The sequence below is a fragment of the Micromonospora sp. NPDC049230 genome (genome assembly GCF_040647875.1).
In the GTDB taxonomy this organism is placed as follows: domain Bacteria; phylum Actinomycetota; class Actinomycetes; order Mycobacteriales; family Micromonosporaceae; genus Micromonospora.
In genome coordinates, this window is record NZ_JBEZCZ010000021.1 from 57672 (window position 1) to 113973 (window position 56302).

Consider the following 56302-nt stretch of genomic DNA (forward strand, 5'->3'; position numbering starts at 1 on the left):
CGGTGCTGGACGTGCCGCTGTACAGCCTCAAGGCGCTGATCGGGCACACCGGTGGCGCCGCCGCCGCCCTGGCCGCGGTCGCCGCGACGCTGATCCTGCGGCACGGCACCGTTCCGCCGAACGTCCCGCTCGACAGCCAGGACCCGGAGTGCAAGGTCTTCCTGCCGCACGTCCCGTCGCCGCTGGCCGCCCGACGCCTGCTTGTCAACGCGTACGCGTTCGGTGGGAACAACACCTCCTTCCTGATCGAGTCCGGGGACGCGGCATGAAGTCCGCCGGCTGGGTCGCCGTCACCGGTGTCGGCGTGGTCACCCCGGGAGGTGACGATCCGCTGACCGCCCGGTCTGACGATCCGGCCCCGGGTTCCTGGTTCGACGCGAGTTCCCGGCTCGGGCGTCGCGGCTACCGCTACCTGCCACCGGCCGCGCAGTACCTGCTCGCCGCGGCGCGACGGGCCGTACCCGAGGCGGGGTTCGCGGACGTGCCCGCCGCCCGGCGGGCCGTCGCGGTGGGTTCCAACAACGGCGCCGCCGCGCTTCTCGCCGGGATGGACCAGACCCTGGTCGAGCAGGACGCGGACCACCTCAGCCCGGCGACGGCGCCGTTCTTCGCGGTGAACGTCCTCGCCAGCCGGCTCTGCGCGGAGCACGATCTCAAGGGGTTCAGCCTGACCCTCACCTCACCGCTCGTCGCCGGTCTGGAGGGGGTGGAGATCGGCGGTCGGGCACTGACTGTCGGACGGGCCGACGTGGTGCTCGCCGCCGCCACCGAGGAGCGGCTGTCCGAGGACGCGCCCCGGGCGGACCAGAGCGATCAGGGCGCCGTGGTGCTCGTCCTGCAACAGGTCGCCGCCGGCGCGGCCGCGCCACCCGGCACCCTCGGTGGCTGCCGGGTGCGGACCGCCTTCGTGCCGCCGGGCCTGGTCCAGGAGCCGGTCGGGGCGCGACAGGCCGGCCGGACGATCACCTCCCTGGTCCGGGCGGTCACCGGATCCGAACGACCGGACCTGGCCGTGCACCTCGTCACCGACGAGTCGGCAGTGGCCGAGGCGGTCGTGGCGGCGGTGGGGCGAGACAGCGTCAGCAGTGTGCAGCGATCCGGCGTCGGGTGCGTCGCGCCGATGCTGCGGTTGGCGCGGGAACTGTGCGACAGGTCGCGCGGTGACCGCGACGCCGGGTCGCTGCTGCTGACCGCCGACGAGGGAGGGAACCTCGCCGCCGCCTACGTCCGGCCGGGTCCGGGTGCCTTTCACGAGCTGAGGGAGTGACATGTTGATTCCGTTGCGCGATACCTGGTCCATGATTCTCGGCGCGTCGAGCGGCATGGGACGGGCCACCGCCCTGGCGCTCGCCCGGGCCGGCAGCAACATCATCGGCGTCCACTTCGACCACGGTCCGGCCGCGGAGTCCGTCGCGGAGCTGTCCAAGGAGATCGAGGGGTACGGGGTCCAGGCACGGTTCTGGAACATGAACGCCGCGAGCGCCCGGACCCGGGCCGAGTTGGTGCCGCTGGTCGCCGAGCTGACCGACGGCGCGGGCCCGCACGTCCTCCTGCACTCGCTGGCCTTCGGCTCTCTCGTGCCGTACCTGCCACGGGCCGGTCACGGGACGACCCTCGTCCAGCGGCAACTGGAGATGACTGTCGACGTCATGGCGCACAGCCTCGTCTACTGGGTGCAGGACCTCATGGCGGCGCGGCTGCTGCGGCGGGGCGCGAAGATCTACGCGATGACCAGCGCCGGTGTGGTGCAGGCGTTACCGAGTTACGGCGCCGTCTCGGCGGCGAAGGCCGCGCTCGAGTCCCACGTTCGGCAACTCGCCTGTGAGCTGGCACCGCACGGTGTCGCGGTCAACGCGCTGCGCGCCGGTGTCACGGTGACGCCGTCACTGCGGCGGATCCCCGAACACGCCGAGTTCGTGGCCCGTGCCGGAAGCGGCAACCCGCACGGCCGGCTGACCGAACCGGAGGACGTGGCCGAGGCCGTGGTCCTGCTGTCCGGAACGGACTCGTCCTGGCTGACCGGAAACACGATCGGGGTGGACGGCGGCGAGTTGTTGGCCGCGGGCGACGCGTGGGAGCTGGGCACCGACTCGGCCCCGGCCGACCGGCCGTCAGCCGCGGCGGCGGTCCGATGACCGGCGGGACACTCCCACCCGGCGAGAGGGGACGATCATGAGCAGGCAGGCGCGGACGGGTGACCGTCTCGTGCTGACCGACTGGGCGGCTCTGTCACCGTGGGGTGTCGGCGCGGACAGTCTCGCGGCCGGAATCAGATCCGGTCGGACAGCGGTGGCCGAGCTGGATCCGGACGTCTGGCGGACGCCGTACCGGCAGGGCGCCCCGATCGCGGACCTGGACCTGCCCGGGTTGCTGGGCAGCAAGGGCATCCGGTCGATGGACCGGGCCACCGGCATCGCCGTGGCGACCGTCGGACTGCTCCTCGCCAAACACCCCATCGACCGGCTGGCGAGCACCCACTCCGATGTCGGACTTGTGCTCGGCACGACCTCGGGCAGCGTGCAGAGCATGATGAGCTTCACCCGTGACTCGCTGACCGGGGCGAAGCCGTACCACGTCGATCCGGCCCGCTTCCCGAACACGGTGATGAACCGCGCGGCGGGACAGTGCGCGATCTGGCACGGGCTCAAGGGCCCGAACACGACTGTGGCCGGTGGCGCGGTCACCGGCCTGCTGGCCCTCAGCTACGCGATGCGCCTGCAGCGCGGGGGTCACTGTGCCGTCGTCGTGTGCGGTGCGGTCGAGGAGTTCTCCGAACAGCGTGCCTGGTTGGAGTGGCATGCCCGCGCCGACGGCGTCGAGCCGGCGCCGCTCGGGGAGGGCGCGGTGGTCTTCCTCGCCGAGTGGGAGAGTTCCGCCGTCGCACGGGGCCGGGAGCCGGTGGCGGATCTGCTGGCCACGGAGTTCGGCGCGTTCACGGACCCGGAGTCGGCCCGCTCCGCGTTGGCGCGGTGCGTCAGCCGCGCTCTGGGCCGAGCCGGGATCCGCGCCGAGGAGATCGACCTCGTGGTGCCCGGCGCGGCGGGCGGCTCGCTTGGCGAGGCCGAGCAGTGGGCGCTCGACGATGCCCTCGGTGGCGACAGAGCCCCCCGACTGCGGCACCGGAACCTGCTCGGAGACACCGCCTCGGTGTCGGCGAACGTCCAGATCGCTGTGGCGTTGGTGGCGGACGCCCCGGGCTCACCTGGCGATCGGTTGGCGCTTGTCACGTCCGTCGACCGCGAGGGCATCACCGGCTGCCTGCTGATGAGACTGCGTGGCCATCGGGAAAGGGTCGGACAGCCACCGACGGATGCCGGGGCGCCGACCGGAGGAAGGGAGAACCAGAGATGACGGAGAACAGCACAGGTCTGGTCGACAAGGAGGATCTGCGGGAGACCCTGGCGGAGATCCTCGACATCGACACCGAGGAGATCACCGACGAGGCGAACTTCGTCGACGACCTGGGGGTCGACTCGCTGATGGCGCTGGAGATCACCGTACGGCTGGAGAAGAAGTACGGCGTCCGGATGCAGGAGCACGAACTCGTCGAGGTGACAAGCCTGAACAAGACCTGTCGACTGCTGACCGAGAAGCTCGGCGGGCAGCCGTGACCGCCGGGCTTCGGACACCAGAGCTGACGAGCGTGCCGCTGTCCCCGAGTCGCCTGGGACTGACTCCCACCGAGGTTCGGGGAACCGACGACGGCCTCTCCTTCAGCGTCGAGGTCCCGACCGACCTGCCGGTGCTGGCCGGGCACTTTCCCGGGCTGCCGATCCTGCCGGGCGTGTGCCTGATCGACGTGCTCCAACGGGTGATCACCGCAGCCGTCCCCCGCGCGGACGGTGCTCGGCTGTCGCACATCCACAGGTGTCGGTTCCGGTCTCCGGTGTGGCCGGGGGACCGGTTGGACTACGACCTGACCCTCTCCCGGGACGAGAACGGACTGAACTGCCACGCGGTGGTGCGGGGTCCGGGTGGGCCGGTCGCGGAGATCCGGTTGCGCTACGAGGTGGACGAATGACGGCAGGCGTGGTGGCGGAGGCCACCGAGGTGACGCGGGTCATTCCGCACCGGTTCCCGGTCCTGCTGGTCGACCAGGTGACCGAGGTGGTCGTGGGACACAGCCTCACGGCACGCAAGGCGGTGAGCGCCAACGAGCCCTGCTACGGCAACCTCGGCCCGGACCAGTCCGCCAGCGAGCTGGAGTATCCGGCGGCTCTGCTTGTCGAGTCCTGGGGACAGGCGGCAGTGCTGCTGGCCGCCTGGGAACACCCCACCTCGGACGTGCGGGCCGGGCGGATCGACCTGGCCGGCGCCATCGAGCGGGTGCGGTTCCTGCGTCCCGTGCTGCCGGGCAGCGTGCTGGAGCACCGGGTGCGGATCGTCCGGGCGGTGGGCGACACGGCGATCCTGGCCGGCGAGTCCTTTGTGGATGGCGCGACGGTGATGGAGATCGGCCACTTCGTCGTGGCACTGCGGCCGGTGACCGATCTGACAGATGCGGTCGCGGCCTCGACAGCTGTCGAGGGGAGGGCGCTGACATGACCACGTCGCAACGACCTGTCGCGCTGGTCAGTGGAGGCTCGCGGGGCATCGGGCGGGCGGTGTGCCGCCGACTCGCGGCCGACGGCTTCGACGTCGCCTTCTGCTACCGGCAACGCCGCGAGACCACCGAGGAACTGACCAAGGCCGTCGAGGCGAGCGGAGCGAAGGTTTTCGGGGCGCAGGTCGACGTGGCCGACGGCGAGGCGGTACGCCGGTTCGTGGCGACCGCGGAGGACACGTTGGGCCCCCTGACGGCGGTCGTCACCTCCGCCGGCATCGTCCGGGACCGCCCGCTGGTCATGATGTCCGACGAGGAGTGGCGAGATGTCCGCCAGGTCAACCTCGACGGCACCTACCACGTCTGCCGGGCGGCCATTTTCTCGATGATGAAGCGGCGCAGCGGACGAATCGTCACGCTGTCTTCGGTCGCCGGTGTCTACGGCAACGCCACGCAGGCGAACTACGCCGCCGCCAAGGCGGGGATCATCGGCTTCACCAGGTCAGTCGCCAAGGAGGTGGGAAGGTACGGCATCCGGGCGAACGTGGTGGCACCCGGGTTCATCGAGACCGACATGACCACGGACCTGCCGGAGAAGGTGCGTACGGAGATGCGGCGACAGATCCCGCTCGGCCGTTTCGGTCAGCCGGACGACGTCGCCGACCTCGTCTCCTTCCTCGTCTCCGACCAGGCCCGCTACATCACCGGCCAGGTGTTTCAGGTGGACGGCGGGATCACCGTCTGACCGGGCCGGACCATCACCCACTCGGAGGGACCATGCCGCGGCAAGCAGGCACGCACCCGCGCCAGGCGACGTTCTACTTCTCGTTGCGCAGCCCGTACTCCTGGCTGACCTATCTCGACCTGCGCGACCGGTATCCGGACGCCATGGACGCGATGCGCTGGTTGCCGTTCTGGGAGCCGGACGAGCGGACGACCCGGCTCATCGCGGAGCAGGGCGGGCGCTTCGACTACTCGCCGATGTCGCGGGCGAAGCACCTCTACATTCTGCGAGACATTCGACGGCTCAGCCGGGAACGGAATCTGGAGGTGACGTGGCCGCTGGACCGGAACCCACACTGGGAGGTGTCGCACCTGCCGTTCTTCGCGGCGCAACGACAGGGTGTCGGTCGTCGTTACGTCGACCGGGTGTACCAGGCGCGCTGGCAGGAGGGCCGGGACATCTCCGATCCGGCCACCATCGCCGCCATCGGTGCGGAGATCGGGCTCGCTGACGTCGCGGACGCCGTGAACGATCCGGTGGCCCGCCAGGAGGGCGCGGCGGCGCTGGCGGAGGCCGGACGGGTCGGCGCCTTCGGGGTGCCGTTCTTCGTCGTCGACCGTGATGCCTTCTGGGGCCTGGACCGGCTGCCGCAGGTCATCTCGGCTCTGCGTGGTCACCAGGCGCCGGCTTCGAGGACGGACGATCATGCCGGGGACGACGCGTTGGTGGCTGCTGCGGGCGGCGCGTCGTCCACCGACGGCGGCCACGCGGGAGGGTGCGGCTGATCCCTACGGCCTGCGACGGGGCTCGTCCACCCTGCGTACGATGCGGGGTCGAGTTCCCCTCGTCGCGGCGGAGGTATCGGGTAGATGGCAGGCCAGCACGAGGGTTTCGCCCTCGGCGTCGACCTCGGTACGTCCAACACGGTCGCGGTGCTGCGCTGGCCCGACGGGCGGACCCGCCCCCTGCTGATGGACGGTCAACCACTCAGTCCCTCCGCCGTGTACGCCGACCCGGACGGCACCCTGCACACCGGGTGGGACGCCCGGCGGTTGGCACAGACGGACCCGGCCCGGTTCGAGGCGAATCCGAAGCGCCGGGTGGACGAGCCGACAATCGTGCTCGGTGACCGCTCGTACCCGCCTGCCGACCTGCTCGCCGCGGTGCTGGCGGCGGTCGCGCGGGCCGCGGTGGGCGCCGTCGGCTTCCTGCCCCCGGCGGTGCTCACCTGCCCGGCCGCCTGGGACGCGACGCGGCGGCAGGTGCTCGCCGACGCCCTGCTGCTGGCGGGGTGGCCGCAGGTGGCCGAGCACACCCTCGCCGGGCCGACACCACCGGGCACCCGGCTGCTGCGCGAGCCGGTGGCCGCAGCCCGTTACTACACGCAGGTGCTGCACCGTCCGGTGCCCGTCGGCGACGCGATCGCGGTGTTCGACTTCGGCGGCGGGACCCTCGACGTCGCGGTGCTGCGCAACGAGGGCGCGGACCCGTGGGGTGACTCCGGCTTCAGCGTGGTCGCCGACGGTGGTCTGCCCGACCTGGGCGGGCTGGATCTCGACGCCGCCCTGGTGCGGCGGGTCGGCGAACTACTCGGGGAACGCCACGCCGCGCAGTGGGCCCGGCTGCTCCGACCGGCGGACCCGGCGCAGCGCCGCGACCAGGTGCGCCTCTGGGACGAGGTACGGGGCGCGAAGGAGACGCTGTCCCGCTCGACAGTGGCACCGGTCGCGGTGCCGGGGGTGGCCGAAGCCGTCCAGCTCACCCGAGCCGACGTCGAGCGGGTGGCCACTCCGCTGCTGCGCCGCGCGGTGGACCGGGCCCGGGAGGTGATCGCCGAAGCCGGGCTCACACCCGACCAGCTCGCCGGGCTGTTCCTCGTCGGTGGTTCGTCGCGGATCCCCCTGGTGGCCCGGATGCTGCACACCGAACTGGGGGTGGCGCCGACGGTGCTCGACCAGCCGGAGTTGCCGGTGGCCGAGGGCGCGCTGACCGACCTGCCGCTGCGCCGACCGCTGCCGGCGTACGCCGGACCGCAGCTCGCCCCACCGACTCCGGTGAGTCCGCCCGCGCCCGCTGGGCCGCCCGCGCCCGCTGGGCCGCCCGCGCCCGCTGGGCCGCCCGCGCCCGCTGGGCCGGCTGGGCCGGCGGATCCGGGTTGGGCGGGTCCGTCGGGCTCGACCGCGCCGGGTTGGGCGGGTGCCGTGCCGGCGGGCGCGGCGCGCTGGCGGCGGGCGCGCTGGGTGGTGCTGGGCGCGGTGCTGGCCCTGCTCGGGGTGGGTGCCGCCGTGACGCTCTACCTGACCCGGGACCGCTACCCCGATCTGGAGTTCGCGTCGCTGCGCGAACTGTCCCGCCCGAAGGCCGGCGGCGAGCGGCCGGCCGGCATGTGGACGGCGGTGCTCGGCGACCGCGCCTACCTCGGGTTCCCGTTGCCGGACGACCGGCTGGAGGTGGTGGCTGTCGACACCGGCACCGGTGACGAGGTGTGGCGCAGGGCGACCGACGTGCGGGCCGACGACTGGGAGGCGATCATCGCCGTCCCCGGGGCGGTCGCGGTCCTCGCCGACGCGCCGGGCGACAGCACCCCGCGCCCGCTGGCCGTCCTCGACGGCCGGTCGGGCACGCAACGCTGGCAGCGCGCGGTCCGGGGGGACGACGAGATCTACTTCGCCGACGACACGGCGGTGCTGGTGGATCGTGCCGCCGCCCAACTGGTCGGCCTGCGCCTGAGCAACGGCACCCAGAAGTGGAACCAGGCCAACCCCCGCGACCAGTACGACAGCAGCCGCACCGTGGTCCGGCCGGTGGGCAGCGACGAGGCAGCCGGTGGACCGGCCTTCCTCGACGGCACGCCCCGCAACCCGTGGACGAGCAAGGAGCGGCGACTCGTCCAGGTGGGTGCGGACCGGTCCGTGCGGCTGCTCGACATGACCTCCGGCAGGGTGCTGCGCCAGTGGGGCAGCGTCGCCGACCTCGACGATCTGGTGGTCGCCCACGAGGACCGCCTGTACGTGGTCGCCAACGAGGGCGGGTACCAGTTGCTGGCGTACGACCTGGGGTCCGACGCGGAACCGGTGGTGCTCTACCGCTCCGGGAGCGACGAGCAGCGCCCGAAGGCACTTGTGGCGTGCGGTGAGCGGCGGGCCTGCCTGTTGCAGGTGCCGAACAACGACGTCCAGCGCACCGAGGTGGTGGCGGCCACCGAGGGCGAACGCACGGCCCACTGGCCGGCGCCGGGCGTGACCGACCTGGTGCCGGTGGGGGAGCGGGTGCTCGCCCAGCGGGAGTACCCGGAGCCGACGGTCACCCTCTTCGACGCCGCCGGCAAGCCGGTGTTGCGGGACCGGGGCGGGGTGGCGGTCCGGCTGGACGAGGGCAACCTGCTGGTCTTCGCCAAGACCCCCGGCACTGTCGCGGACAACCGCGTACTGGCCGGCGTGTGGGCCGAGTCCGGCGAGGTCGACGAGTTGGGCGAGCTGAAGGAGGTCCGCAGCGCGTCCTGCTCGTGGAACACGCACGTGATCGCCTGCGGCGCGGACGAGGACTTCGTCCTGTACCGCTTCACCAAGGACTGACCCCGCCCGTGCGGCGGTCACCTCGTACGATGCTCCGGTGAATCTTCGGGGTACGGTCCGCGCCGATCGTCCGTTGGTGGTGCTCGCCGTCGGGGAGGAGGCCCGCTACCTCCCGCCCGATCTGCCGGTGCTGCTGACCGGCATGGGCAAGGTGAACGCCGCCACCGCGGTGGCCGCCGTGCTGGCGGCCGGGCCGCGCCCCAGCCTGCTGCTCAACCTGGGTACGGCGGGCGCGTTGCGCCCGGGGTGGGCCGGCATCCACGAGATCGCCACGGTGCTCCAGCACGATCTGGACACCGACCTGCTGCGGACGCTCACCGGGGAGACCTACGGTGCGCCGCTGGCCCTGGCCGCCGAGGGCGCGGTGCTGGCCACCGGCGACACGTTCGTGGCCGACGACGCGGCACGGGACCGGTTGGCGCGACGCGCCGACCTGGTCGACATGGAGGGGTACGCGGTGGCGTGGGCGGCCGTGCGGGCGGGCGTGCCCTGCCGACTGGTCAAGCAGGTCAGCGACGAGGCGGGCGACGGCGCGGCGCGCACCTGGCGGGAGTCGGTGGACGCGTGCGCCCGGGACCTCGCCGAGTGGGCCGGTCGGCACGTCGCCTGACCGTCGAGGGTCAGCCGGCGGGCGGTCGCGGTTGAAGCCCTCGCCTGGTTTCCCGGCTGTGGCCCCTGGGGAGCAGCACGTGCACGGCCAGCCCGAGGGCCACGATCGCGGTGACCAGCACCGGTGGCCAGCGGCCGGCCCAGGGCAGCAGCAGCAGGGGCAGCAGTTGCGAGGCCACTCGAACCCACGGCACGCGGGCGGACAGCAGATAGGCGAACAGCACCCGGCCGAGCACGAACACCAGGGGTCCGCCGATGATCAGGACCAGCCACCGCACCGGTGTCGTTCCGGTGGGTCGGTCGACGACGAGGTCGAAGGAGGCCGCCGTGCCGAGCACGCCGACCAGGAGCACCAGATGGGAGTACGGGGCGATCCGGGTGGACCGGCCGGGCACCGACGAGGCCGCGGTCTCGAGCAACTCGCCGGCCCGATAGACGTAGATCTGCCACAGCAGCAGCATGATGGCGAACGCGCAGAGCAGCGCGGTGATCCTGAGGCGGTCGAACTCGCTGCGGCTGAGCTCCAGGGTGGGCACCAGGATGATGTCGCCGAGGGCCAGGATGACGAACTGCTGGTACCGCTCGCCCAGGTGCGCGGTCGTCCGGTCGTACTGGTCGAGGGGCACCCGGCCGAGCCACGGTGTGGGGTAGCGCGCCGCCGCGGAGAGCAGGTCGATGGCGATCGCGGTGGTCCAGATCCACCAGCGCGCGGTGCCGGCCAGCGCCCCGACGATCCAGAGGACGCCGGACACCAGGAACCAGAACAGGAACCGGGTGGCTCGCGCCATGGCCGAGGGGTGCTGCTGCCGGTACAGGGCGCTGATCAGGACGATGCCGCGCAGCACGTGAGTGCCGACGTAGGCGATCGCGAAGGCCAGGGACTGCCCTCCGGTGACCATCGGCAGCGATGCCGCCATCCCCACCGATCCGACCATGGCGACCATCAGGATGGTCTGGATGGGGCGCTGCTGAGGGTCGTAGAACTCGGTCGTGGTGGAGGTGACCGACCAGGTCCACCAGATCGCGATCAGCATCAGCCCCACCGACGCGCTCTGGGCCCAGGACTCCTGGTCGGCGAGCAGCTTCGAGGTCTGCGCGAGCGCGGCCACGAAGACCACATCGAAGAGCAGCTCCAGCAGCGTCGCCCGGGTCGACCCGTCCAGACGGCGTACCAACGCCGGGGTGTCTCCGGTGGTCATGCCCGGCCTCCCGCCGTGTCTTCGAGGATTATCGGCGGCCCCGGCCCGGCCCGTCCCCGGATCGGCTATTCCCGCCGGTCGGGGAAGAGGACGGCCGGAGGTTGCCACGACGTCGGACGCCGGGCGATGCTTGCCGATATCTATAAATCTCGATCTCCTCGGAGGTTCGGATGCGCCGCTCCCCGCTGGCTGCCCTCGTCCTGACCATCCTGCTGCTCGCCGCGCCCGGCGCGGCGCGGGCCGCCGTCCCGGACCGGGCCGCCGCGCCCGCCGCCGACGCGGTGGCCACGCTGACCGGGGTACGCGCCGCGGGCACCGCCTGGGGTCTCGACCCCGCCACCGGGCGGATGACCCTCACCGTCGACGACACAGTGGCCCCCGGCGAGCTGGCCGCGCTGCGGACGACAGCCGAGCGGGCCGGGGTGCTGCTGCGCCGCGAACCCGGAACGTTGCGCCCCCTGATCGCCGGCGGGCAGGGCATCTACGGCGGTGGTGCGCGCTGCTCGCTCGGCGCGAACGCGCGCAGCGGCAGCACCTACTACGTGATCACCGCCGGGCACTGCACCACCGCCGCCGCCACCTGGTACGCCGACAGCGCGCAGACCACAGTGCTCGGCACCCGCACCGCCACCAGCTACCCCACCAACGACTACGGGCTGATCCGCTACACCGGCCGGACCGCCCACCCGAGCGCGGTCTACACGTACCCCGGTCTGCTGACCATTCACGGGCCCGGCACCGCGTACGTCGGTCAGGCGGTCTGTCGCAGCGGCGTCACCACCGGCGTGCGCTGCGGCACCGTCACGGGCCTCAACCAGACAGTCAACTACGCCACCGGCGTGATCTACGGCCTGATCCGCACCAACATCTGCGCCGAACCGGGCGACAGCGGCGGCCCGCTCTACGTGGCCTCCACCGGCACCATCCTCGGCATCCTCTCCGGCGGCAGTGGCAACTGCACCTCCGGCGGCACCACCTACTACCAGCCGATCGGGGAGGTGCTCGCCGCGTACGGGCTGACGCTGCCCTGAGCGTCGAGGTGTGACGTATGACGGGTTGCCCGTCCCGCGCGGGGCACCTAGGCTCGGCGGCGCCCAGGATCCCCGCCGCGAGGACGTGTGCCCCGATGCCGACCGACTCCCCACCTGACGACGCGACCGTCCCGGCGGGCCCCGCGCCGATCGAGGTGGCCGCGGTCGGGGAGACGATGGTGGTGCTCTGTCCCGCGCCGGGTGAGCCGTTGGAACACGCCGACCGGGTCGCCGTCTCGGTCGGCGGCGCGGAATCCAACGTGGCCGGCTACCTGGCGCGGCTGGGGCACCGGGCGGCCTGGGTGAGCCGGGTCGGCGACGACCCCTTCGGCCGGGCCGTCGTCCGGCACGTCGCCGCCACTGGCGTCCGCGTCGACCAGGTCAGCGTGGACCCGGCCGCCCCCACCGGCCTGTACGTCAAGGACCCGGGCCCGGAGGGCACCGCGGTGCACTACTACCGTGCGGGCTCGGCGGCCTCCCGGATGGATCCGGGCACGCTCGCGGCCGCGGGTCTGGCCGGTGCCCGTGTGCTGCACCTGTCCGGCATCACGCCGGTGCTCTCCGCCTCCTGCCGGGCGCTTGTCGAGCACGCCGTGGCGGATCGGCCGTTGACGGGGGCACTTGTCAGCTTCGACGTCAACCACCGGGCCCGGTTGTGGCCCGCCGAGCAGGCCGCGCCGGTGCTGCGCGACCTGGCCGACCGCAGCGACCTGGTCTTCGTCGGGCAGGACGAGGCGGAGACCCTGTGGGGCGCCGCCGACCCGCTGGCCGTACGCCGGCTGTTGCCCGGGCCGGAGACGGTGGTGGTCAAGGACGGCGCGGTGGGTGCCACCGCGCTGTGCCGGGACGCCGAGCCGGTCTTCGTATCCGCGCCAGTGGTGACGGTGGTGGAGCCGGTCGGCGCCGGAGACGCGTTCGCGGCCGGCTACCTGGCCGGGCTGCTGCGCGGCCTCGACCCCGTACGACGCCTGCGCCTCGGGCACCTCGTCGCCGCGCAGGCGTTGACCAGCAGCGGCGACAACGCCCCGATCCCGCCGTGGGCCTGGTTCGAGCGGCTGATCGACGCCCCCGTCGAGGCCTGGTCGCCGCTCGATCTGACCGGCGCCCTGGCGACGACCTGAGTCATGCCGTCGGCGGTCGACGGGACCAGGTCGGCGGTCGACGGGACCAGGTCGGCGGTCGACGGGACCAGGTCGGCGGTCGGCGGGGCCAGTAGCCAACAGATTCACCGCGATCTCGGATGGAGTGCACCATGACCACAGCGGACTTCGAGCACATCTTCGGCAACGCCCGGGTGATGGCGATCCTGCGCGGCCTGCCGGTCGCCGAGACCGTTCGGCTCGCCGAGCGCGCCTGGGACCTCGGCATCGACGTGGTGGAGGTGCCGGTGGCCACCCCGGACGCCGTACCGTCACTGCGCGCCGCCGTCGAGGCGGGCACCGCACGCGGCCGGATCGTGGGCGCGGGCACCGTGCTCGACGTCGAGCAGGTCACCGCTGCCGCCGACGCGGGCGCCCAGTTCACCGTGGCGCCCGGCCTGGACCTCGCGATCGCCGACGCGGCCGCCGCGCGTGGTCTGCCACACCTGCCCGGCGTGGCCACCCCCACCGAGGCCCAGCAAGCGCTGCGGCACGGCCTCACCTGGCTCAAGGCGTTCCCCGCGATCTCGCTCGGCCCGGCCTGGTTCAAGGCGATGGCCGGCCCGCTGCCGCAGTTGCGCTTCGTCGCGACCGGCGGCCTGGACGCGAGCAACGCCGCCGCGTTCCTCCAGGCCGGCGTACGGGTGGCCGCCGTCGGCTCAGCCCTGTCCGACCCGACCCAACTAGACCAGCTAGCCGCCCTAACCCGCCCCACCCACTAACCCTCCCGCCGCCCCTCCCTCCCTCCCCGCGGGCCCGGGGCGGTTGATCATGAGGTTGTTGTCACGACACGCCGTGACGGTCGGCTATAACTCCATGATCAACGGGGTGGGGCGGGAGGGTGGGGTGGGGTGGCGGGTTTGTGCCATGGCGTAAGTGCGTCGGGGTTGGCGGGGGTCGCGGGGTGGGTGTTGCGTCGATGCTGTGCGGCGTACCACTTCTCGACGCAAAGAGGTCATCTTGGCTCTGTCTCGCCGGCGTCGCCGATCCGGGCTGATCGCCCTCGGCACCGCCCTCACCCTGGCGGCCGGGTTCACCCCACCCGCCGCGGGGGCGTCCGCCGCCCCGCCGAACACCCCCGACCGCCCGGCCGGCCTTCCCCCGGCAGCCGCCGGACGGGCGGCCACCGTCACGCTGATCACCGGTGACACGGTCACGGTGACCACCGCTGCGGACGGCAGCACCGTGTCGACAGTGCGCCGCCCGGACGGCAGTACGCCGACCTTCCACCGCACCGTGCGCGACGGCGACACGTACGTCTACCCGGACACCGCGCTGTCGTACGTCACCAGCGGCGTGCTGGACCGGCGACTGTTCAACGTCACCGAGCTGATCGCCGACGGCTACGACGACGCGCACACCGACAGGTTGCCGCTGATCGTCACGATGACCGACGCGGCGGCCCGCGCCCGCACCCGTCCCACTGTGGACGGTGCCGAGCTGGTCCGCCCGCTCGACAGCGTGCAGGGCGCCGCGTTGACGCGCCACCGCGCCACCGCCGACCGGTTCTGGACCGCCCTCACCGCCGGCACCACCCGGCGTACGGGTGCCGCCCCGACCCTCGCAGGCGGCATCGCCAAGGTCTGGTTGGACGGCCGGGTGCACGCCGACCTGGCCCAGTCCACCGCGCAGATCGGGGCCCCGGCGGTCTGGGCCGAGGGCAACACCGCAGCCGGTGTCGACGTCGCGGTCCTCGACTCCGGTGCCGACGCCGAGCACCCGGATCTCGCCGGTCAGATCGCCACGTCGAGCAGTTTCGTGCCGACGGAGCCCGACATCCTCGACTACAAGGGCCACGGTACGCACGTCGCCTCGACGATCGCCGGGAGCGGCGCGGCCTCCGGCGGGGTCGAGCGGGGCGTCGCCCCCGGCGCCCGGCTGCACGTCGGCAAGGTGCTCAACAGCGAGGGCAGCGGGCAGGACTCCTGGATCATCGCCGGCATGGAGTGGGCGGCCCGCGAGCAGAAGGCCCGGGTCGTCAGCATGAGCCTGGGCGGTGAGGCCACCGACGGCAGCGACCCGATGAGCCAGGCGGTCGACCGGCTCAGCGCCGAGACGGGCGCGCTGTTCGTGATCGCCGCCGGTAACGGCGGGCCGAACAGCATCGGCAGCCCGGGTGCGGCGAACTCCGCGCTGACGGTGGGCGCCGTCGATTCCACCGACCACCTCGCCGAGTTCTCCAGCCAGGGACCCCGTGCCGGCGACGGCGGGCTCAAGCCCGAGATCACCGCGCCCGGCGTGGACATCCTGGCGGCCCGTTCCCACTACGTACGCGGTGGGTCGGGGGACTACACGCTGATGAGCGGCACGTCGATGGCCACCCCGCACGTGGCCGGCACGGCGGCGCTGGTTGCCGCCGCGCACCCGGACTGGACCGGTCAGCGCATCAAGGAGGCGCTGGTCAGCACGGTCAAGGCCACCCCGGAGTACACCCCGTACCAGGCGGGTGCCGGCCGGGTCGACGCGGTCGCCGCCACCCGGGCCACCGTCTTCGCCACCCCGAGCGCCTACTCCGGCTTCCAGGCCTGGCCGCAGCAGCCGGGGATGACGATCGACCGGACGGTCACCTACACCAACCTCGGCACCGCGCCGATCACGCTGAAGCTGGCCCTCGACGCGACCGCCGCGCCGGCCGGCCTCTTCACCCTCTCCGCCGGCCGGGTGACCGTGCCCGCCGGGGGCACCGCCACTGTGACGCTGACCGCCGCGTACGACAAGCTGCCGGCGGAGAAGCAGGTCAGCGGCGTGATCATCGCAACTGACGAGGCTGGCGCGATCCGCGGCCGCACCCTCGTCGGCGCCGGCAAGGAGGGCCAGCGGCAGAACCTGACGCTTGTCGCGAAGGACCGCGACGGCAAGCCGCTCGCGGGCAAGGTCATCCTCACCACCGACGGGCTGTTCAGCGCCGTGGACCTGCCCGAGAGCGGCACCGCCACACTGCGGCTGCCGGTGGCGAGTTGGACCGGCTGGATCTCCGCCGACGTGCGCGGCGCGCACGGGCCCCGTTCCAAGGGCATGGCGATGCTCAGCTTCACCGACGTCAACCTGGACCGCGACCGCACCGTCACCCTGGACGCGCGGGAGGCCCGACAGGTGCGGGCCACGGTGCCGCAGGAGGCCACCGCCACCTCGCTGCGGATGGACATCCACAGGTCCACCGCGAACGGGCTCACCGAGAGCCAGGTGCTGCCCAACGACTCGTACGACAGCATGTGGGCCCTGCCGACGAGCCGCAAGGTCACCGACGGCGAGTTCGAGTTCGGTGCCCGGTGGCGGCTCGAACAGCCGGCGTTGACGATCTCCGCGGCCGGCCGCGCGTACGACGATCTGCTGGTCAAGCGGGCGACCCCGGCGCTGCCGGCCGGTCGTCACCAGTTGGACGCGGTCTACGCCGCCGACACCTCGGCGGCCGGGCTGGCCAAGCGGCCGGTCCGGGATCGGGCGGTGGTGGTCCGGCGCAGCGACACGGTGGACATCGCCACCCAGGCGCGGCTCGTCGCGGCGGCCGGCGCGAAGCTGCTGCTGGTGGTCAACGACGGCGTCGGTCGGCTCGACCCCTGGGACGAGACGCCGTGGAGCCCGCAGAGCCCGGCCCCGGTGACCGTGGCGACGCTCGGCGCCGACGAGGGCGACCAGCTCGTCGCGGCGCTGGAGCGCGGCCCGGTGCGACTGTCTGCCGAGTCGCACCCGGAGACCACCTACCTGTACGACGTGGCACACCACTGGACGGGCACGGTGCCGGCCGACCCCACCTACCGGCCCGCAAAGCGGGACCTGGCCCGGGTCGACGTGGAGTTCCGCAATTACCGGCAGGGCAAGGCGCTGGAGTTCCGCACCGACGTCTGGAAGGGCATGGCCTCGGGCAACCAGGAGACCGTTCCGGCCCAGGGCCGGCGCACCGACTGGGTGACCGCCGGCGAGCGGTGGATCGACGACGCGTACATCGTCGGCGAGACGGGCCAGCACCTGATGGAGGTGGCCACCTACCCGGCCGGCCGGCCGAGCGCCGTGGAGTGGTTCGGGCCGATCCAGCGGCCCCGGATGGGCGGGGGTTACGTCCCGGTGCGTTACCTGGACACCCTGTACCTACCCGCGCCCGGCTGGGGCGACGGGGGTGGCCACATCGGCGAGGCGCGCGCCAACTACGACATGGTCAACCGGACCACCCTCTACCAGGGCGACAAGGAGCTGAACTGGGGTAACGCCGAATACCTCCAGGTCTCCGGGCTGGCCGCGCAGCGGCTGCCGTACCGGCTGGTGGTGCAGAACGACAGGGCCGCCTGGACCAACCCGTACTCCCGGCAGACCCGCACCGAGTGGGGCTTCACCTCGGCCGCCACCGGAGCGGAGTCGGCGGAGGCGCTGCCGCTGATCCAGCTCGACTACCAGGTGGCCATCGACTCCGCGGGCAGGGCGTCGCGGCGGGCACCGCTGACAGTGGTCGCCTCCCACCTGCCCGGCGTCCGGGGCACCCTCGGCGCGGTCACCGTCGAGGTGTCCTACGACGACGGGGCGACCTGGCACCGGCAGCGCCTGACCCGGCACGGGGACGGCTGGCGTACCACGCTGGCGGCACCGGCCCGGGCCGGCTTCGTGAGTCTGCGCACCACCGCGCGGGACGCCGCGGGCAACACCGTGAGCCAGAGCATCACCCGGGCCTTCGGCCTGCGCTGACGGTTCGGCTGGCCGTCGGTCGGGGTGCCGCGCGCATCCCGGCCGGCGACCGGTCCGCGTCGGTCCCGGTTTCTCGGCGTACGCGTCGGCGGTGCCTTCGGGCTGCTGGCCTGGGCGCTGGTCGAGGCGGGCCGGCTGCCCGACTGAGCCGGTCGTCCCAGCCGTGCGGGCCCGCGGGCCGGCACAGCTCAGTCGGTTGTCTCGGCCGTGCCGGCTCGCTGGAACGCGCGGGCCAACTGGTCGAGGTCGAAGCCCTCGAAGTGCTGGAGGAACCGGCGGCGGACGGCGGCCAGGTGACTGGGCCAGGACTCCGTCAGGCGGGCGAACCCGCTGTCGGTGAGGACGGCGTTCCAGCCGCGTGCGTCCTCCTCGCAGCGTTCCCGCCGGACCAGGCCCTGGGTCTCCAGCCGGATGATGGTGCGGGTCATGCCGCTGAGCGAGAGGTGGCAGGCCGAGGCGAGCTCGTTCATCCGCATCCGCCGGCCCGGCACCTCGGATAGGTTCATCAGGGCGGTGTATTCGGTGAGCGGCAACTGATGGTCTCCGACCATGTCGGTGTCGATCGCGCGGGGCAGCACGTGCATCACCTGGCCCAGGGCGCGGACCAGGGCCTCCTCGTCGGGGTTGAGGGGTTGCAGCGGTTCTGCGGCGGGGTTGGACATCCTCATATCTTAGTTGCTTGATTGAGCAATTGCTTGCACAGAGTGTGAGCGTGGCCATAGCCATTTCATTTGCTTGACCGAGCAATCACTGGTTAGCGTCGTGCCGTCAGCCAGTCCCTAGGAAAGGCGCCATCATGACCAGGATCGGGATCATCCTCGGAAGCACCCGCCCGGGGCGTAACGGTGAAGCCGTCGCCCGCTGGGTGCTCGAGATCGCCAAGCAGCGCTCCGACGCGGAGTACGAGCTGATCGACCTGCTCGACTACCAGCTGCCGCACCTCGACGAGGCGTACCCGCCCTCGATGGGCCAGTACTCCCAGCCACACACGCTGCGGTGGGCCGAGACGATCGCCTCGTACGACGGGTTCGTCATGGTCACCCCCGAGTACAACCACTCGACCTCGGGTGCGCTGAAGAACGCGATCGACTTCCTGTACGCCGAGTGGAACAACAAGGCCGTCGGCTTCGTCAGCTACGGCTCGGTCGGTGGCGCGCGCGCCGTGGAGCACCTGCGGTTGATCTCCGGTGAGCTCCAGATGGCCGACGTGCGGTCGCAGGTCGCGCTGTCGCTCTTCACCGACTTCGAGAACTTCAGCGTCTTCAAGCCCAACCAGTTCCAGCAGGACGCGCTGACCACCACCCTCGACCAGGTGGTCGCCTGGAGCACCGCGCTCGCGCCGCTGCGCCAGGCCTGATCGTTTCGCGCACCACCGGAGACGGCCGCGGGACCACTCCCGCGGCCGTCTCCGTCTGCCCGTTCCCCGGCCGGTCAGGTACGCCGGGCGTCGGCGAGCAGGTCGAGCGAGACCTGCCACGGTTGTGACGCCGGCCACGGCCAGCGTCGGCCGGTCGCGCCGACTACCCTCGTCGCGATGAGCCGAGCTGCCACCGCTGCCCGGTCTCCGCTGTGGCGGGACCGCACCTTCGGCACCTACTGGATCGCGCAGTCGCTCTCCGCGGCCGGTGACTCCTTCGCCTACCTGGCGGTGCCGCTGCTGGTGCTCCAGGCCACCGGGTCGGTGGCGCGGATGGGCCTGCTCACCGCCGTCGCGGGCGCGGCGTCCGTCGTCGCCGGGATCTTCGGCGGGGTGCTCGTCGACAGGTACGACCGCCGCACCCTGATGATCGCGGCGGACCTGGCCCGGTTGGTGCTCTACGGCCTGGTGCCCCTGGCCTGGCTCGCCGGCCCGCAGGTCTGGCTGCTCTTCGTCGTGCTGCCGATCTGCGAGGCGGCCGGCATGGTGTTCCAGGTCGCGGCGGTGACCGCGGTCCGCAACCTTGTCGACTCCGACCGGATCACCGAGGCCAACGGCCGGTTGCAGGCGACGTTCGCGGCGGCTGCCGTCCTGGGGCCGCTGCTCGCCGGCGTGGTGTCGGCCCGCTTCGGCCCGGCGCTCGCCATCGCCGTCAACGCGGCGAGCTTCGCTCTCTCGGCAGCCGGTCTGTGGCTGATCCGACTGCGACCCGCACGGGCCGACACCGCCGCACCGGCGACCCGGGAGCGGCCGCTGGCCGAGTTCCTGGCCGGGGCGCGGTTCCTGTGGCGGCAGCCCGTGCTCCGCGCGCTGACCGTCCTGCTGTCGGTCTTCATCTTCCTGACCTACGGCTTCACCGACGTGCTGATCTACCACGTCACCCACGATCTCGGCGGCTCCGAGGGCACCGTCGGCACGGTGCTCGGCCTGGCCGCGCTGGGCACTGTCGCCGGTGCGCTGCTGGTGGCCCCGCTGCGCCGTCGACGCGGCTTCGGTGCGACCTGGATCGGCGCGCACTCGGTCTGCGGGTTCGCGGTGGCGGGCGTCGGCCTCGCGACGAACGTGCCGGCGGTCACCGCGCTGACCGCGGTGTATCTGTGCTGCCTGAGCATCGGCGGGATCTGTTCGATGTCGCTGCGCCAGGAGATCACCCCCGATCACCTGCTCGGCCGCGTCACCTCGGCGTTCTGGAGCACGCACTACGCCCTCGGGCCGATCGGCGCCGCCACGTTGACCTGGGCCGCCGGCCGGTACGGCGTCCCGGCGGTCACGCTCGCTGCCGGCGCGGGATGCCTGCTGGTCGCGGTCGGCGGCCTCTTCACCCCGGTCCGCCGCGCCGGCGCGGTTTCAGCTGTGGCGCGGGTCAGAACTCCTGGTACATGACGTGCGGACCGACCCGGCCGAGGGTGGGGTGGCGGAACGCGCCGGGCACGATGCCGACCACGGTGAAACCCTCCCGCCGGTACAGCTCGACCGCTGACCTGTTGCTCTCCACCACGGCGTTGAACTGCATGCCGGCGTACCCCTGGTCCCGTGCCCAGGTCAGGGCCTCGCGGCACAGCGCGGTGCCCACGCCCCGGCCCCGGGCGTCGGCGGCGACCAGGAAGCTCGCGGTGGACACGTGCGCGCCCGGCCCAGGATCGGCCGCACCTGCGACCAGTCTTCCGCCACGAACTCCCGAATCCGCACGCCGAGCAGGCTATGAGCGGCGAACCGGCCGGACAACGGGAATTCGGTCAGCGCGCGAGCGCGTCGAGTTCCGCGTCGAGCAGCGTCGCGAGCCGGGCATGCCGCTGCGGATGGCTGCTCGGGGTCATGCCACGGCTGGGCATCTCCACTGTCATCAGCAGGTACAGGTGCAGTCGGTAGAGGCCGAGCCGGCGGCGCGCCGAGGCGTCCAGCACCAGCGGTGTGCCGGCGGCGTCGCGGTAGCCGCGCAGCAGCGGATGCTCCGGCTCGTCCTCGATGCGCCGGAAGAGCAGCGGCGAGACCAGGTCCAGCAGCGGGTCGCCGTAGAGGAACCGTTCGCCGTCGACCAGGCCGCGCAACCGAAACCGACCCTGCGAGTCGGGCGCTGCCAACACGTTGCCGTCCCAGCAGTCGAAGTGCAGCAGCGCCGGCCGGTCCACCTCGTCCAGCACCTCGGCGTGCCGTCCCACCAGCGTGTGCAGACGGCCCGGGGTCACCGGCAGCCGCACGTCCCAGTCGGTCGCGTCGGCGAGCAGCGCGTCGAGCATCGCCGTGAACGCCACAGGCCAGGTCGGCCCGCCGGCCCGGTCGCCGTCGTACCCGAACCGGTCGCCGGTGACCCGGTGCACCGCGGCGAGTGCCACCCCGAGGTCGTAGCGCGCCGGGCCGTCGTCCACCGCGACGCCGTCCGCCGCCAGGTCGGACAGCGACCGGCCGGGCAGCAACGCGGTGACCAACCACTCGCCGTACGCGGGGTCGGCGCCGTGCCGCAACACCGGGGGTACGGGCACCTGCGGGGCGTGTTCCGCGACGAGGCGGAAGTAGCGGGCCTCGGCGGCACAGAGCCCTCGTTCGTAGCGCAGCAGCGGCGTCCCGGCCGGTGGGGCGAGCTTCAGCACCACCCGGCGGTCGTCGTCCAGCCGCGCCCACCAGACCGTCGCGTAGCCGCCGCCGGCCAACGGCCCGGCGTCCCGGACCCGGGTGTGCGGCCCGAACGACGCGCGAACCAGGTGCGCCACGTCATCGCGGGTGAGCGCACGCTGCGTCGGGCTGCTGCCGGTCACGAGACGGCGTCACCCCGTCCGGCGCGCGGCGCGAAACCGGCGGTGGCACGGGCGGCGGGCGGGACGGGACCGGCGGAGTCCCGGCGGACCAGCTCGGCGGGGAGCACCTCGACCCGGGGGGTCAGCACCTCCGCGGCGAGCACCAGGGACATCGCCCGGACTCCCATGTCGACAAGCGGCAGTCGTACGGTGGTCAGCGCCGGGGTCACGTCCCGGGCGATCGGCATGTCGTCGAAACCCACGACGGAGATCTGCCGCGGCACCGCCAGCCCACGCGCGCGCAGGGTGGCGAGCGCGCCGATCGCCATCGAGTCGTTGAGCGCCACGATCGCGGTCAGCTCCGGGGCGGCGTCGAGCAGGCGGGCGGCCGCCTCCGCGCCGCCGTCGCGGTCGAACTCGGCGTACCGGATATGCCGTTCCGGCAGCTCACGGCCCTGCTCGGTGAGGGCCTGCCGCAGGCCGGCCAGCCGGTCGGTGGTGGTGGTCAGGATGCGGGGGCCGGCGATCACGCCGATCGCCCGGTGCCCCAGCCCGCACAGCTCCCGTCCGGCGAGGTAGCCGCCGGCCCGATTGTCCGGCATCACCGCGTCGCCGGAGTGCTCGTGCCGACCGATCACCACCACCCGCCCGCCAGTGGCCTCGTACGCGGCGAGCTTCCCGTTGAGCTGCCGCGTGAACGTCTCGTCGTGGTAACCGGAGCCGGCCAGGATCAGCGCCGCGACCTGGTGGCCGCGCAGCAACTCCACGTACTCCAGCTCGCGGTCCGGGTCCCGGTAGCTGTTGCAGATCATCAGCAGTCGGCAGTGGTCGGTGGCGACGCGTTGCAGCCCACGGGTGATCTCGGCGAAGTACGGGTCGGAGACGTCGTGCACGATCACGCCCACCGCGCTGCGGTGCGAGCGGGCCAGCAGCTGCGCGTGCGCGTTCGGCACGTACTGCAACTCGGCGACGGCGGCGAGCACCCGTTCGCGTAGTTCGTCGGTGACCGGCTTGCTGCTGGCGTTGATGACGCGGGAGGCGGTGGCGGGTGAGACTCCCGCCCGACGGGCCACATCGGACAGGGTCGCCATGGCCCGCCCCCTCGATCTGTTGACGGCGTTTCGTCGTGCCGGCTAGCGTCACGGTACCGCAGAGAAAGCCCTTTCCCGCAGGGAGGCGCGACCAGCACGACGGAAGGGAGAACGCATGACCCGCAGGTCGATCGGCATCATCGTCAACGGCGTGACCGGACGGATGGGCTACCGGCAGCACCTCGTCCGCTCGCTGCTGGCCATCCGCGAGGCCGGCGGTGTGACGGCGGCCGACGGCACGACCATCTGGCCGGAACCGGTCCTGGTCGGGCGCAACGAGACCAAGCTCCGGGAGATCGCCGACCGGCACGGGCTGACCGACTGGACGACAGACCTGACCTCGGCGCTGGCCCGCGACGACGTCGAGATCTACTTCGACGCCCAGGTCACCCAGCAGCGGGAGAAGTCGATCCGGCGGGCCATCGAGGCCGGCAAACACGTCTACACCGAGAAGCCCCTCGCCGAGGACACCGCCGCCGCGCTCGACCTGGCCCGGGCTGCCGACGCGGCCGGCCTGCGCACAGGTGTCGTACAGGACAAACTCTTCCTGCCCGGCCTGCGCAAGCTCAAGCGCCTCGTCGACGGCGGCTTCTTCGGCCGGATCCTCTCGGTGCGCGGCGAGTTCGGCTACTGGGTCTTCGAGGGTGACTGGCAGCCCGCCCAACGTCCCTCGTGGAACTACCGGGCCGAGGACGGCGGCGGCATCGTCGTCGACATGTTCCCGCACTGGCACTACGTGTTGGAGGAGCTGTTCGGCCGGGTCGCCGCCGTCTCCTGCGTGACCGCCACCCACGTGCCCGAGCGGGTCGACGAGGCCGGTCAGGTCTATCCGGCCACCGCCGACGACGCCGCGTACGCCGTCTTCGAGCTCGACGGCGGCATCATCGCGCAGATCAACTCGTCCTGGGGTGTGCGGGTGTACCGCGACGAGCTTGTGGAGTTCCAGGTCGACGGCACCGAGGGCAGCGCGGTGGCCGGGCTGCGCAACTGCCGGGTGCAGCACCGGGCGGTCACCCCGAAGCCGGTGTGGAACCCGGACCTGCCGGCCACCGAGGACTTCCGGGCGCAGTGGGCCGAGGTGCCCGACAACGAGGAGTTCGACAACGGCTTCAAGGTGCAGTGGGAGGCGTACCTGCGGCACGTCGTGGCCGGCGAGCCGTTCCGGTGGGACTTCCGGGCCGGCGCGCGCGGCGTCCAGCTCGCCGAGTTGGGGCTGCGCTCGGCCCGCGAGGGCCGTCGTGTCGAGGTGCCGGAGCTGTTCGGGTGACGGCCGAGGTCGTGCTGCCGGGCGGGCGACGGCACCGGCTGGCCGGTGGCAGTGGCTTCGCCCGCCCGGCGGCCCCGGCGAGGAGCCGGATCGCGTACGCCGCCGCGCACGTGGTCGCCGACCCGGCCGCGGAGAACGTGCCGGGCGCCCCGGCGGCGGTGGACTGGCACACCACGCTCGCGTTCCGACGGCACCTCTGGTCGTACGGGTTGGGAGTCGCCGAGGCGATGGACACCGCCCAGCGGGGGATGGGGCTGGACTATCCGGCCACCCGGGAGCTGATCCGCCGCAGCGCCGCCGAGGCCCGTGCGGTGGGCGGTCGGATCGTCGCCGGCGTCGGTACGGACCAGCTGCCGCCCGGCCGGGCGACCCTGGCGGCGGTCACCGCCGCGTACACCGAACAGCTCGGCGACGTCCGCGCGGCCGGCGCCCGGCCGGTGGTGATGTGCAGCCGACACCTGGCCGCCGCCGCCCGTGGGCCGGAGGACTACCTGCGGGTGTACGACGAGCTGCTGAGCGCGGCCGACGGGCCGGTGGTGTTGCACTGGCTGGGCCCGATGTTCGACCCGGCGTTGACCGGCTACTGGGGTGCGGTCGACCTGGACGCCGCCGCCGACACGGTCACCGAGCTGATCAAGGCGCACGAGTCGACTGTGGACGGCATCAAGGTGTCGCTGCTCGACGCCGGCCGGGAGGTCGCGCTGCGCCGCCGCCTGCCCGTCGGGGTGCGCCTCTACACCGGTGACGACTTCCACTACCCGGAGCTGATCCGGGGCGACGAGGTGGGGCACTCCGACGCGCTGCTCGGGGTGTTCGCGGCCATCGCGCCGGCCGCCGCCGCGGCGTTGGCCGCCCTGGACCGGGGTGACCTGGCGGCGTACACCGAGATCTTCGCGCCGACTGTCCCGCTGGCCCGGCACCTGTTCGCGGCACCGACCTGGCACTACAAGACGGGGATCGTCTTCCTGGCCTGGCTGGCCGGGCACCAGGACCATTTCACGATGGTCGGCGGGGCGCAGTCCGGCCGGTCCCCGGCGCACCTGGCGACACTGCTCGTCCTGGCCGACAAGGCCGGGTTGTTGCCGGACGCCGACCTGGCCGCCGCCCGCGCGCGGGCGTTCTTCACTGTGGCGGGTGTGGCCCAGTGAGCCTCGCGCGTTTCTCGTTCAACCAGGCCACCGCCCAGCACTGGCCCCTGCCCGACGTGGTGTCCGGCTGCGTCGCCGCCGGGGTGCCGGGCATCGGGCTGTGGCGCGAGCCGGTGGCGGAGCACGGGCTGGCCCGGTCGGCGAAGCTGGTCCGCGACGCCGGTCTCACCGTCACCTCGCTGTGCCGGGGCGGGTTCTTCTGCGCCGACGACTGGTTGACGGAGAATCTGCGCGCCGTCGAGGAGGCGGCCACCCTCGGTTCACCCGAGCTGGTGCTGGTCTCCGGTGGGCTGGCGCCGGGCAGCCGGGACATCGACGGCGCCCGCCGTCGGGTCGCCGACGCGATCGGCGAGTTGGCACCGCACGCCGAGGCCGCCGGGGTACGGCTGGCCATCGAGCCGCTGCACCCGATGTTCGCCGCCGATCGCTGCGTGATCGCCAGCCTCGGCCAGGCGCTGGACATCGCCGAACGGTTCGACCCGGCGGTGGTCGGCGTGGTCGTCGACGCGTACCACGTCTGGTGGGACGACACGGTGTACGCGCAGATCCAGCGGGCCGGGCCACGGATCGCCGCGTTCCAGGTCTGCGACTGGGTGACGCCGCTGCCGGAGGGGGCGCTGCTCGGTCGGGCGCTGCCCGGCGACGGGTGCATCGAGCTGCGCCGGTTGCGCGAGGCGGTGGACGCGGCCGGGTATGACGGCCCGATCGAGGTGGAGGTCTTCTCCGCCGAGGTGTGGGCGCGGCCCGGCGCGGAGGTGCTGGACGCGGCGATCACCGGTTACCTGGACCACGTCGTCTGAGCCGCTTCGACGGTGGCGGCGCGGAGGCGGTCGGCGCGCTCACCCGGCCGACCAGCCGAGGCTGGTTACTGACCAAGCGGCGTGGCCGGCGAAGAGGCGTGGGTGCCCTGCTCGCCGCCTTTGCTCTGCACCCGCGGATGCGACGGCTACGGTCCGTGACTGGCGCCTATTGGGGTGCAGAGCAAAGGCAGTCAGGAGCAGTCCGGCGATGTGCGCTGGTGTTCGCTCGGGCGATCGTCTCCGACACGAAAATCCCTCTGCCGGCACGGCCGATGAGCTCACCACTTTCGATCATGGTGCCGACGGCGCGCCTGCCTGTCACCTGGGAGGCCAGCGTCAGGGGTGGCGGAGTTCTAGCGTCGGGCCACGTCGATGATGATCACGGTGACGTTGTCGTGTCCACCCTGTCGGATCGCCAGGGCCACGAGTTGGTCGGCGATGTCCCCGGGGTTGTCGTCGGAGTCGAGCACTGCTCGTATCTGCTCGTGTGGCACGTACGAACTCAGTCCGTCAGAGCACAACAGGAATCGGTCGCCGGGATGGAGTTGGAGCGGTGTCAGGTCGGCCGACCGGCCGTCGTCCCGTCCGTCGAGGAAGCGGGCCAGCTTCTGGGGAAGATTGGGCACCTCTTCAGCGCCGGCAACGAGGTGTTCGTAGGTGTGATCCTCACTGATCTGGACCATGACATTGTCGCGGGAGCCGTGGCGTCGGATCAGGTAGGCGCGGGAGTCCCCGACGTTCGCGACGACCGCATGACTGCCGGACCGAAGCAGGGCGACAAGCGTGGTCCCCATCCCCGCCAGCTTCGGATCCTCGCGGATCTTCCGGCGTAACGCCTCGCTCGCTTCGCTGACCGCCCGCCCCAAGAAGCCGGCAAGCTCCTCCGGATCCACCGGGCGGTCGTACGCCTTCATGGCGGCGATGGCTGTGCTGCTCGCGATGTCACCGGCGACGTGGCCGCCGAGGCCGTCCGCGACGACGTAGAGCCACTGCCCCTGACTGTGGGAGTCCTCGTTTCGTTTGCGGACGAGGCCCTGGTGCGTCCGGCTGGCGGCTTCGACAGTGCGGGCGACGGTCATGACTCGCCTCCCGGCCCGGCGTCGGGCCACGGCTGCTTGGCGTTATCGGCGCGGCGCAGGATGTGGACCGTTTCGACTCGGTCGCTCGCCACGACGTACTCGGTCACCTCGACCGGCTTCTCATCACCGCCGGAGGTGCCGACCCGCACGATCTCCAGTACGGGCAGGTTGGTGGGGATCTCCAGGAGCGCTGCCTCGTCCTTGCTGGGCATCCGGGCGCGGTGGATCTCCATCCAACTGATGGGCCAGTGGCCGGCGGTCTCGATGCGGTGCAGCCACTCGCCCGCGGCGGGGTTCGCGTCCAGGTCAGCGACGACGTCGGCGACACGTGGGTGAATCCACGAGATGTTGATCTGGAATGGGGCTTCGGACGCCGGCCCGGTAACCCGAAACCGGCGCAGCACCTCGGTGCCACGGTCGACGCCGAGAAGCTTGGCGATGCGGGGATCGTCCAGCGGGACCGGGGCACTGACGGCCTCGCCGTGGCGAACCCACACCTCCTGGCTGCTTGCCGAAGGAAACGAGTATCCGGTTGCCTGCTCGTTGCGCTTGACCAGGTCACCGCGCGGTCGACGTGGGCGCATGGTGCCGTACCGAACGGCGATGCCGCGCCCCTGGACGGCCCACAGGTAGCCCTCGGTCTCCAGCAGGGCGATGGCCCGGCCGACGGTGTCGCGGTTGGCGTCGTACTCGGCGGCGAGATCGTTGAGGGTTGGAAGCCGCGCACCCGGCTCCCAGTCGCCGGCCTCGATCCGCTCCCGGAGCATGGACGCGATGTTCAGGTAGCGCGAGTGCACCGGCACGTTTACACCCTTCCGGTTGTCCCATGACAATCCTTGACTCTGCACCAGATTGTCCCCACACTATCTTGCATAGATTGTCCCAAGACAATCTGGCGGGGGAGGGCTTGACGGTCGGGTCACCCGTCGAGACCGGCGCATCGGGGTACCTCAGGAGGAGGGTGTACGTGACTGAATATCGTGGCGAGCCACAAGAGCTGCGGAGCGCGAGCGAACCGTCGATGCACGAGATTCCAACGGTTGTCGTGGCTGATGTGCCGCAGGTCTTCGTTCTCATCAGGGATGAGGAGGTGGTCGGCTACCTCTTCGACCTTCCGTCCGGAGCGGTGGCCATCCTCGATGGTGCGCGGGAGATCTTCCGATCGGACTGTCTGGAGGACTTCACCAGATTCTTCGGCCCCCGGCTGGATCTGGACATCGCGAAGGTCAGGCAAGACTCCTGAACGCGGCTCGCCCAGGTGTTCGCCCTGCTTTGGGGGCATCGGGAAAACTTGATCTAGGCGTGGCCCGCAGATCGTGATCTTATACGCACCGGCGATCCGTAACACCGTGCAAACCGTCGATTAACCGTCGGCGGCTTAGGTGGGGGAGCGCTTCCATGAGCGGATCGCGGTCGAGGAACAGCTCCACAAGGGAGCCATCGAAAGGAGCCTCGTGGCTACAGGCACGAGCGGAAACAGGCTGCGACGACTGGCGATACCGTCGCTGATCGTCGCGCTGATCACCGGCACCACAGGCGTCGCGGGACCGGCGTCGGCGGCACCGGCGGGGCCAGCGGGCAGCGGCACCAGCTACTTCACCGCTGGGCAGGACAAGAAGGTCACCCTGACCGACGGGGCCGATCGCCGACCCGGCGGCCGGAACGCGGCAGGCCAACGGGCCGCGGTGGACGAGACCGGTTCGGGCACGTACATCGTCGAGCTGGCCGAGGACCCGCTGACCGCGTACACCGGCGGTGTTGCCGGACTGGCGCGGACCCGTCCGGAGGCCGGCGACCGGCTGGACGCGACGTCGGCACCCGCGCGGGCGTACCGCGGACACCTCGACGCGCAGCGCAAGGCCGTCGCGGACGCCGCCGGCGTCACGGTCAAGGCGGCGTACACCGCCGCCTTCAACGGGTTCTCGGCGAAGCTGACCGCGCAGCAGGCGACCACCCTGCGGGCGGACAAGCGAGTCCGCGCGGTGACCGCCGCGCGGGCCCTCGGCACTCCGACGCCGCCGCCCACCGCGCCGTCGCCGACCGCCCCGAGCGCCGGGGCCCCGGGCGCCACCACTCCGGCCGCGCCGGAGCAGGGCCCGGCGGGAGGTCCGCCCGGCAAGCCGGTCAAGCCCGGTCCCGGTACGGGCGCGGGCATGGTGATCGGCGTCCTGGACACCGGCATCTGGCCGGAGAGCGCGTCGTTCGCCAAGAAGATGCCGGCCCCCCCGACCTGGCACGGCACCTGCCAGACCGGTGTCGCCTTCGTGGCCGAGCACTGCAACGGCAAGATCGTCGGCGCCCGGTACTTCGCCGACACGTGGCTCGCCGACGGCGGCTCGGTGCCCGACAGTGAGGTGCTGTCCCCCCGCGACATGTCGGGGCACGGCACGCACACCGCCTCCACGGCCGCCGGTCTGCCGATTCCGAACGTCACGATCGACGGTCGGCGCTTCGGCCCGGTCTCCGGGGTGGCGCCGGACGCCCAGATCGCCGTCTACAAGGTGCTCTGGAGCGGCATGGGCTACGACGCCGACATCATCGCCGGCATCGACGCCGCGGTCGCCGACGGCGTGCAGGTCCTGAACTTCTCGATCGGCAGCGACCTGGGCGACTGGGAGGCCAACACCCCCATCGGCACCGCCTTCCTCAACGCCACGCTGGCGGGAGTCTTCGTGGCGGCGTCGGCCGGCAACACCGGCATCGTGAGCGGGGCGATCAGCAACGCGGCACCCTGGGTGACCACTGTCGGCGCGGCGGTGACGAACCTCGACGAGGCCACCGTCAAGCTGGGCGACGGCACGAAGCTCGTGGGTGGCTCGCTGGACGCGCTGCCCGGCGGCGCCTCGCGGCCGATGGTCTTCGGCGAGCAGGCCGGTACGCCGGATCTGGGCGCGGTCTACTGCGAACCGGGCAGCCTCGACCCCGCCAAGATCAAGGGCAAGGTCGTCGCGTGCGCGCTGTCCGACATGTTCGGTTCCGCCGCCGAGATCAAGGCCAAGGGCGGAGCGGCGATGGTGGTGTTCGACCCGGTCGGCAACTACCGGATCAACTCCATCTTCAACTTCCCGGTCGTCTACCTGCCGACCGAGAAGCAGGCCGGCACGCTGTTCAACTACCTGATGCGCCACCCCACCGACGCGACGGTGTCCCTGCGCAGCGGTGGTGACGGCTCCAGCGTCCCGGGCGTGCCCAGCGTCGCGGACTTCTCCTCCACCGGCCCGACCGGTGTGGCCCTCGGCGTCTCCAAGCCGGACCTGGTCGCACCGGGCTCGGACATCATCGCCGCGGTCTCGCCCGCGGGCAACTTCGGGCGGGCGTACGACGCGTACTCCGGCACCTCGATGGCCTCACCGTACGTCGCCGGCGCGGCCGCCGTTCTGCGGGCCACGCATCCGACCTGGTCGCCGGGCCGGGTCGCCTCGGCACTGCGCACCACCGCCACCGACACGGTCGGCACCAGCAGCCCCCTGGACCAGGGCAGCGGTTTCATCAACCTGGCCGGGGCCACCGATCCCGGGCTGGTCATCGAGCCGACCGCGGCCGACCTGGTCGCCTACAGCGAGACGGCCGAGCCGGACGGCAAGGAGCTCAACCTGCCGGCCATCTCGCTGCGCGAGTACGACGGGACCCGCCCGGTGACACTCACCCGCACCCTGACCAACGTGGGCAGGGAGCGGGAGACCTACCGCTCGTCGGTGTCCGGTCTGAACGGCATGAAGGTCACCGTGTCGCCGGCCTCGGTGACTGTGGCGCCCGGCAGGTCCGCGACAGTGACCATCACGATGCGGCGCGGCAGCGCGCCCTGGGACCGGTACGTGACCGGGTCGATCGGCTGGCGCGGCAAGGCCCACAGTGCCCGGATCCCGGTCACCGCCCGTCCGTGGGGCGTCATGCCCCGACCGTACGGGGACGACGGGGAGGAGTTCGGCCGGATGACCAGCGGTGCGTCCGGCCTGGTCCAGCCCGGCTTCACCGGACCGCTCACCGGTCGCAGCACCGGCTACACGCCGATGCGGCGCGAGTCGTACTCGATCCCGGCGGGTGTCTACGGCGGCGTTTTCGACCCGAAGGCCGCCGGCGTGAAGAAGTTCGACTTCACAGTGCCGGCGAACACCGCAGGCATCGTGGTCGAGACCAACGCCGACGACCCGAACACCAACCTGGACCTCTACCTGTACCGGGGCGACAAGCTGATCTACAGCAGTGACAGGTACTGGACCAGCACGGAGCAGGCGTACAAGTTCCTGCCCGAGCCGGGGCGTTACACAGCGTACGTGTTCGCACAGTTCCCCGGTGGTCCGGTCGTCGACTTCCAGTTCGGTCACGCCATCCTCGGCCGCAACGCGAAGTACACGGGTGCCACGCTGACGCTTCCCCGCACGGTGGAGCGCGGCTCGTCGCAGCAGTTCACGTTGAAGCCGAACAAGCCGCTGCCCGCCGGCGACTTCTGGGCGTACACCGAGTACAGCAGCACCAACGGAACGGTCATCCCCGGCAACCTCGTCTACACCCAGCAGAGTGCCTGGGAGTAACGGGTAGCTGAGCGTGGGGCGGTGCCGAGCGCACCGCCCCACGGTCCTTTCCGGCGGGCCTGTGCAAGCCCACCCCCCGGAGCAGCGACCGGCGCTGGCCGGCGTCTCCAGCTACGGCGCGGTGGCCCGCAAACCCTGACCCGGAAAGCCCGACCAGGCTTCCTCGTCTCACGCCGAGCTTCGTCGCTGTCAGCAGAAAGAAGCGTGCCACCCGCCGGCCACCCGCTAGCGTCGCCTGATGGATCTCACCCAGGTCAGCCCCACTGTCTGGCAGTTGGCCTTCCCACTCGGGCACGTCCACCTCGTGCGCCTGCCGGACGGTTACGCCCTGATCGACACCGCCGTTCCGGGGTCGGCCCCCACGATCCTCAATGCCCTGGCGCGGCTTGGCGGCCGCTCGCCGGACCTGCGGCAGATAGTGCTGACTCACTCCCACATCGACCACATGGGCTCTGCCGCGGATCTCGTCGAGGCCACCGGCGCCCGGGTCCTGGCTGGTGCACTGGACGTCCCGTTCATCAGTGGCACAGAACCCGAACCCGAGCCGGCGTACACCGCCCCGGAACGCGTGCTGCACGAGCAGATCATGGCGAGCTTCTCCGAAGCGGAGCAGCGGCCCCGACACCATGTGCCGGTGGATGTGGAACTGCACGACGGAGACACCATTGACGACTGGGGCGAGCCGGTCCGCGTCCTGCACGTGCCCGGACACACCCCCGGAAGCATCGCACTCCACCTCGCCTCCAGCGGCGTGCTGTTCCCCGGTGACATCATCGCCACCACGGAGGGCCGCGCGATCCTCGGCCCGTTCAACGTGGACAGAGATCAGGCCATCGCCTCCTTCCGGCGGTTGGCGTCGCTGGAGGTGGAGGCGTTGTGCGTTCCGCACGGCGAGCCGGTGTTGCGGGGCGCGAGCGAGGTGCTGCGGGCGGCGGCGCCGGAGAACGACTGGCGGTGAGTTGAAGGGGTGACCCCCCGGCGGCGGCACACATGGTCAAGAATCGGCGCTGTGGAAGACGCAGACTTCTCGCGGGACTGGTCCCGGTTGCTGGACCACCTCGACCGGCAGGTGTCCTCCGGGCTGCTGTCGCCGGACACGGCGGCGCTGCCCGATCTGATGAGCGGCTACCAGGTGCCGGGGGTCAGCATCGCCGTCGGACACCTGGACGGGCGGGTGTGGGCGGCGGGGTACGGCGTCACCGGTGGCGCGACGTCGACGCCGGTGACCGCCGGCACCGCGTTCGCGGCCTGCTCGATAAGTAAGCATGTCGCCGCGTTCGGCACACTGCGACTGGTTCAGGACGGTGTGTTGGCTCTGGACGCCGACATCCGCGCGTACCTCACCTCGTGGCGCCTGCTCGACCGCGCGGGCCGCCAACCGGCGGTCACCGTACGACAGTTGCTGGCGCACACGGCGGGCCTGTCCGACACCTGGTACCGGGGCTATGCCGCGGATCGCGTCCCGTCGCTGTCGCAGGTCCTGGACGGCAGCGGCCCGACGACCACCGCACCGGTACGGTCGGCCCTGTTGCCGGGGAGCCGTTTCCGTTACTCGGGCAGCCACTACGCCGTGCTCCAACAGTTGCTGGTGGATGCGACGGGTACGCCGTTCGAGGACCTGATGCGCACGCTGGTGCTGGATCCGGTGGCGATGGCCGACAGCAGCTTCGACCAACGGTTTCCGCACCAGCGGCCGGATCTGGTGGCCCGGGGCCACCACGGCGGCGGCACCCCGGTCCCCGGCGGGTGGCGTACGCAACCGGAGCTGGCGGCGGCGGGGCTGTGGAGCACACCGACCGACCTGCTCCGGCTCGACCTCGAGATCGCCCGAGCGGCCTCGGGAGACTCGCGGCTGCTCGACCGCGACCTGGCCACCGAGATGCGCAAGCCGCAGATCCCGGGCGGCGCCTACGGGCTCGGCACCGAGGTCGACGACAGCGCCCGGCGCTTCGGACACACCGGGTCGAACGTCGGCTACACCTGCTTCTCGTACGTGTGGCCCGACAGCGGCATCGCGGTCGCGGCGATGACCAACTCCGAGGACGGCTGGGAGACGCTGGTCAGCATCCGCGCCGCCGCGGACCGTCGGTACGCCACAGGTGTCACCACCGCACCGCCCGGTGACGTGTCGGGTCGCTACCTCCTGCGCGACGACTATCCGATCGACATCGCGCTCTCCGACGGTCACCTGACCCTCTCCGCCGCTGGGCAGCGACCGGTGGTGCTGCGCGCGGACCCGGACGGTCGCTACCTCCACCCCGGACTCGACCTGGAGATCCGGTTCCTACCTGCCGACGTCCTGGAACTGCGGCAGGAGGGGGTGACGCAGACCGCGAAACGGTCGTGAGGGCGACGGGCACCAAGAGGATCTTGATTGCACTACTCTTCCCGCCATGGCCTTGAGTCCGGACCAGTTCTATGACCACGCGATCTCCGTCGCGGACGGCGAACGGCGGCTTCCGCTGTCGGCGGGCATGACCGGATGGGACATCAGCCCATTCGACCAGGACGGGTTACGCGCCGCACCGCTGCGACCCCCGGTGGTGCCCGACCCCGCGCGACACGGCGAGGATCCGGCGGAGTGCCAGAACTGCCAGGAGCGTGACGAGGGAATCTGGTTCAACGATCACTGGCGGCTGGCCCGTATCACGGGCGTGGGCGTGCCGCTGGCGCTGATGCTGTACCCGCGCGACCACTACGACATGGCCGACCTCCCCGACGATCTCGCCGCGGAGCTGGGCCTGCTGAGCACGCGGATCGTCCGCCACGTGCAGGCCCTGCCGCACATCTCGCGGGCCCACGTCTACCGCGTCGGAGACGGCGCCGCCCACCTGCACGTCTGGTTCTTCGCACGGCCCGAGGGCCAGGCGCAGCTCTTCGGATCCTGGCTGGTCGTCTGGGACGACCTCCTGCCGGAGTATCCGGCCGACATCGCCGAGGCTGACGCCGCGATCGTGGCTGACGCCCTGGTCGCCTCACACGGGGGCCGCCGAACGGCCGCCGGGTGACCGCCCGCCCGACCGGCTGATCCGGCTATTGCGCCGTGCCGGCGAGCAGCCAGACGTACAACCTGGCGGCGAGTTCGTAGGCGTTCACCCGGTGAACCTCCGACATCGGCAACGGCACCCTCAGGTGGTCGGTGCCCAGGATGGGCGCCAGGTCGTCGCGGGGAGCGCAGCCAGGCCTGCGACGTGGTCGAGGACCGCCCGCAGGCCGGGGTGCGGGTTCGCCCGGGGGAGGAGAAGCGACAGCGGGTACGCGAGCGTCGGATTCACGATCGGGATGCGGCGGAGGCCGTGGTTCGTGGGCCAGAGGTACCTGTCGCGCGAGCCGACCAGGGTTGCCACGTCGCCGGAGTCGGCGAGGATGTCGAGGAGCACCTCGTCGCCGAAGTGCGGGCCCGCCGCGTCGATGCGCAGGTCGAAGTCGGTCGCGAGCTGGTCGTAGAAGTCCGCCCACTCGCTGCGCGGCGCGATGCCCGGCACCCAGATCCGGTGCCCACGCAGCCGCTGCGGCGTCAGTGTCCGGGCGGAGGCGAGCGGGTGCCTCGGGCCGACGAGGAGTTCCAGCGGGGAGTCGAACGCGTGGACCATCCGCACGTCGCGCGGCAGCGTGGCCGGGTCGGTGACCGAGCGGAACGAGGCGTCGATGTCGCCGGCCTGGACGGCGGCGGCAGCCTCGCGCGGGTTGTCGACCCGCAGGGTCACCACGTCGAGGTTGGTTTCCGGATGTGACCGCCAGTAGTCGTGTAGGACGACTGCCTGCGCGGATCGCAGGCCGAGCACGTCGATCCGCAGGGCCCGCGAGCCCGGCCTGATCGCGGCCACGGCACGGTCGACACCGGCGACGACGTCCCGGGCGTGCGGGAGGAACGCCTGGCCGTCGAGTGTCAGCTCGACCCCTCGGGCGGTACGGGTGAACAACCGGACGTCGAGGTCACGTTCGAGGGCGGCGATCCGCTTCGACACGGCCTGTTGTGTCACGCCCAGCTCGTCGGCGGCCTGTCGCAGTTGGCCCAGCTCCGCCGCCCGGACGAACGATCGCACCGCCTCGGTATCCACGCACCCATTATGCGCATGCACAACCAGTGGTTGTGGCTCGCCGGGAAGTCGGTTGTTTGCTCCCACGGCGGTCGGTGCGGTGGGATGCCCGGGTCCGCACACCGCTTGTCGGGAGGGAGCCGCGTGCGCGTACGGTTGGGGCCCGACTTCGGGTGGCTGTGGTCGGCGTACGGTGTCAGCGCGTACGGCAGCTGGCTCGCCTTCGGGGCGTTTCCGCTGCTCGCGGTGCATGTGCTGGACTCGTCGGCATTCGCCGTGTCACTGCTGGAGGCGGCGGGGCTCGCCGTCGCGGCGATCGTCGCCGTCTCGCTCGGGCCGTGGGTCGAGCACCGCGCCAAGCGACCGGTGATGATCGCGATGGACCTGGTCCGGTTCGCGGCGATGGCCAGTGTCCCGGTCGCGTACCTTGTCGGCGTGCTGTCGTACGGTCAACTGTTGGTTGTCTCGGTGGTCTGCGGGACGGCGAGCATCGCGTTCACCGCCGCGTCCGGCGCGTACCTGAAGTATCTGGTCCGTGGTGAGCACCTCCTGGTGGCGAACGGACGGTTCGAGGGCACGACCTGGACGGCGATCGCGGCGGGCCCGCCCCTGGGCGGCGCGCTTGTCGGGTTGCTCGGCCCGGTCGTCACGGTCCTGGCCGACGCTCTCAGCTACCTGCTGTCCGCGCTCGCGGTCCTGCGCATTCGGGGCGGCGACGTCGCGGCGCCCCGCGACCGGGTCACCCGGCTGCGCCCGGCCGACCTGCCGCACGGCTGGCGACTCATCCTCGGCGACCGCGTCCTGCGGGGGCTGTTCCTCAACTCGGTGCTGGTCGGCGGACTCATCATGGCCACCGCCCCGCTGCTGGCCGTTCTCCTGCTGGGTGACTACCACATGCCGGCCTGGCAGTACGGTCTCGCGTTCGGCATCCCGGCGCTCGGCGGCTTCGTGGGTGCCCGCCTGTCCGCGCGCCTCGCGCACCGCCACGGCGGGCGCCGCGTCATTGTCGTCTCCGGGTGGCTGCGCTCGGTGTTCCCCCTCGGTCTCGCGTTCGTCCAGCCCGGCGTCCCCGGGCTGGTCACCGTGATCGTCGTCGAGAGCCTGCTGGTCACCTGCATGGGCGTCTTCAACCCGATCTACGCGACCGAACGCCTGCGACGGACTCCGGTGTCGCACACCGCCCAGGTGCTCAGCACCTGGACCGCCAGCAGCAGACTCCTCCAGGCTGTCCTGATGGTGATCTGGGGTGTGCTCGCCACCCGCACCAGCCCGCTGGCCGCGATCGCCGTCTCCGGCGTACTCCTGCTCGCCACCCCGCTGCTGCTACCCAACCGGAAGGACTGGTCGGCTCCGGAGCCGGTCCCGCCGGCCGGGGACGTCCGCGTCGGCCGGAGCGTCGGTGGATGATGGGTGGATGGAGGGACGGGCGTACCTGGCGAAGTACATTGTCGATCGACTGCCGGCCGGTGCTGGTCAGCCGCCGCACGGGCGGACGGTGGACCGTTCGGAGATCCGCGGCGTGGCGGTGGGACTGGTGGCGGCCGGTGCCCTGGCTCAGGAGGACATGGAACGCATCCTCGCCGACCTGGATCGGGAGTTGGAGCGACGTGGCCGGTTCACCCGCGTCGTGAGGCACATGTCGACCGAGAAGCGCATGTCGACCGAGGGTCGCCTGACGCCCGATCACTGGGCGCCACTGTCGGTCGAGGCCCGGCAACAGTTGGTGTTGCAGCACGGTCGTGACCGCGCGCGGTGGCAGGAGCCGGTTGTCGACCCTGCCCGGTTGCGGGAGGTGATCTCGCTGGCCGGTCGTGCGCTGACGCTTGACGCGGTGCCCGCCACGCTGATCAGCCTGGAACGCTGGTCGACGATGGTCGTGGTGAGGCTGGCGTACGCCGGCACCGACGCCCGTGACCCGGGTTCGCTGGACGGCATGCACGTCCGACTGAGTCGGTGGCGCGGGTGGGACGACGCGGGAACGCGGTACCGGGCGGGCGGCGGCAGCGGCGAAGGGCGCGGGGGGCTGTTCATGGAGACGGTGGTCTTCGAACCCGGCCCTCCGGACGAGGCGCGCACGCTGACGCTGGCGTACGACCGGGACGGTGGGTCGGAACGCCTCACAGTCGCCCTCGGCGGCCCGACGACGCCAGCCTGATCGGGAGCACTGTCGGCTCCGGGTTCACCGGTCCTTGCGCAGCAGGACCGTCACCGCCTGTCCGTCGGCCGTGCCGAAGGTGCCGTCGGTGGGATGCCCCAGTGCGGCGCCGAGAGCGCGCACGTGCAGGTCGACGACCGCCTCCACCAGGTCGGCCAGCACGGACACCGTGCCGCGGCCCTGTCGCCAACCCGCCACGCACAGGCCGAGGCCGATGATCGCCGCGGGCCACCACAGCAGGCCGAGCGCCAGATACAGCAATCCCCAGCCCACCCGTCGGGCGGCGGCGGTGAAGTCGGCCTGGGCGAGGGCGAGCGGGTCGCGGGTCTCCTCGGGCAGCAGCAACCACAGTCGGGGCCAGGCGGCGGCCAGGTCCAGGTCGTAGCAGGCCCGCACCCGTACCGCCGTGGCGAGCATGCGGTCACCGATCCAGGTCGGCCGGTCCGGCTCGGTCAACGCGATCCGGTCGCAGGCGCGGGCGAGCGCCTGGGTGTCCGGCAGCGGCCCGGTGGCGCCGTCGGCGGACCGCAACCGGCGTGCCTTGTCCCGCAGGGCGGCCTCGTAGCGGGCCACGGCGGCGTGCCACCGGCGCCGCCGCCGGCGCGTCACCGCCTCGCCGGCCCGGCCCCAGCCCTGCGTCCACAGGGCCACGACCAGGCGTTCCAGGCTCTGAGCGGCAGTCGCGGCGACGACGCTGGCCAGCACGACACCGAGGACGATCAGCAGCGCGGAGCCGGTGCCCGGGGCCGGTGACCCGAGGGCGAGCCGGTCCAGCTCCCGCGCCACCAGCCGCAGGTCCCACCAGGAGGTGTGGCCGAGTCGCACCGCCACGGCGGCCACCGCCACGAACACCACACCGGGCAGCGCCAGCCCGGCGAGCCACCGCTCCGCCAGCTTCCCCCCGAGTGAGGCGATGACCGCGTTCACCGGTCCATCCGAAAGGTCGGCAGCGGGCAGTCCCACACGGCGCAGCGCGGCGGCGGGCCGGCGTACGGCCGAGGAATCTCCACCCGGTCGCACAGGTCACCGGGGCACACCTGGACGACCTCCGGGCGGTGGCCGTGGACGCCGGCCAGTGGCAGGTAGTGGTGGCCGCGGGCGGCCGTGTCGCCACCGACCAGCCCACCGAGGCGCATCAACTCGGTCACCTCCGCGAGCACCGCGTCCACGCCCTGGTCCGACACCGGCAGGTCCCGCAGCCGCGCCAGGGCCTGGGCCGGTTCCGGCCCGAGCAGGTCGCCCACCTGCGTGATGTCCGCGCAGACCCGGGCCAGCCGGGCCGCCCGGTCGTCGTCGAGTCGCCTGTCCGGCGCCGATTGACTCATCGGCTGATTATCTCCTGTCGATGTGGTGCGCGGCTGGCAGGCTGGGGGCAACCGTGACGGGGAGGTGCGCCGGTGGGTCGCTATTCGAGAGACGCTGTCGACCAGTGGCGTCGTGCCGCGGCCAGGCAGCCGCGCGGCGACCGGCGGTGGGCCGAGGCCCAGGTGGAGCTGGGGGCCGCGCTGCTCGACAGGTACCACGCGGGCCAGGCGCGGCAGGACCTGATCGAGGCCACCGTCGTGCTGGAGGCCGCGATCCGCACGATGGCCGACTCCTTTCTGGCCGAGGAGTTGGGTACGCCGCACGGTGTTCGCGCGCTCGCCACGTACACCGACGTGCTGTTGGCCAGAGCCCGGATCGAGAGTGAGCCGCAGCTCCTGGACATCGCCGAGCGTTATCTGCGCTTCGCGGAGGACGCATCGGCCGACCTCGGCAACAGCGCGGTGCTGGGGCTGAAGACCTGCCAGATCTATCGGGTCCGGCACGACTTCGACGGCTCGGTCGACACGCTCTACCGGCTCACGGCCATCGCCAAGATGGCCGAGCGGTGGATCAGCGAGGAGCATCTGCCCGTGTTGCGGGGCATCCACGCGGAGGCGCTGTTGCGCGCCCACCAGCTCACCGGTGTGGAGGACTACGTCGACGAGGCGTTGGAGCTGGTGTCCTCGGTGGATACCACCGGGCCCAACCAGGACCAGCTCGTCCTGCTGCGAGCCCGCTGCCTGCTGGCCAGGGCTTCCGGGACCACCCACACGGCCGATGTCGAACGGGCCGTCGCGATGCTGCGCGACCACAGCCCGCAGAGCATCGACGCACGGTTCCTGGCCGGGCAGACGCTGCTCACCCTCGTCGACCGCACCGGCCGCGCCGAGTTGCTCGGCCAGGCCTGGGAGGAGTTCGCCGCCACGCTGGACACCGTCGGCGAACGCCACCCGCACCATCGGACGGCGCTCGCCAGCCTCTCCACCGTCGGCATGAAGACGCACCAGCTGACCGGCGACCTCTCCGCCCTGGAGACGGCGATCGGCCTGCTGCGCCGGGCGCTCGCCCTCTCCGTGCGCGGCGAGCCCAACCACGCGTTGTACCTGGACCAGTTGGGCTACAGCCTCCGGTTGCTCTACGACGCCACCGGGGAGCTCGCCTACCTGGAGGAGTCGCTGGTCCTGCTGCGGCGCGCGCTGGACGCCCTGCCCGCGCGTGATCCGCACCGCGCCGAGACCGGGTTGTCCATCGCCCAGGCGTTGCGGGCGACCTATCTGCGTACCGGTGAGACGGCCCTGCTCACCGAGGCCGCCGAGCGGGCGCGCGTCGCCGGCCGCACCGACTCCGGCGCCGTACCGGTCCGGATCCAGGCCTTCGACAAGGCGGCCTACACGCTCACCGCGCTGGGCCGGTGGGAGGAGGCGACGGATGCCTTCGACGAGGCCATCACACTGCTGCCCCGGTTGGCCTCCCGGGGGCGTACCCGACACGACCAGTACGCCGATCTCGGCTCGACGGCCGGGTTGGCGGCGACCGCCGCCTCCTGCGCGATCGGCGCCGGGCAGCCGGAGCGGGCCCTGGAGCTGCTGGAGCGTGGCCGGGGCCTGCTGCTGCACCAGCGGTTGACGGCCGACGGCGAGTGGGCGGCGCTGCAACGCGCCGACGGGCGTCTGGCGGGCGACTTCCAACGGATGCGCCGGGACTTCGAAGCGCCCGCCCCCGAAGCGTCTCGGCCCACCACCTTCGGCCGGGACCGGGAAACCGAGTGGAACGTGCTGCTGGCGACGATCCGGGAGCTGCCCGGCCTGGGCGACTTCCTGCGCGCGCCCAGCGCCCGGCAGTTGCTCGACCAGGTCGACGGCACGGTGATCGTGCCGATCGCGAGCGAGTTGCGCTGCGACGCGCTCATCCTGCGGCAGCACCGCGTGACGGTGCTGCCGCTGCCGGATCTGTCGCTGGCCGACGCGATGACACACCTGCGTCTGCTCCAGGACGCCACCACCACGACATACGATCCGGCGGCGGACGCGCGGAGCCGGCTGCGCGCCCAGTCGGCGCTCACCGGCGTACTGGAATGGTTGTGGCACGCCCTCGTCGGGCCGGTGCTGGAGCACGTGGACGCGCCCGGGGCGGCCGGCGAGCTGCCGCGCGTCTGGTGGTGTCCGGTCGGCCCGCTGGCGTTCTTCCCCCTGCACGCCGCCCAGGCCGGCGCCGGCCGGTCCGCCCTCGACCGGGTGGTCTCCTCCTACACCCCGACCGTGACCGCGCTCGCCCGCAAACGCACCGGGCCGCGCAGGGCCCGGCCCGACGCCCGGTCCTGCGTCGTGGCGATGCGCGCCACCCCGGGCAGCCCGGCCGCGCTGCCCAGCGCCGAACGCGAGGCCGCGTCGGCGGCGCGGGCGCTGCCCGGCGCGTGGCTCGGGCTGGACGCGGCGGCCACCCGGCAGCAGGTCCTGGACCGGCTGGCCGGCTCGGCGTACGCGCACTTCGCGTGCCACGCGGTGGCCGATCCGCACGACCCGGCGCAGGGCCGGCTACTCGTGCACGACCACCAGGACGACCCGCTCACCGTGACCGATGTGTCCCAGCTCGACCTGGACGCCGAGTTCGCCTTCCTGTCGGCCTGCGCGACCGCCCAGGCCCCGCCGACCCTCGTCGACGAGTCGCTGCACATCACCGGCGCCTTCCAACTCGCCGGGTTCCGGCACGTCATCGGCACCCTGTGGGAGATCGACGACGCGGTGTCCCTCGCCCTGACCACCGCCTTCTACCAGCACGCCGACGCGACAGGGGCGGCGGCGTACGCGCTGCACTCGGCCGTGCGGGGGCTGCGGGACCGCTATCCGCTGGCGCCGACGCTGTGGGCGGCGCACATCCACACCGGCGGCTGACCGCCGCTCATCGGGCCACCGCCCGTCGGCGTCAGCGGGTGCGCCGGACCAGCGCGCGGGCCTTCTCCGTGTGGGGATGGGTCGGGCCGTGCACGCGTTCGCATGCGGCCAGCGCGGCCCGCGCCTCCCGACCCGCCCGCGGGTCACCCTCCTCGACCAGCAGCAGGGCGAAGAGCGTGCGCATCTCCAGGGTCGCGGGATGGTCGGCGCCTCGGCCCCGTTCGCTGTCCGGCAGCGTGTCGGCCAGCAGCCGGATCGCCTCGGCCCGCCGGCCCACCCCGTCCAGTGCCCTGGCCAGGGAGTGCTGGGCGTGCAGGCGTACCCCGTCGGTGTTGCTCAGGGCCCGCCCGGCGTCGTCTGCCAGCGTCCGGGCGGCGTCGACCGCCTCGGCCGCCCGGCCGTTGTCGAGCAGGACGACGAGCAGGTTGCTGCGGGCCTGGAGCGCCACCGGGCTGGTGGCCCCCAACGTCCTGGTCATCCGCGTGGCCACGTCCCGCAGGGTTCGCTCGGCCTGCTGACTGCGGCCCCGCAGGTGCTGGAGCCCGGCCAGTTTCATGTGGCAGGCCAGGGTGTCCGCGTTGTCGCGGCCCAGCGTCCGTGCCATGCCGTCGGCGACCCGCCGCAGCAGCGGCTCGGCCTCGTCGAGGCGACCCAGCTCGATCAGCAACCAGCCCAGGTTGTTGCCGCTGCGCAGCGTCTCGGCGTCGTCGTCGCCCAGCACCCGACGCCGCGCCGCGTAGACGTCTCGTTGCACCCGTTCCGCCTCGGCGTGGGAGCCGCGCTGCCACAGCGCGAAGGCCAGGCTGTGCTTGCTGCGCAGGGTGTCCGGATGCTCCGGCCCCAACGCCGAGCTGCGCAGCCCGACGATCTCCTGGTAGACGGCCACGGCTTCGGCGACGTCGTTGCCGCGCATCAACTCCTGCGCGTAACGGGACCCCGCCTCCAACGTGCGCGCGTCGGCGGCGCCGTACTGGTCGTAGTAGGCGTGATATTGCAGCCCGAAGGCGGCCGGACCACCGATCGTCTGGGTGGTCGAGCGCCCACCCTGGGTGACGGTGATCTCGATGACCGGCCCGGACGACGTCGCCTTACGCGGTGGCTCGTCGTCGCGTTTGCGGCTTCGGTTGAACCATCTGCCCACCGCACGCACCTCCGCAGTGTCGACAACCGCACGACACGTCATCGACAGCAGACTACGTGTCGACGTCAACCGATATCGCCCGCGGCGAGAGAGTATCGACGCACGCACGTCAGGAGGTGGGCAGTGCACGTCAGTCTGGCGACGAGCGCGGGTAGGGCCGACCGGCCGAACGAGGACTTCGTCGGTGCGGTGCCCGGCGCTGTCGTCCTGCTCGACGGCGCGGGCATCCCGGAAGCCGGGTCGCTCTGCCACCACGGGGTGGTCAGGCCGGCGCCGAGGAAGAAACCGGGCCGGCCAGCTGGGGAGGACCGCCACCGGGTCGACTCCTCGCCCAGCGCGCGCCGGGTGCGGTGCCCACCCACGTAAGCTCGGCGGGTTCTGGTACGTCGTCGCTGGCCGCACGGCGTGCCGAACAGCGAACGGGCGGATGCGATGGAGGCGGGGTTGGTGGCAGTCCTACGGGTGACGACTCGCAATGCACGGTTCCAACAGTGGGAGGCGCTGTTGGGCAATCGCACCAAGCGCCAGCGCGGCGGCGAGTTCCTCGTGCAGGGCGTCCGACCCATCACGCTGGCGATCCAACTCGGGTGGCAGGTCCGTGAGCTTCTGTTCAACGCGGACGCCCACCTGTCGACCTGGGCGCGGGAGACCCTCGACGCGGCCGGCGCGACAAGGGTCGCCGTCGCCGGCGAGTTGATGGTCGAGCTGGGCGGCAAGGTGGAGGGCGCCCCGGAGCTGCTCGCCGTGGTGGCGTTGCCCGACGACGACCTCCGTCGCATCCCGACGGGCCCCGGCCTGCTCCCTGTCGTCTTCGACCGGCCGACCAGCCCCGGCAACATCGGGACGCTGATCCGATCGGCGGACGCTTTCGGCGCGAGCGGCGTCGTCATCACCGGCCATGCCGCCGACGTCTACGACCCCAAAGCCGTACGCGCCAGCACGGGTTCGCTGTTCTCGGTGCCCGTCGTGCGCGTGCCCGGACACCGGCCGGTCCTCGACTGGGTCGCGGCCATCCGGGCCGACGGCGTCGAGGTGCGGGTGGTGGGCACCGACGAGAGCGGGGCGGTGGAGGCGACCCAGTACGACTTCACCCAGCCGACCCTGCTGGTGATCGGAAACGAGACCTCCGGCCTCAGCTCGGCGTGGCGCGATGCCTGCGACCACCTGATCCGGATCCCCATGGTGGGCATGGCCAGCTCCCTGAACGCCGCCACCGCCGGATCCGTCGTCCTGTACGAGGCGGCACGCCAACGGGCCGGCGGGGGGCGCGTCAGGCGATGAGTCGGTCGAGCAGGTCGAACTGGTCGTACGGCTGGTCGTAGTCGCCGAAGTGCCCGTCGTCGCGCACGATCTGGGTGCCGCCGAGCCGGTCGAACATGGCGCGTCCCTGGCTGTCGTCGCAGCCGTACGGATCCTTGCGTGAGTTGATGAAGGAGATGTCGCGCACGTGCGCCCGGATCGCGGCCCAGTCGTAGCTCTGCTGTAGGACTGGTTCCTCGCTCGTGTTGGGCGGGGTGCAGTAGCCGGCGACCAGGATCGCCTGGGCAACTGTCACCTCGACGTGCTCCAGGAGCGCCAGGAGGAGCGCCGCGCCGCCGGAATGGCCCACCAGGACCGTGTCCTCGTCGAAGCGGTGCGCGTCGAGCACCTTCGGCAGGAACGTGGCGATCGGCTCGACGTTGAGGTCGGGGAGGTGCGGCACCTCGACGGCGTAGCCCCGGGCCGCCAACCGCCCGGCCAGCCAGCGGTACCAACACACATCCGGGTTGCCGCCGGTCCCGTGGAAGATGATCGCTCTGCGCCCCACAGTGCCCCCTTCGGATCGAGGGTCTGATCAAACCACGCCCCTGTGACACCGTCAGGCCAGCGGCACCTGCTCGGCCCGGTCGCCGTCGCCCCCGGAGTGGACCCCGACGGGCGTGGCGATCGGGGCGGTGACGATCCGGCTGGGCAGCACCGGCGCGTCCCGGCCCGTGCCGCGCCGGTCGCCGCCGGCGGACTGCTCGTGGTAGTCCTGCTCGACGTTGACCGTCCAGACGTCATGCGTACTACCGGTGGCGATGTTCTCGACGGTGAGCATCGCGGTCAGCATCGAGTGGTCCTGGTTGTTGTAGCGGTGCATGCCGTTGCGCCCCACCGGGTGCACGTTCGGCACCGCCTCGGCCAGCCACGCCCGGATCACGTCCACGTTGTGCTGGTAGCGCTCGTCGTACACCGGGTAGGCCTTGGGCATCCGCACGACGTAGCCGGCCTCCACCACGCCGGGCCGGGCCAACCCCAACCCCTCCAGCTCCGCGGTGCCCAGGGCCACGAGGTCGGCATCGGGGGTACGCCACATCTCGTCGTCCTCGAACACGAAGTACTCCAGGCCCAGGCAGGTGCGGCCGTCCTTGACGAGGTACGGCGACCAGGAGCCGAAGTTCTGGATCCGACCCACCCGCACCCCCGGGTCGTGCACGTAGATCCAGTTGTCCGGAAACGAGAACTCCGCCGGCACCACGAGCGCGACCGTCAGGAAGTCGCGGTAGCGCAGGTCGGCGGCGCAGGCCAGCACCTCCGGCGGCGCCGCCGGGCGCAGGACGGACACCAGCTCCGAGATCGGCATCGACGAGATCACGTGGTCGGCCGGTTCGGTACGCTGCCCGCCCGCGCCGTTGACCGTCACGCTGATCGCCCGCCGTCGCGCCGGGTCGCGGTGCACAGCGGTGACCCAACTGCCGGTGGTCAGGTGCCCGCCCCGCTCGCGGACCCGCTCGGCGCAGCGCTCCCACATCATCCCCGGCCCGTACTTCGGGTACTGGAACTCCTCGATCAGGCTTGTCACGTCCGTGCGCCGGCGGCTCGGCAGCACGGCGTTGCGGATCGCCGTGGCCAGCGACAGGTTCTTGATCCGCTGCGCGGCCCAGTCGGCCCGCAACCGGTCGGCCGGCATCCCCCAGACCTTCTCCGTGTACGTCTTGAAGAAGATCGAATACAGGCGCCAGCCGAACCGGGCCGACACCCAGCCCTCGAAGTGCGACTGGTCCCGTGGTGGCCGGAGCCGGGCGCGGGCGTACGAGCCGAGGCAGCGGGCCGCCTCCGTCAGCCCCAGGTTGCGCAGCGCGTTCATCGCGCTGAGCGGGTAGTTGAACAGCGCACCCCGGTAGAAGATCCGGCTCATCCGGGGCCGGGTCAGGAAGTCCTCGTCGGGCAGGATCTCGTGCCAGAACGCCTCCACCCGAGGCACCTTCGTGAAGAACCGGTGCCCGCCGATGTCGAAGCGCCACCCGTCGCGTTCCACGGTCCGGCTGATCCCGCCGACCACCTCGTCGGCCTCGAAGACCCGAACCGTCCGGCCGTGCCGGAGCAGCTCGTACGCCGCCGTGAGCCCCGCCGGCCCCGCCCCGATGACCACCGTGCCGTGCTGCTCGCTGCTTCCCACCGTCGTCGGAAGCGCCGTGCCTACCCGCTCTGCGTCGAATGTCACTGCTGGTCAACGATCGATTCCGCTCCGGAGTGGCGTCTGGCGGCGGACAACCGGTTGGACCACACTCCGGTGCGGCGGGCGTGGGCCGGCGGATGGGGGAGTGGGGGCGGATGCACCGGTGGCGGAGCGGCACGGCGACGCTTGCCGTCCGGTTGGCCGCGGCCGGCGGCACCACGGCGCGCGTGGCCCGTCGGGTGCCGGAGCCCTGGCCGTACGTCATCGGCCTGTTCCTCGGCGCGAAGCTGCTGCTGACCCTGCTCGGGCTGCTGGTCCTGCACGCCTGGGACGGCGTGCCCGGGGCGCCACCGCCGGACGAGGCGATGATGTGGGCGCAGCAGCGCGAGATCTCCGGGCACCGGTGGATCTCCTTCTGGTTCGCCTGGGACGGGCTGCTCTACCTGCGGCTGAGCGAGCTGCCCCTGAACCAGCCCTGGAACGACTTCGGCTTCCCGCTGCTCTACCCGTTCCTGGCCCGGCCGGTCGGCGCGCTGCTCGGCGGCGACAACGCGCTGGCCCTGCTGTTGATCAGCAACGTCGCGTTCCTGCTGGCGCTCTGGTACGGCTACCGGCTGGCCGAGCTGCTGCTCGGCGACGCGCCCGCCGCCCGCCGGTTCACCCGCTACCTCGTGCTGTTGCCGACCGCGTTCCTGTTCCAGGCCGCGTTGACCGAGTCGCTCTTCGTCTGTCTCGCGTTGGCCGCGTTCTACCACGCCGAGCGAGGGCAGTGGCTGCTCGTCGGCGTGCTCGGCTACTTCCTGGCGATGAGCCGCTCCGTCGGCCTGCTCGTCGCACTGCCGCTGGCCCTGATCCTGCTGCGCCAGCACGACTGGCGGCTCGGCCCGCGCGCCCTGCTCGGCTACCTGCGGATCGGCTGGCCGTTGCTGCTGCTGCCCGCCGGGTGGTTCACCTTCATGGCGTTCTGCCGCTGGCGCGGCGGGGACTGGTTCGCCTACCAGCACGCCCAGCGGATCGGCTGGGGCATCGAGGTGCAGAACCCGGTGCCGGTGCTGCTGAACGGGCTGACCGGGGAGCCACACGACACCGCCCGGGCCCTCTTCGCCGTGGCCGTGCTGGTCGTGCTGGTCGCCGGGTTCCGCCGCCGGGACCTGGCCTACCTGGCGTACGGCGTCCTCATGGTGCTGGTGCCGCTCTCGATGGGCCCGGCGGTCTACCGGAGCCTGCTGCGGTACCTGCTCGCCGCGTTCCCGGTGGCCCTGGTGCTGGCCCGGTGGGCCCGGCACGCCGGCGTCGACGTGTGGCTGACCGCGACGCTCGCCGTGGTGCAGGGCGTGCTGTTCGCGCTCTGGCTCAGCTACTGGACCCACACGATCATCTGATTGGTGTGGCCGTCGTCGGGGCAGGATGAGGCGGTGACCGAACCGCGGGTGCGCCTCGACGACCTGGGGGCCTGGCTGATCAAGGGCAACGCCGACCAGGTCGACCTGACCGCCCGGTTCGCCTGGGATCCGCAGGTGGCCAGCTGGTGCGTACGCCCCGGCTACCGGGCGCGGCTGATGCGCGCCGGACAGGCGGTCGTCTTCTGGGCCAGCGGCAGTCGCCGTCGACTGCCCTACGGGGTGTGGGGGATCGGTCGGGTCACCGGGCCGGCCGAGCCGGGGCCGTCGGGGCAACCCTGGTCGGTGCCCCTGGACCTGCCCATCCTCGCCGAGCGGGACCGGGTGCCCCGGCTGCGACTACGCGCCGACGAGCGGCTCACCGACCTGGAGGTGTTCCGGCAACCGCAGGCGGCCAACCCGTCGTACCTGACCGTGGCGCAGTTCGCGGCACTGCGTAACCATCTGCCGAGCTGAGCGGTGCCCGGTGCGCGCACCCGACGGGCCTGTGCGAGGCTGCTTCTCCATATCCCCCTGGAGGCCCGGTGTTCGCTCTGCCGTTGACCGAGGACGTCGAGCTGCGCCCGCTGGACCCGTGGCGGGCCGAGGAGTTCCTCGCCCACCTGGATCGGGCGCGGGAGCACATCCGGCCCTGGGTGTCGCCGTCGTTCGTCGCCACCGACCTGCCGTCGGCCCGCGCGGTGTTGCAGCGTTACGCCGACCGGTGGGCCAGTGACACCGGCGGCATCTGGGGGCTGTGGTGGCGCGGCACGCTTGTCGGCGGCGTCATGTTCGTCTCGTTCGACGTGACCCGGGGCGTCTGCGAGGTGGGTTGCTGGGTGGAGCCGGCCGCGCAGGGCAGGGGAATCGTCGCCCCGGCGATCCGTCGGATCGTCGACTGGGCGGTCCGCGAGCGCGGCATCCAGCGGGTCGAGTGGCGCACCACCGCCGACAACATGCGCAGCAGGGCCCTGGCCCGGCGACTCGGCCTGCGCCTCGACGGCACGCTCCGCCAGGTCAGCCCGGGCCCGCACGGCCGCATCGACCTGGAGGTCTGGTCGGTGCTGGCCGACGAGTGGCCCGCCGCGCACTCACCGTCCACTGGTGACCGCGAATAGTTGTCATACCCGTGCGGCACCATGCATTCATGGCCGTCCCCGCGCTCACCCCCCACTCCGACCCGCCGCGTTCCGTGCCGCTGCGTGAGGCGCGCACCCGGTTCAGTCAACTTGTCGCGCTCGCCGAGTTGACCGACGCGGTCACCGTCGTCACCCGCGATGGCGATCCCCGCCCGGTCGCCGCGATCGTCCCCGCCGCGGCCGCCCGCAGCGGCGCGCAGGCCCGCGCCGACGCCGACCGGCTCGCCACTGTCACCGCCGGCTGGGCACGGCGCCTGGAGGAGCAGCACCGACGCAGCAGTCAGCGGCACGCCGCCGAGCTGGGTGCGATCCGCGCGGCGCTGGCGCAGGCGTGGGCCGAGCTGGATCGCCGGGTCGTCCCGGGCAGCGACCCGACGCTGGCCCGGCTGCGCGCGGCGCACAACGACCTGCTCGCCGACTGATCAGCCGGTGGCCGGGTAGGCGTGCGTCTCGGCGGCCTTGAGCGCCACCCAGACCCGTTGACCGGGGAGCAGCCGCAGCTGGGCGGCGGCGGCCGGCGTGACGTCGGCGGCCACCCCGATCGGTCCGTCCACCTGCACGCGCACGTTGTCGCCGTGCCGCTGCACGCCGACCACGGTGCCCGCCCAGGTGTTGCGGGGGCTGCCCTGGGGTCGGGTCGGGTGCAGGGCGACCGCCGCCGGGCGGAACGCCACGAACGCCTCGCCGTCGAGCCGGTCGGCGACGGTGAGGGTCAGCTCCGGCGCGACGCGTACCCCATGCCCTTCGGCCCTTCCTCGATAGAGATTGAGCCCGACGAGCCGGGCGACGTAGTCGGTGCGCGGGCGGGCGGTGACACTCGGCCCGTCGCCCTCCTGCACCACCCGGCCACCCTCGACGATCACCAGCCGGTCGGCCAGCGCGAGGGCGTCCAACGGGTCGTGGGTGACAAGCACCGTCGCGCCCGGATGCGCGGACAGGTGGCGGTGCAACTCCGCGCGGGTGTCCAGCCGGGTGCGTGCGTCAAGTGCGGCGAGCGGCTCGTCCAGCAGCAGCAGTGCCGGTGCCACGGCCAGCGCGCGGGCCAGCGCCACCCGCTGCGCCTGCCCGCCGGAGAGCTGCCGGGGCCGGCGCTGCGCCTGCGCGTCGAGCCCCACCCGGGCGAGCCAGTCTCGGGCCGTGGCCCGCGCGGCCCGCCTGTCGACGCCGTGCCGACGCGGCCCGAAGGCCACGTTGTCCAGGGCGCTGAGGTGCGGAAAGAGCAGATACTCCTGGAAGACCACGCCGATCGGCCGGCGTTCGGTGGGCACCCAGCCACGGTCTGCTGGCCGATCCAGGTCGACGCCGTCGAGCGTGACGTGCCCGGCCGTGAGGGGATGCAGCCCGGCCAGCGCGCGCAGCGCGGTGGTCTTGCCGGCGCCGTTCGGGCCGAGCAGCGCGACCACCTCGCCGGGAGCCACCCGCAGCGCGACGTCGAGGCGGAAGGCGCCCCGGTCGACGACGAGCCGGGCGTCGAGCAGCGCCTCGCTCATGCGCCTGTCATCCAGCGGTCCCGCAACGCGACAAGGATGCCCACCGACACGACGAGCAGCACCAGGCTGAGCACTATCGCGGACTCCAGGTCGGTCTCCAGTGCCAGGTAGACGGCGAGCGGCATGGTCTGGGTGCGACCGGGGTAGTTGCCGGCGAAGGTGATCGTGGCACCGAACTCGCCCAACGCCCGCGCCCAGCAGAGCACCGCCCCGGCCGCCAACCCGGGCGCCACCAGCGGCACCGTCACGTGGGTGAAGGTGGTCCAGCGGCCGGCGCCCAGTGTGGCGGCGGCCTCCTCGAAGCGGTGGTCGGCGGCGCGCAGCGCGCCCTCCACGGCGATGACCAGGAACGGCATGGCGACAAACGACTCGGCCACCACGACACCCGTGGTGGTGAAGGGCAGGGTGACGCCGAACGTGGCGTCCAGCCAACCGCCGAGCAACCCCCGCCGGCCGAAGACCAGCAGCAGCGCCACGCCGCCGACCACCGGCGGCAACACCAGCGGCACGGTGACCAGCGCGCGGACCAGCCGGCGGCCGGGAAACTCGACCCGGGCCAGCACCCAGGCCAGCGGCACCCCGAGCAGCAGGCAGAGCACGGTGGCCAGGGTCGCGGTCTGCACCGACAGCCGCAGCGCGGTCAGCGCCCCCGGCGTGGTGAGCCGCTGCGGCAGGGTCGTCCAGGGCGCCCGGATCACCAGACCAGCCAGCGGCAGGACGAGGAAGAGCAACCCCAGCGCGGCGGGGATCAACAGCGCCGCCGGCACCCGCCCTCGCCGTCGGGGGGGCAGGTGGTCGAGGACCCGACTCATGGGGCCTGGAAGCCCGCCTCGGCGAGGACGGCCTGCGCCGGTGCCGAGCGAACGTACGCGACGAGGGCCCGTGCGCCGGCCGGATTGGGTGCGTCCCGCAACGCGACGATCGGGTAGTCGTTGACCGCTCGCGCCGACTCGGGAAACTCGACGCCTGTCACGTCGGCGCTCGCCGCCAGTGCGTCAGTGCGGTAGACAAGGGCCGCGTCGACCTCGCCGAGCCGCACCTTGGCGAGCGCACCCTTGACGTCCTGCTCCAGGGTGACCGGGGTCAGCGCGACGCCGGCCGCGTCCAGGGCGGTGCGGGCCGCCGCCCCGCAGGGCACCTGCCTGGCGCAGAGCGCCACCTTCACGCCGGGCCTGCCCAGGTCGGCCAGCCCGGTCACCCGCCCCGGGTTGCCCCGGGGCACCGCGATCACCAGCTGGTTGCGGGCGAAGACGCTCGGTGCGCCGTCGGCGTTGCCCGCCTCGGTGACAGTGGCCATTGTCGCCGGAGCGGCCGAGGCGAACACGTCCGCCGGTGCGCCCTGATTGACCTGGTTGGCGAGCGCGGAGCTGCCGGCGAAGTTGAGGGTCACGGTGCTGCCCGGGTTGGCGGCCTCGAAGTCCGCGCCGATGCGGGTGAACGACTCGGTCAACGACGCGGCCGCGAAGACCGTCACAGTGCCGGTGACCCGCCCGTCGACGGCACCGCCGGAGGCCCGGTCGGCGCCCGCGCCGCAGCCGGCGACCGTCAGGGCCAGGACCACGGCCATCGCCGTACGTGTCACCCGCGCGCTCATTCGCCCGACCGTCCCCTGCTCGGGGCGGGTGCGGCCCGCTCCACCACCACAGTGGTCGACTTGATCACCGCGACGGCGACCGAGCCGACCCGCAGGTCCAACTCGTCGACCGCCTCCCGGCTCATCAGCGACACGACGCGGAACGGGCCGGCCTGGATGTCGACCTGGGCCATCACGGTGTCCTTGCGGACGTCGACGACGATGCCGCGCAGCCGGTTGCGGGCCGAGGAGAACTCGGCGCCCGCGTCCGGGTCGGCGGCCTGGGCGCGGGCGAACGCGGCCAGGTCGACCCCGTCGATCACCCGGTGGCCGTGCTCGTCGCGCCCGGCCGTCAGCCGCCCGGCGTCGACCCAGCGGCGAATCGTGTCGCTGCTGACGCCGAGCAGGTCGGCCGCCGCACCGATCCGGAACATCGTCACCGGCTCACCCTAGCTGCCGCATCCGCGGGCAGGAAAGGCCGGATCGAGCCGTGTCCGCGTACTCCGGTGGGTCTTTTCGGCCGCAGGTGCGCGGGGGCGGCTCAGCCGACGCGGTTGTCGTACGTCGCGCGGTTGGCGAGCACGTCGTCCATGTGCGTCTCGGCCCAGCCCTTCAGGCCGCGAATGACCTCGTGCAGGGAGACACCGAGGTCGGTCAGCTGGTAGGTGACGGTGACGGGCACTGTCGGCACCACGGTGCGGGTGATCAGACCGTCGCGTTCCAGGGAGCGCAGCGTCTGGGTCAGCATCTTCTGACTGACCCCGGCCAGGAGGCGCGACAGTTCCGAGTAGCGCAGCGGGCGGGGCTCGCTGGCGCAGTCGGCGCCGAACCGGTGCGAGCCGTCGCTGCGGAGCGCGGCCAGCACCAACGTGACCCACTTGTCCGCGATGCGGTCGAGCAGCTTGCGGCTCGGACACTGTGCCAGGAACGCGTCGTATTCCACCTTGGCCTGAGCCCTCTGCCGCGCCGCCGTCGTCGTTGTCATCGAACCGCTCCTTCCGCCACTGGGGGAGTTACGCACCTTCAGGTGCCTACTTCCCGTAGTGAAGTTACACCCCGATAGTGGAGCAGGTAAGCGATGCACCGACACGGCTCGGTACGACACGAAAACCAGAGGTAAGAACATGGCCTCCACCTCCCTTCCCGGCGGCACCTGGACGCTGGGAGACCTGACGGTCACCCGGTTCGGCTACGGCGCCATGCAGCTGGCCGGCCCGTGGGTCATGGGACCGCCGGCCGACCACGCCGGCGCACTCGCCGTCCTGCGCGCGGCCGTCGAGCAGGGCATCACCCACATCGACACCTCCGAGGCATACGGGCCGCAGGTCACCAACCAGCTGATCCGGGAAGCGCTGCACCCGTACCCCGATTCGCTGCACATCGTGACCAAGGTCGGCGCGAACCGCGACCAGCAGGGCGGCTGGCCCCCGGCCCGTGACCCGCAAAGCCTGCGCCGGTCCGTGCACGAGAACCTCGAGACCCTCGGTCTCGACGTGCTCGACCTTGTCAACCTCCGGCTCGGCGACGCCGCGGGCCCGCAGCCCGAATCGGTCGCCGAGGCGTTCGAGACTCTTGTCGATCTTCAGCGGGAGGGCCTGATCCGGCACCTCGGAGTGAGCAACGCGACGCCGGAACAGGTCGCCGAGGCGCAGGCCATCGCCCCGATCGTGTGCGTGCAGAACAGGTACAACCTCGCGCACCGCCAGGACGACGAGCTGATCGACGCGCTCGCCGAGCAGGGCATCGCCTATGTGCCGTTCTTCCCCCTCGGCGGCTTCAGTCCTCTGCAATCCTCGCTGCTCTCGACAGTGGCCGCCCGGCTGGAGGCGGCGCCGATGTCGGTCGCCCTGGCCTGGCTGCTGCGGCGTTCACCGAACATCCTGCTGATCGCGGGCACCTCGTCCACGGCACACCTACGCGAGAACATCGCGGGCGCCGCCCTGCCCCTGTCCGACGAAGACCTCGCCGAGCTGGACAAGATCGGCCGCTAGCGAGAAGGGTGGACCCGCCCGCGTTTCCGACGGGTCCACCCGGTGCCGTCAGCAGTCGCGACGACCGCCCCGCCCCGCCCGAGCACGGTGCCCGTCATCAAGATCCGCGCAACTACCCCGATGTTGTGCGGATCTTGGCGCTTGGCGCTCGGCGCGGGGGCGGGCGTGCGGGTCGGGTCGGCAGGGGAGGCTGGGCCGCGGGGACGTCAACGACCCGCGGGCGCGCCGCGGGAAAGAACTGCGATCCGGCCCAGGTCAGGGGCGGCGGGGGTGGCCCTTGAGGTGCCTGCCCAGCTCGCGGGCGATCTCCCGGTTGGCGTCCCGCTCGGCCATCGTCTGCCGCTTGTCGTAGGAGCGCTTGCCCTTGGCCAGGGCCAACTCGACCTTGGCGAAGCCGTTCTCGAAGTACATCGACAACGGGACCAGCGTCACCCCACCCTCGCGGACCTTGTCCAGGATCCGGTCGATCTCGGCCCGGTGCAGCAGCAGCTTGCGGTTGCGGCGGGGGGCGTGGTTGGTCCACGTGCCGTACGCGTACTCGGCGATGTGCAGGCCGTACAGCACGATCTCGCCGTCGCGCTCGTGCGCGAACGCGTCGACAAGCGAGGCCCGCCCCTCGCGCAGCGACTTCACCTCGGTGCCGACCAGCACGATGCCCGCCTCGTACGTGCGCAGCACCGTGTACTCGTGCCGGGCCTTCTTGTTCGAGGCGATCAACCGGCGCTCGGGCTTCTTGGACGGTGTCACCCGGCGACGATATCCGGCCGCCAGCCCGGTCAGTCGACCGCCGGGCGGTCGTGTCGCAGCCGTGCGACCAGATCTCGCACCGCCTGCCCGAACGCCTCCTCGGACTCGCACGGCCAGTGCCCCAGGATCGGCGGGGGGACACTGTCGCTGGGCGGAGGCACCACGTCCTGCGGATCGGTCAACCGACGATCCACCGCCGCTGCCGGCCCGGTCAGCGTCTCGGTGTCGCCGGGCCGGTGGGAGGCGAAGATCCAGCCGCCGATCGGGTCCGTGTCGCGCCACAGGTTGACCCACCGCCAACCCACCCGCTCGCCGACCTCCCGCAGCGTCGACACGTCGACGGAGGCGGGAAACAGCCGCGAGTACAACCGGCCCAGGGGCGACCCGTAGGTCAGCAGGGCGACCCGGTCGGTGACCCGGGCCGGCAGCTGGAGCACCGTGGCGGCGAGCAGCACCGAGCCGTGGCTGTGCCCGGTCAGCAACACCCCCTGCCCCTGATCCACCAGGTAGGTGATGCGCTTGGCCAACTCCGGCACGGCCCGCTCGGCGTAGCAGGGCGGAGCGAACGGGTGCGCCGCGCGGGGCCAGAAGGTGCCCAGGTCCCACAGGACGCCCACGTACCGGCGAAACCCGGCCGTGCGGTAGGCGAAGAGGCCGCCGATCACGAGTCCGAGAATGATCGCGGCGATCACATAACTGCCCATGCCGATGAAGAAGTTGACGAAGCCGTCGGGCACGCCCAGGAACCGCTGGGTCATGTCGCCGGGGTAGATCTGGAACAGTCCGACCGCACTGGTGGCCAGCCCCAACGCGGCCAGCCCCGCGTAGACCACGGTGAGCGGCTCCAGCCGTTCGGTGAACCGGGCCCGTGCCACCGCCCGTTCGACCTGGCGCAGTCGGTCGGCCGCCCCCGGGGGCGCGTGCGGGAAGTCCTCGGCCACGATTGCCCGCGCGGCCCGCCACCGACGGCGTCGGGTCAGCACCGTGACCAGGGCGGCCACCAGCAGTGCGCCCAACACCGCGAGGAAAAAGCTGAAGATCGCCCACTTGTACGCCAGCGGCGGGCTCGTGGCGATTCCGTCGGCGGTTGTCCCCTCCCGGTCCAGGAGGTCAGCGGTCCGGTAGACCAACTCGGCGGAGAAGGCCACCGCGAGTCCGGCGGCGATCGTCACGAGGACCGGTGAGCCCAGTGCGCGCAGGCTAGCGGGCCGCAGTCCTCCGACGCGCTGCTGACGACCCCGCCGCGAGATCACCACGGCGGCGAGGACCGTGATCAGCACGGTCTGGCTGACGAACAACCCGGCCACTGTGGCGCCGTACCCGGGCAGTGCGCGGCTCTGCGGCCACGGCGCCGGGCTGGCGAGGACGTGCACGATCACCAGGACCGTCAGGCCGCAGGTGACCGTGCGCAGTCCACGGGTGAGCCCGTCCACCAGGGGTGCCGGTTCGGGCCGGTCGATGCTCCGCACC

55 protein-coding genes and 1 pseudogene (2 of these 56 only partly in view) are annotated in these 56302 nt (G+C 72.2%); 36 read left to right on the top strand and 20 right to left on the bottom strand.

Going from position 1 to position 56302, the window contains the following annotated elements:
* The 11 genes from AB0A95_RS19070 to AB0A95_RS19120 all read left to right on the top strand — a co-directional run.
* A protein-coding gene (locus AB0A95_RS19070) for a beta-ketoacyl synthase N-terminal-like domain-containing protein (RefSeq protein WP_357557051.1) crosses the window boundary here: on the top strand, nt 1-269 show its 3' end. The gene continues 910 nt to the left of window position 1, outside the view; the window shows 269 of its 1179 coding nt (coding positions 911-1179); the start codon falls outside the window, past its left edge; the stop codon is at nt 267-269.
* The gene (locus AB0A95_RS19075) at nt 266-1267 is read left to right on the top strand and encodes a beta-ketoacyl synthase N-terminal-like domain-containing protein (RefSeq protein ID WP_357557052.1); all 1002 of its coding nucleotides are present in this window, start codon (nt 266-268) and stop codon (nt 1265-1267) included. The genes AB0A95_RS19070 and AB0A95_RS19075 overlap by 4 nt, the downstream gene beginning before the upstream one ends.
* A gap of 1 nt (nt 1268) precedes the next feature.
* Nucleotides 1269-2135: an SDR family oxidoreductase gene (locus tag AB0A95_RS19080; protein ID WP_357557053.1), complete on the top strand. Its 867-nt coding sequence runs from the start codon at nt 1269-1271 to the stop codon at nt 2133-2135.
* 37 nt (nt 2136-2172) lie between these two features.
* Entirely contained in the window at nt 2173-3351 is a 1179-nt protein-coding gene (locus tag AB0A95_RS19085) for a beta-ketoacyl synthase N-terminal-like domain-containing protein (protein ID WP_357557054.1), read from the top strand.
* Nucleotides 3348-3611, top strand: a complete 264-nt coding sequence (locus tag AB0A95_RS19090) for an acyl carrier protein (RefSeq protein ID WP_357557055.1) — start codon at nt 3348-3350, stop codon at nt 3609-3611. Before AB0A95_RS19085 ends, AB0A95_RS19090 begins: the two co-directional genes overlap by 4 nt.
* A gap of 32 nt (nt 3612-3643) precedes the next feature.
* Nucleotides 3644-4021: a hypothetical protein gene (locus tag AB0A95_RS19095; protein WP_357557056.1), complete on the top strand. Its 378-nt coding sequence runs from the start codon at nt 3644-3646 to the stop codon at nt 4019-4021.
* Complete coding sequence (locus tag AB0A95_RS19100; RefSeq protein WP_357557057.1) at nt 4018-4545, top strand: beta-hydroxyacyl-ACP dehydratase; 528 nt, start codon at nt 4018-4020, stop codon at nt 4543-4545. Before AB0A95_RS19095 ends, AB0A95_RS19100 begins: the two co-directional genes overlap by 4 nt.
* Nucleotides 4542-5288 carry a 3-oxoacyl-[acyl-carrier-protein] reductase gene (gene fabG / locus AB0A95_RS19105; RefSeq protein WP_357557058.1) on the top strand — a complete coding sequence of 249 codons (747 nt, stop codon included), beginning with the start codon at nt 4542-4544 and terminating at the stop codon, nt 5286-5288. The genes AB0A95_RS19100 and fabG overlap by 4 nt, the downstream gene beginning before the upstream one ends.
* A gap of 32 nt (nt 5289-5320) precedes the next feature.
* Complete coding sequence (locus AB0A95_RS19110) at nt 5321-6052, top strand: DsbA family protein (RefSeq protein WP_357557059.1); 732 nt, start codon at nt 5321-5323, stop codon at nt 6050-6052.
* 84 nt (nt 6053-6136) lie between these two features.
* Nucleotides 6137-8842, top strand: coding sequence for an Hsp70 family protein (locus AB0A95_RS19115; RefSeq protein ID WP_357557060.1), 2706 nt, complete (start codon nt 6137-6139; stop codon nt 8840-8842).
* A 37-nt stretch (nt 8843-8879) separates the two neighbouring features.
* Complete coding sequence (locus AB0A95_RS19120) at nt 8880-9452, top strand: nucleosidase (protein WP_357557061.1); 573 nt, start codon at nt 8880-8882, stop codon at nt 9450-9452.
* Nucleotides 9453-9462: 10 nt separating this feature from the next.
* On the opposite strand, the gene AB0A95_RS19125 is transcribed toward AB0A95_RS19120, so the two are convergent.
* Nucleotides 9463-10650: a low temperature requirement protein A gene (locus tag AB0A95_RS19125; protein ID WP_357557062.1), complete on the bottom strand. Its 1188-nt coding sequence runs from the start codon at nt 10648-10650 to the stop codon at nt 9463-9465.
* A gap of 170 nt (nt 10651-10820) precedes the next feature.
* Between AB0A95_RS19125 and AB0A95_RS19130 the strand changes: the two genes are divergently transcribed.
* From AB0A95_RS19130 to AB0A95_RS19150, 5 genes are all read left to right on the top strand, one after another.
* Complete coding sequence (locus tag AB0A95_RS19130) at nt 10821-11681, top strand: S1 family peptidase (RefSeq protein ID WP_357557063.1); 861 nt, start codon at nt 10821-10823, stop codon at nt 11679-11681.
* Between the two features lie 95 nt (nt 11682-11776).
* Nucleotides 11777-12802, top strand: a complete 1026-nt coding sequence (locus tag AB0A95_RS19135; protein WP_357557064.1) for a sugar kinase — start codon at nt 11777-11779, stop codon at nt 12800-12802.
* A gap of 131 nt (nt 12803-12933) precedes the next feature.
* Nucleotides 12934-13542 carry a bifunctional 4-hydroxy-2-oxoglutarate aldolase/2-dehydro-3-deoxy-phosphogluconate aldolase gene (locus tag AB0A95_RS19140; RefSeq protein WP_357557065.1) on the top strand — a complete coding sequence of 203 codons (609 nt, stop codon included), beginning with the start codon at nt 12934-12936 and terminating at the stop codon, nt 13540-13542.
* A 238-nt stretch (nt 13543-13780) separates the two neighbouring features.
* Nucleotides 13781-17494, top strand: a complete 3714-nt coding sequence (locus AB0A95_RS19145) for a S8 family serine peptidase (RefSeq protein WP_357557066.1) — start codon at nt 13781-13783, stop codon at nt 17492-17494.
* A gap of 24 nt (nt 17495-17518) precedes the next feature.
* A complete protein-coding gene (locus AB0A95_RS19150; protein WP_357557067.1) occupies nt 17519-17641 on the top strand; it encodes a hypothetical protein in 123 nt (40 codons plus the stop codon).
* 41 nt (nt 17642-17682) lie between these two features.
* Here the strand turns inward: AB0A95_RS19150 and AB0A95_RS19155 are convergent, their stop codons facing one another.
* Nucleotides 17683-18156 carry a MarR family transcriptional regulator gene (locus tag AB0A95_RS19155; protein WP_357557068.1) on the bottom strand — a complete coding sequence of 158 codons (474 nt, stop codon included), beginning with the start codon at nt 18154-18156 and terminating at the stop codon, nt 17683-17685.
* A gap of 134 nt (nt 18157-18290) precedes the next feature.
* On the opposite strand from AB0A95_RS19155, the gene AB0A95_RS19160 reads away from it, so the two are divergent.
* The gene (locus tag AB0A95_RS19160; RefSeq protein WP_357557070.1) at nt 18291-18851 is read left to right on the top strand and encodes an NAD(P)H-dependent oxidoreductase; all 561 of its coding nucleotides are present in this window, start codon (nt 18291-18293) and stop codon (nt 18849-18851) included.
* Nucleotides 18852-19028: 177 nt separating this feature from the next.
* Complete coding sequence (locus AB0A95_RS19165) at nt 19029-20294, top strand: MFS transporter (RefSeq protein ID WP_357557072.1); 1266 nt, start codon at nt 19029-19031, stop codon at nt 20292-20294.
* On the opposite strand, the pseudogene AB0A95_RS19170 reads toward AB0A95_RS19165, so the two are convergent.
* From AB0A95_RS19170 to AB0A95_RS19180, 3 genes and pseudogenes are all read right to left on the bottom strand, one after another.
* Nucleotides 20275-20547 (bottom strand): annotated as a pseudogene (locus AB0A95_RS19170) (GNAT family N-acetyltransferase); the annotation flags it as partial. The gene AB0A95_RS19165 and the pseudogene AB0A95_RS19170 overlap by 20 nt on opposite strands.
* 100 nt (nt 20548-20647) lie before the next feature.
* Entirely contained in the window at nt 20648-21664 is a 1017-nt protein-coding gene (locus tag AB0A95_RS19175) for an aminoglycoside phosphotransferase family protein (protein ID WP_357557073.1), read from the bottom strand.
* Nucleotides 21661-22734: a LacI family DNA-binding transcriptional regulator gene (locus AB0A95_RS19180; RefSeq protein ID WP_357557074.1), complete on the bottom strand. Its 1074-nt coding sequence runs from the start codon at nt 22732-22734 to the stop codon at nt 21661-21663. Before AB0A95_RS19180 ends, AB0A95_RS19175 begins: the two co-directional genes overlap by 4 nt.
* Nucleotides 22735-22849: 115 nt before the next feature.
* Between AB0A95_RS19180 and AB0A95_RS19185 the strand changes: the two genes are divergently transcribed.
* The 3 genes from AB0A95_RS19185 to AB0A95_RS19195 are packed head-to-tail and all read left to right on the top strand — an operon-like array spanning nt 22850 to nt 25949.
* Nucleotides 22850-24001, top strand: a complete 1152-nt coding sequence (locus AB0A95_RS19185; protein ID WP_357557075.1) for a Gfo/Idh/MocA family oxidoreductase — start codon at nt 22850-22852, stop codon at nt 23999-24001.
* On the top strand, nt 23998-25149 hold the full coding sequence (locus AB0A95_RS19190) for a dihydrodipicolinate synthase family protein (RefSeq protein WP_357557076.1): 1152 nt from the start codon (nt 23998-24000) through the stop codon (nt 25147-25149). The genes AB0A95_RS19185 and AB0A95_RS19190 overlap by 4 nt, the downstream gene beginning before the upstream one ends.
* Nucleotides 25146-25949: a sugar phosphate isomerase/epimerase gene (locus AB0A95_RS19195; protein ID WP_357557077.1), complete on the top strand. Its 804-nt coding sequence runs from the start codon at nt 25146-25148 to the stop codon at nt 25947-25949. Before AB0A95_RS19190 ends, AB0A95_RS19195 begins: the two co-directional genes overlap by 4 nt.
* Nucleotides 25950-26302: 353 nt before the next feature.
* Here the strand turns inward: AB0A95_RS19195 and AB0A95_RS19200 are convergent, their stop codons facing one another.
* Together AB0A95_RS19200 and AB0A95_RS19205 are read right to left on the bottom strand one after the other, a co-directional pair.
* Complete coding sequence (locus AB0A95_RS19200; protein WP_357557078.1) at nt 26303-27028, bottom strand: protein phosphatase 2C domain-containing protein; 726 nt, start codon at nt 27026-27028, stop codon at nt 26303-26305.
* The gene (locus AB0A95_RS19205; RefSeq protein WP_357557079.1) at nt 27025-27876 is read right to left on the bottom strand and encodes a GntR family transcriptional regulator; all 852 of its coding nucleotides are present in this window, start codon (nt 27874-27876) and stop codon (nt 27025-27027) included. The genes AB0A95_RS19200 and AB0A95_RS19205 overlap by 4 nt, the downstream gene beginning before the upstream one ends.
* Before the next feature lie 119 nt (nt 27877-27995).
* Between AB0A95_RS19205 and AB0A95_RS19210 the strand changes: the two genes are divergently transcribed.
* The 5 genes from AB0A95_RS19210 (at nt 27996) to AB0A95_RS19230 (ending at nt 34568) form a co-directional block, all read left to right on the top strand.
* Nucleotides 27996-28271, top strand: coding sequence for a hypothetical protein (locus tag AB0A95_RS19210; RefSeq protein ID WP_357557080.1), 276 nt, complete (start codon nt 27996-27998; stop codon nt 28269-28271).
* Nucleotides 28272-28482: 211 nt separating this feature from the next.
* A complete protein-coding gene (locus tag AB0A95_RS19215; protein ID WP_357557081.1) occupies nt 28483-31560 on the top strand; it encodes a S8 family serine peptidase in 3078 nt (1025 codons plus the stop codon).
* Between the two features lie 238 nt (nt 31561-31798).
* Nucleotides 31799-32518, top strand: coding sequence for an MBL fold metallo-hydrolase (locus AB0A95_RS19220; protein ID WP_357557082.1), 720 nt, complete (start codon nt 31799-31801; stop codon nt 32516-32518).
* Nucleotides 32519-32569: 51 nt separating this feature from the next.
* Nucleotides 32570-33907, top strand: a complete 1338-nt coding sequence (locus AB0A95_RS19225; RefSeq protein ID WP_357557083.1) for a serine hydrolase domain-containing protein — start codon at nt 32570-32572, stop codon at nt 33905-33907.
* A 46-nt stretch (nt 33908-33953) separates the two neighbouring features.
* A complete protein-coding gene (locus tag AB0A95_RS19230) occupies nt 33954-34568 on the top strand; it encodes a hypothetical protein (RefSeq protein ID WP_357557084.1) in 615 nt (204 codons plus the stop codon).
* A gap of 120 nt (nt 34569-34688) precedes the next feature.
* Here the strand turns inward: AB0A95_RS19230 and AB0A95_RS19235 are convergent, their stop codons facing one another.
* The gene (locus tag AB0A95_RS19235) at nt 34689-35621 is read right to left on the bottom strand and encodes a LysR family transcriptional regulator (RefSeq protein WP_357557085.1); all 933 of its coding nucleotides are present in this window, start codon (nt 35619-35621) and stop codon (nt 34689-34691) included.
* Between the two features lie 123 nt (nt 35622-35744).
* Here AB0A95_RS19235 and AB0A95_RS19240 point away from each other — a divergent pair, with 123 nt between their 5' ends.
* Together AB0A95_RS19240 and AB0A95_RS19245 are read left to right on the top strand one after the other, a co-directional pair.
* Nucleotides 35745-37007 (top strand): MFS transporter, encoded by a 1263-nt coding sequence (locus tag AB0A95_RS19240; RefSeq protein WP_357557086.1) that lies wholly within the window; start codon nt 35745-35747, stop codon nt 37005-37007.
* A gap of 7 nt (nt 37008-37014) precedes the next feature.
* Nucleotides 37015-37755, top strand: coding sequence for a hypothetical protein (locus tag AB0A95_RS19245; protein ID WP_357557087.1), 741 nt, complete (start codon nt 37015-37017; stop codon nt 37753-37755).
* 24 nt (nt 37756-37779) lie between these two features.
* On the opposite strand, the gene AB0A95_RS19250 is transcribed toward AB0A95_RS19245, so the two are convergent.
* Together AB0A95_RS19250 and AB0A95_RS19255 are read right to left on the bottom strand one after the other, a co-directional pair.
* Nucleotides 37780-38682, bottom strand: a complete 903-nt coding sequence (locus AB0A95_RS19250) for a hypothetical protein (RefSeq protein ID WP_357557088.1) — start codon at nt 38680-38682, stop codon at nt 37780-37782.
* On the bottom strand, nt 38679-39080 hold the full coding sequence (locus tag AB0A95_RS19255; RefSeq protein WP_357557089.1) for a hypothetical protein: 402 nt from the start codon (nt 39078-39080) through the stop codon (nt 38679-38681). The genes AB0A95_RS19250 and AB0A95_RS19255 overlap by 4 nt, the downstream gene beginning before the upstream one ends.
* Before the next feature lie 72 nt (nt 39081-39152).
* Between AB0A95_RS19255 and AB0A95_RS19260 the strand changes: the two genes are divergently transcribed.
* Nucleotides 39153-41951, top strand: coding sequence for a CHAT domain-containing protein (locus tag AB0A95_RS19260; RefSeq protein ID WP_357557090.1), 2799 nt, complete (start codon nt 39153-39155; stop codon nt 41949-41951).
* A gap of 31 nt (nt 41952-41982) precedes the next feature.
* On the opposite strand, the gene AB0A95_RS19265 is transcribed toward AB0A95_RS19260, so the two are convergent.
* Nucleotides 41983-43092 carry a tetratricopeptide repeat protein gene (locus AB0A95_RS19265; protein ID WP_357557092.1) on the bottom strand — a complete coding sequence of 370 codons (1110 nt, stop codon included), beginning with the start codon at nt 43090-43092 and terminating at the stop codon, nt 41983-41985.
* A 123-nt stretch (nt 43093-43215) separates the two neighbouring features.
* On the opposite strand from AB0A95_RS19265, the gene AB0A95_RS19270 reads away from it, so the two are divergent.
* Together AB0A95_RS19270 and AB0A95_RS19275 are read left to right on the top strand one after the other, a co-directional pair.
* Nucleotides 43216-43458, top strand: coding sequence for a hypothetical protein (locus AB0A95_RS19270; RefSeq protein ID WP_357557093.1), 243 nt, complete (start codon nt 43216-43218; stop codon nt 43456-43458).
* A 78-nt stretch (nt 43459-43536) separates the two neighbouring features.
* Nucleotides 43537-44373: a TrmH family RNA methyltransferase gene (locus tag AB0A95_RS19275; RefSeq protein ID WP_357557094.1), complete on the top strand. Its 837-nt coding sequence runs from the start codon at nt 43537-43539 to the stop codon at nt 44371-44373.
* On the opposite strand, the gene AB0A95_RS19280 is transcribed toward AB0A95_RS19275, so the two are convergent.
* Nucleotides 44363-44899, bottom strand: a complete 537-nt coding sequence (locus tag AB0A95_RS19280) for an alpha/beta fold hydrolase (RefSeq protein ID WP_357557095.1) — start codon at nt 44897-44899, stop codon at nt 44363-44365. The two genes, AB0A95_RS19275 and AB0A95_RS19280, sit on opposite strands and share 11 nt — an antisense overlap.
* A 51-nt stretch (nt 44900-44950) precedes the next feature.
* Complete coding sequence (locus tag AB0A95_RS19285; protein ID WP_357557114.1) at nt 44951-46513, bottom strand: NAD(P)/FAD-dependent oxidoreductase; 1563 nt, start codon at nt 46511-46513, stop codon at nt 44951-44953.
* Between the two features lie 155 nt (nt 46514-46668).
* On the opposite strand from AB0A95_RS19285, the gene AB0A95_RS19290 reads away from it, so the two are divergent.
* The 4 genes from AB0A95_RS19290 (at nt 46669) to AB0A95_RS19305 (ending at nt 49453) form a co-directional block, all read left to right on the top strand.
* Nucleotides 46669-47895, top strand: a complete 1227-nt coding sequence (locus AB0A95_RS19290; protein WP_357557096.1) for a hypothetical protein — start codon at nt 46669-46671, stop codon at nt 47893-47895.
* Nucleotides 47896-47928: 33 nt separating this feature from the next.
* A complete protein-coding gene (locus tag AB0A95_RS19295; RefSeq protein ID WP_357557097.1) occupies nt 47929-48369 on the top strand; it encodes a hypothetical protein in 441 nt (146 codons plus the stop codon).
* A gap of 68 nt (nt 48370-48437) precedes the next feature.
* A complete protein-coding gene (locus tag AB0A95_RS19300) occupies nt 48438-49010 on the top strand; it encodes a GNAT family protein (protein WP_357557098.1) in 573 nt (190 codons plus the stop codon).
* A 29-nt stretch (nt 49011-49039) separates the two neighbouring features.
* The gene (locus tag AB0A95_RS19305; RefSeq protein ID WP_357557099.1) at nt 49040-49453 is read left to right on the top strand and encodes a type II toxin-antitoxin system Phd/YefM family antitoxin; all 414 of its coding nucleotides are present in this window, start codon (nt 49040-49042) and stop codon (nt 49451-49453) included.
* Here the strand turns inward: AB0A95_RS19305 and AB0A95_RS19310 are convergent, their stop codons facing one another.
* The 5 genes from AB0A95_RS19310 to AB0A95_RS19330 all read right to left on the bottom strand — a co-directional run bounded on the left by AB0A95_RS19310 (nt 49454) and on the right by AB0A95_RS19330 (nt 53079).
* Nucleotides 49454-50521, bottom strand: coding sequence for an ABC transporter ATP-binding protein (locus AB0A95_RS19310; RefSeq protein ID WP_357557100.1), 1068 nt, complete (start codon nt 50519-50521; stop codon nt 49454-49456).
* The gene (locus tag AB0A95_RS19315) at nt 50518-51333 is read right to left on the bottom strand and encodes an ABC transporter permease (RefSeq protein ID WP_357557101.1); all 816 of its coding nucleotides are present in this window, start codon (nt 51331-51333) and stop codon (nt 50518-50520) included. Before AB0A95_RS19315 ends, AB0A95_RS19310 begins: the two co-directional genes overlap by 4 nt.
* Nucleotides 51330-52115, bottom strand: coding sequence for a molybdate ABC transporter substrate-binding protein (modA, locus tag AB0A95_RS19320; protein WP_357557102.1), 786 nt, complete (start codon nt 52113-52115; stop codon nt 51330-51332). Before modA ends, AB0A95_RS19315 begins: the two co-directional genes overlap by 4 nt.
* The gene (locus AB0A95_RS19325) at nt 52112-52534 is read right to left on the bottom strand and encodes a TOBE domain-containing protein (RefSeq protein WP_357557103.1); all 423 of its coding nucleotides are present in this window, start codon (nt 52532-52534) and stop codon (nt 52112-52114) included. The genes modA and AB0A95_RS19325 overlap by 4 nt, the downstream gene beginning before the upstream one ends.
* Nucleotides 52535-52635: 101 nt before the next feature.
* On the bottom strand, nt 52636-53079 hold the full coding sequence (locus AB0A95_RS19330; protein WP_357557104.1) for a helix-turn-helix domain-containing protein: 444 nt from the start codon (nt 53077-53079) through the stop codon (nt 52636-52638).
* Nucleotides 53080-53218: 139 nt separating this feature from the next.
* Between AB0A95_RS19330 and AB0A95_RS19335 the strand changes: the two genes are divergently transcribed.
* Nucleotides 53219-54085 carry an aldo/keto reductase family oxidoreductase gene (locus tag AB0A95_RS19335; RefSeq protein ID WP_357557105.1) on the top strand — a complete coding sequence of 289 codons (867 nt, stop codon included), beginning with the start codon at nt 53219-53221 and terminating at the stop codon, nt 54083-54085.
* 255 nt (nt 54086-54340) lie between these two features.
* Here AB0A95_RS19335 and smpB read toward each other — a convergent pair whose 3' ends face one another.
* Nucleotides 54341-54832: an SsrA-binding protein SmpB gene (gene smpB, locus AB0A95_RS19340; protein ID WP_357557106.1), complete on the bottom strand. Its 492-nt coding sequence runs from the start codon at nt 54830-54832 to the stop codon at nt 54341-54343.
* Between the two features lie 29 nt (nt 54833-54861).
* Nucleotides 54862-56302, bottom strand: the 3' portion of a protein-coding gene (locus AB0A95_RS19345) for a hypothetical protein (RefSeq protein WP_357557107.1). Its footprint extends 812 nt past the window's final position; only the last 1441 of its 2253 coding nucleotides appear in the window; its start codon lies off the right edge, out of view; its stop codon occupies nt 54862-54864.

Bases quoted from the DNA above. Each gene is read 5' to 3' on its own strand.
- AB0A95_RS19075 (WP_357557052.1), top strand. From the start codon at position 266: ATGAAGTCCGCCGGCTGGGTCGCCGTCACCGGTGTCGGCGTGGTCACC.
- AB0A95_RS19080 (WP_357557053.1), top strand. From the start codon at position 1,269: ATGTTGATTCCGTTGCGCGATACCTGGTCCATGATTCTCGGCGCGTCG.
- AB0A95_RS19085 (WP_357557054.1), top strand. From the start codon at position 2,173: ATGAGCAGGCAGGCGCGGACGGGTGACCGTCTCGTGCTGACCGACTGG.
- AB0A95_RS19090 (WP_357557055.1), top strand. From the start codon at position 3,348: ATGACGGAGAACAGCACAGGTCTGGTCGACAAGGAGGATCTGCGGGAG.
- AB0A95_RS19100 (WP_357557057.1), top strand. From the start codon at position 4,018: ATGACGGCAGGCGTGGTGGCGGAGGCCACCGAGGTGACGCGGGTCATT.
- fabG (WP_357557058.1), top strand. From the start codon at position 4,542: ATGACCACGTCGCAACGACCTGTCGCGCTGGTCAGTGGAGGCTCGCGG.
- AB0A95_RS19110 (WP_357557059.1), top strand. From the start codon at position 5,321: ATGCCGCGGCAAGCAGGCACGCACCCGCGCCAGGCGACGTTCTACTTC.
- AB0A95_RS19115 (WP_357557060.1), top strand. From the start codon at position 6,137: ATGGCAGGCCAGCACGAGGGTTTCGCCCTCGGCGTCGACCTCGGTACG.
- AB0A95_RS19125 (WP_357557062.1), bottom strand. From the start codon at position 10,650: ATGACCACCGGAGACACCCCGGCGTTGGTACGCCGTCTGGACGGGTCG.
- AB0A95_RS19130 (WP_357557063.1), top strand. From the start codon at position 10,821: ATGCGCCGCTCCCCGCTGGCTGCCCTCGTCCTGACCATCCTGCTGCTC.
- AB0A95_RS19135 (WP_357557064.1), top strand. From the start codon at position 11,777: ATGCCGACCGACTCCCCACCTGACGACGCGACCGTCCCGGCGGGCCCC.
- AB0A95_RS19140 (WP_357557065.1), top strand. From the start codon at position 12,934: ATGACCACAGCGGACTTCGAGCACATCTTCGGCAACGCCCGGGTGATG.
- AB0A95_RS19155 (WP_357557068.1), bottom strand. From the start codon at position 18,156: ATGTCCAACCCCGCCGCAGAACCGCTGCAACCCCTCAACCCCGACGAG.
- AB0A95_RS19160 (WP_357557070.1), top strand. From the start codon at position 18,291: ATGACCAGGATCGGGATCATCCTCGGAAGCACCCGCCCGGGGCGTAAC.
- AB0A95_RS19165 (WP_357557072.1), top strand. From the start codon at position 19,029: ATGAGCCGAGCTGCCACCGCTGCCCGGTCTCCGCTGTGGCGGGACCGC.
- AB0A95_RS19180 (WP_357557074.1), bottom strand. From the start codon at position 22,734: ATGGCGACCCTGTCCGATGTGGCCCGTCGGGCGGGAGTCTCACCCGCC.
- AB0A95_RS19185 (WP_357557075.1), top strand. From the start codon at position 22,850: ATGACCCGCAGGTCGATCGGCATCATCGTCAACGGCGTGACCGGACGG.
- AB0A95_RS19200 (WP_357557078.1), bottom strand. From the start codon at position 27,028: ATGACCGTCGCCCGCACTGTCGAAGCCGCCAGCCGGACGCACCAGGGC.
- AB0A95_RS19220 (WP_357557082.1), top strand. From the start codon at position 31,799: ATGGATCTCACCCAGGTCAGCCCCACTGTCTGGCAGTTGGCCTTCCCA.
- AB0A95_RS19230 (WP_357557084.1), top strand. From the start codon at position 33,954: ATGGCCTTGAGTCCGGACCAGTTCTATGACCACGCGATCTCCGTCGCG.
- AB0A95_RS19245 (WP_357557087.1), top strand. From the start codon at position 37,015: ATGGAGGGACGGGCGTACCTGGCGAAGTACATTGTCGATCGACTGCCG.
- AB0A95_RS19255 (WP_357557089.1), bottom strand. From the start codon at position 39,080: ATGAGTCAATCGGCGCCGGACAGGCGACTCGACGACGACCGGGCGGCC.
- AB0A95_RS19290 (WP_357557096.1), top strand. From the start codon at position 46,669: ATGCACCGGTGGCGGAGCGGCACGGCGACGCTTGCCGTCCGGTTGGCC.
- AB0A95_RS19305 (WP_357557099.1), top strand. From the start codon at position 49,040: ATGGCCGTCCCCGCGCTCACCCCCCACTCCGACCCGCCGCGTTCCGTG.
- AB0A95_RS19310 (WP_357557100.1), bottom strand. From the start codon at position 50,521: ATGAGCGAGGCGCTGCTCGACGCCCGGCTCGTCGTCGACCGGGGCGCC.
- AB0A95_RS19315 (WP_357557101.1), bottom strand. From the start codon at position 51,333: ATGAGTCGGGTCCTCGACCACCTGCCCCCCCGACGGCGAGGGCGGGTG.
- modA (WP_357557102.1), bottom strand. From the start codon at position 52,115: ATGAGCGCGCGGGTGACACGTACGGCGATGGCCGTGGTCCTGGCCCTG.
- AB0A95_RS19330 (WP_357557104.1), bottom strand. From the start codon at position 53,079: ATGACAACGACGACGGCGGCGCGGCAGAGGGCTCAGGCCAAGGTGGAA.
- AB0A95_RS19335 (WP_357557105.1), top strand. From the start codon at position 53,219: ATGGCCTCCACCTCCCTTCCCGGCGGCACCTGGACGCTGGGAGACCTG.